Below are 57509 nucleotides of genomic sequence, written 5' to 3'. Positions count from 1 at the left end.
GGACGGGTGGCTGGCTTGCTCCCTTTTTATCCAGAGGGGAGGGATGCCCGTTAGGGGCGACGCTAGGAGCGCAAGCGAAGGGCATATTGAGCGGCATGCCGTGAGCCCCCTCATCCGCCTGCCGGCACCTTCTCCCCGGTGGGTAGAAGGGGAATCGCGGCTGCGTCTCGCCCTTTTTGAAGCATCTTTTGCGGAAGCGGCCAGCGCGCCAGGAGCGGTCATTGTGGCTGCAGCAAAACTCCTTATGCCGTGACATCGCAGAAGTTGGAAAAACAACTGTAGCCTTGATGGGGATTTTTGCGGCGAGGCTTATAGGCTGTCCGTGTCTTCCCGAACCTTCAGAATACGGTCGATAAGGCCCCATTCAAGCGCTTCCTCCGCCGTCATGAAGCGGTCGCGATCCATCCCGCGCTCAAAGTCTTCGTAGGAACGTCCGCAATGTTCTGTGTAGAGTCGCGTCATGCGTTGCTTGGTCTTTAAAATTTCCTCGGCATGGATCAGCATGTCGGAAGCCTGCCCTTGAAAGCCGCCGGAGGGCTGGTGAATGAGGATGCTGGCATTGGGCAATGCGGCTCTTCCGCCGGGTTCGCCTGCCATCAGCAGGAACGATCCCATTGAACGGGCCGTCCCCATGCAAAGTGTATGAACCGGCGCACGGATGAAGCGCATGGTGTCGTACATGGCCAGGCCGCTGGTCACGGCGCCGCCCGGCGAATTGATATAGAGGTTGATGGGCTTTTTCGGGTTTTCCGCTTCCAGAAACAGCAGTTGCGCGCAGACGAGCGCCGAAACGGTATCGTTCACCTCGCCATTGAGGAAGATAATCCGCTCGCGCAGAAGCCGGGAATAAATATCAAAGGATCGCTCCCCGCGGCTCGACTGTTCTATGACCATAGGGACGAGTTGCATCGCTTCGCGCATCGGCGACCTCCAGACTTTCAGAATTTTGAGGGGAGGCTCGCCGTGTCAGGCGGCGAGCATGAGGGGCGGGCTGTTGCTGTTTGCCGGCGCTCTTGCCATTCCATCGACCCTTGCGTCCGTCAGTTCATGGACGATCCGAAGGCAAGTGCCGCCAGTGGCATTCGGGGTGACCGTGAACGTCACGGTGCTTTCAAGGAAAGGCGGGTTATCGTCACGCAGCTTGTAGCGAACTTGCTCGCCGGGGGTGACGGTGATCGCATCGGGATCAGCCAATGCCTCCTTCGGCAACCACCTTTCCCGAAGTTCGGGAATGGTGACAGCACGCCAGACCTTTTGCGGCGGATCGCCCAGGTCAAACTCCAACTCGACGCCGCTATCCCACGCCTTGGTCTTCGCTTCGTTCATTGATCCCACGTTCATTGATCCATGTCCTTCAGCAAGACTTTGAGTGCTGCGATACGTTCCGGCCAGTAGGCGCGGTATTTTGCCAGCCACTGGGCGATGAGAGCCAACCCATCGGGATCGACTTCGTAATTCACGAAACGCCCCTGTCGCTCTTCCCTCACGAGCTTTGCGCTGCGCAGAACTGCGAGGTGTTGCGACATCGCGGGCTGGCTGATCTCCATGCCCTCGCGCAAGGCACTGGCGTTCATGCTCCCTGCCGCCAGCTTCTCAAAGATCGCACGGCGGGTCGGGTCTGCCAAAGCTCGGAAAAAGTCATTCTCGATCATGCGAACACATAAGCACGGACTTATGCGATTCGCAAGCTATTTCGTGGCAGCTTTCTGTTGCTGCGGCGGGGAGAAGATGCCGGCAGGCAGATGAACGCCTTGAGCAGCAAGCGAAAGGCAGAGTGGCGGTGGCAAGTCGCGAGGGGTGTTCGTGGCGGCAACCATCCGGGGCGTAGAGATGCATGGAGCCCTCCCGGGTGGAGGGAAGAGCGTTGTGCAGGGCAGGGGCGGACACGCACTCTCCCTTGCTGCCTTCCGGCCTTGGCCTGCGCTCTTCCCTCGTTCGGGCCGCCTTTGACGCCAGCAAGATGGATGATGCCCCATGTGTCTGTTTTCCAAGCCTTCCCAGCCTGATCCGCCGGCGCTTCCGCCGGAACCGGCGCAATTGAAGCAGCCGGACGGGGCTGCGGTTCGCACCGCCGTTGGGCGGCGGACGGAGGATCGGGTGCGGTCGCGGCCAGATACGATTCTGACGTCGCCTTCCGGAGTGACGACGACGGCGCCGACCGAGAAGAAGACGTTGCTTGGGCAGTGAGGCTCGCGGTGCGGGTCTTGGCGCTGGCGCGGGCAAGGCCTGCGTAGGGGCACCTGCGCTCGTTGCTCGGCGTCATCCCAGGCCTTGGCCGAGGATCCGCTAAGCCGTCGCAGATGCTCGGGACAAGCCCGAGCATGACGAAGGAGAGGGTTGGTCGGCCTTTTCACAGTGAGAGCGCAGATCCTGTCTGCGCGGATATTACCCGCTTCGGCCCTGCCGTGGGGATGCAACGCAGCTTGGCTGCGGGGATGGACACCAACGCAGGCTTGGCCCGCATGGAGGCAAATGAGGCATGAGCGACAACGCACCGGATCATGAGAGCCAGATCACCTATCACCGCCGGCGGATGGAGGAGCTGAAGCGCATCCGCCAGCCGTGGGAGGCTGTGTGGCGGCAGTTGGCGGATTATATCGAGCCGACGCGGCTGCGGTTGACCGAGAAGGACGAGGGGGCGGTGAGCCGCGCCAAGATCATCGACAGCACAGGGACGTTTGCGCACCGGACGCTGAAATCGGGGATGCATTCGGGCATTACCTCGCCGGCGCGACCTTGGTTTCGGCTGACGACCTATGATCCGGATTTGAAGGATTTCGCGCCGGTGAAAGAGTATCTGGCGGCTGTGGAACAGCGGCTGCGGGAGGTGTTTCAATCCTCCAACGTCTATAACGCCTTTCATACCGGGTATGGCGATCTTGGGCAGTTCGGGCAGTCGGTCGGCATTCTTTCGGAGGATGCCGACAAGGTGGTGCGGATGCAGCAGTTGCTGCATGGCAGCTTCTGGATTGCGCGCGACGAGAACGGCCGGGTGACGACGCTCTATCGGCGGTTTCGCTGGTCGGTGCAGCGGATCGTTTCCCGCTTCGGTTACGACAATGTCAGCCAGACGGTGAAGAATTTCTACGACAATGGCCGCTATGACGAGATCCTGACGATCTGTCATGCGATCGAGCCGCGGCTTTCGCGCGATCCCGACAGGATCGACAAACGCAACAAGCCGTTCCTTTCCAACTATTGGGAAGAGCAGGCGGGCGACAAGCGGCTGCTCGAGGAAAGCGGTTTTGACGAGAACCCGCTGATCGGCCCTGCCTGGGAGATATCAGGCGACGACAATTATGCGACGTCGCCGGGGCAGATCGCGCTCGGTGATATCTCGATGCTGCAGCTGGAACAGCAGCGTAAGCTCGAGGCGATCGACAAGCTGGTGCGGCCGCCGATGACCGGGCCGACCTCGATGCGCAACAACCCCGCGTCGCTGCTGCCGGGGAAGATCACCTATGTCGACGATCCGAACGGGCGGGGTTTTCGGCCGGCGATGGAGATTCAGCTCCGGCTTTCCGAGCTGGCGAGCGATATTCGCGAGACGCAGGAGCGCATTCGCCAGGCTTTTTATGCCGATCTGTTCCTGATGCTCTCGCAGATGGAGGGCATCCAGCCGCGCAACCAGTTCGAGATCGCCGAGCGCAAGGAGGAGAAGCTCTTAGCGCTCGGGCCGGTGCTGGAGAATATCTACGGCGCGCAGCTGGAGCCGACGATCGACCGGACCTACCAGATCCTCAACCGGCGGCGCGAACTGCCGCCGCCGCCGAGGGAATTGCAGAACCAGGAGCTGAAGATCGAATATATCTCGATCCTCGCCCAGGCGCAGAAGGCGGTGGCGACGGGCAGCATCGAGCGGGGCTTTGCCTTCCTCGGGCAGGTCTCGGCCGTCAAGCCCGAGGTGCTCGACAAGGTCGATGCCGACGAGGCGGTCGATCTCTATTTCGACTATCTCGGAGTGCCGCCCTCCGTCGTCGTGCCCGACGACGAGGTGGCGCAGCTCAGGGGTGCGCGCGCCCAGAAGCAGCAGATGGCCGAAAATGCCGAGATGGCCGCGAAGATGGCGCCGGCGGCAAAATCCGGCGCGGATGCGGCGGCGGTGCTGGCGAGCGCCGGTGAGAACCCGAACGGGGCGGCCCTTCTGCAGCAGCTGGGGCTTGGCTGATGAGCGACCCCAGCGACTATCTCTCGCCCGCCGAAAAGTATGAGCGCGAGGCGCTTGTCGCGGCTTTTCGCGAGGTCTTCTCGCTGCCTTCAGGCAAACGCGTGCTGTTCTGGATGCTGGAGCAATGCGCGATCTACCGCGAAGCCTTTGCCGGCGAGGCGGTGAACGCGACGCATTACACGCTCGGCCTGCAAGGGGCCGGGCGCAAGCTGATCGCCATGCTCGACGAGGTCGACCAGCGCTTCTACCCCAGCCTGCTGCTCGAAATCGCCACCATCAAAGCCATCGACCGCGAGGTCGCCACCAACATGAGGAGTGAAGACGATGATGTCGACGCATGAGCGCATCGGCCGGCCTGATATAGCATGGAGCGCCGAGGGCGCCGGCAGCGGCGGCGGGGAGCCGGAGAATGTTTTGTTTCCCGATGACGTGCCGCAGCAAAGCGGCGCTGGCCGGGGTGACGCAGGCGCGGGCGGCCGGAGCGAGGTGCAGGCCGATCCCGCCAGGACCGATGAGGAGAAGGCGCCTGATAAGGCCGGGCAGAACGGCGACGAGACCGCGCCTGATGAAGCCGACAGGGTGCCGGAGGATGGGAAGTATACGCTTACCATGCCTGACGGCATTGCGGTGGACGAGGAGCTGCTCGGCGCACTCGGGCCCGATTTCCGTGAGCTGGGGCTGACCAACAGCGAGGCGCAGAAGCTTGCCGACCGGTTCATCGCCATCCAGGCGGGGCGTGCGGAAGCGCGCGGCAAGGTCTGGGGCGAGACGGTTTCGAAATGGGCCGATGACGCCAAGGCCGATTCAGAGATCGGCGGAAGGCGCTGGGACGCGACCGTGCGTGACAGCCGGCGCTTCGTCAACAACATGGGAACGCCGGCTCTGCGCGAATATCTGGAGGCGAGTGGTGGCGGCAACCATCCGGAGCTTATTCGTATTTTTGCGAAGGCCGGGGCGCTCATCAGAGAGGACGATCCGGCCACCGGCGGCGCCGGAGGCACGGGCAGGCCCGTCGATCCAGCGCATGTTCTTTTTCCGAACGATGCACCGAAAGGCTAAAGTGATATGGCAACAATCGGCAATAGTTTCCCTCAGCTGATCGACATGCACAAGGGCTCAACCGAGGGCTCCGTTGTCGAACTGCTGTCGCAGCAGAACCCCATCCTCGACGACGCGATCGCGACCGAATGCAACATGGGCGCTTCGCACCGCCACATGATCCGCACCGGCCTGCCATCCGTCGCCTGGGGCCGCCTCTACCAGGGCGTTCCGCAGTCCAAGGCGACCATGCAGCAGGTCGACGACACGACAGGTTTCGTCGAGGCCATGTCCGGCGTCGACGTGCGCCTCCTGAAACTCGCGCCCGATCCGGCCAAGGAACGGCTGACGTCTGCCGCCCCCTTCATGGAGGCGATGAACCAGGAGGTCGCGACCGGCATCTTCTACCACAATACCGAGACGACGCCGGAGAAGTTCAAGGGGCTTTCGGCCCGCTATTCCAGCTATTCCGATACGCGCGGCACGATTGCCAACCAGGTGGTCAACGGCGGCGGAACCGGCAGCGACAATACCTCGATCTGGTTCGTCACCTGGGGCGATCATGCCAGCTCGCTGATCTATCCCAAGGGCACCAAGGCCGGCGTGAGCCACGAGGACAAGGGCGAGCAGCGCGTGCTCGACGAGAGCGGCCAGCCCTATTTCCGCAAGGAAGACTACTGGTGCTGGCATGTCGGCATGTTCGTGAAGGACTGGCGCTACAATGCCCGCGTCGCCAATATCGACGTGTCGAACATGCTTGCCGGCTCCGTCGACCTCTGGGCGCTGATGCGCAAGGCCTACTATCGCCTGCAGTCGCGCCGCCGCGATGGCGTCGCGAGCCGCATTGCGATCTACATGAACCGCGACGTTCTCGAAATCCTCGACGTGCAGTCGAGCGACCGAAGCCTGCTGGCGGCCAACCCGAACTATACCGGGCTGACGCACATGACCGTCGAGGGCAAGGAAGTGCGGGCCTATCGCGGCATTCCGATCCGCGAGACCGACGCCATCCTCAACACCGAGGCGGCGGTCCCCGTTGCGCCCTGACCGGGCCTGATTGGCTAGAGCGGTTCAGCTTTTCATGGAAACGCAGAACCGCTCTAACTTTTTGTTTTTACGCAATTCCGGACGGAAAACCGCTTCGCACTTTTCCTGGAATTGCTCTAGAGCCCGTCGCCATTGGCGGCGGGCAATCATCCCAAGACATCACCAGACCCGAGAGGCATCTCAGATGATTTTCGACAAGCAGAGCCTGCTTTCCGACGCGCAGGCAATCACCGCGGATGCGGCCAGCACCAATGTGATCAACCTCGGCCCGATCGCCACCGGCACGGTGCGCAATATCGGCAAGGGCAAAAAGATCCCGCTTTCGATCCAGGTGGTCGAGGCGTTCAACAACCTGACCTCGCTCGAGGTCAAGGTGCAGGTCGACGACAACGAGACCTTCACCTCGCCGAAGCAGATCGGCACGACTGGCCTGTTGGCGCTCGCCGACCTTGCGCTCGGCAAGAAGATCAACATCGACAGCGTGCCGCGCGACGCCGACGAGCGCTTCTTCCGCCTGTTCTACGACGTGACGGGAACGGCGCCGACGACAGGCAAGATCACCGCCGGCGTGGTCGCGGCGACGGAGTAGCCGCCATGGTGACGGTGACCGCAAACGAAAGGGGCTATTTCGACGGCGAGCTGCGCGACATCGGCGCTTCCTTCGTCGTGCCGGATGCTCTCTGGAACGACGAGGAGAGGCGGCCGAGATGGGCAAGCCTTTCGCGCGAGGGCGTCGGCGCTGCCCGGATCGTCAGGCCGAAAGTCGGTGAGGCGGACGGTGTTGCCGAGATTCCCGAGGACTGGCAGAGCCTGTCTGTGGCGGCGCGCAAGGCGCTCGCCAGGGCGATCTCCGGTGAGCCGGTGCCGAATGTGAAGGACGCGGACGGGGCGATCGCCGCTGAGATCGCGCGGCGCGCGGTGGATGCTGGTTCGGGCGTGGGCGACAAGGTGTCTGGGAATGGTATCCAGGAGGCGCTTGGACAGCAGCAGCCCGATTGGGTTGTGCCGGCTGCGTCGTAGCCGGTGCAGAGTGACGGGGAGGGCGTGTTTTGCCCTCCCTCAGACTGATGACAAAGCCGCCAACTTCTCTTTCGTCATGCTCGGGCTTGTGCCCCAAGCATCTGCCTCCGCGCGATAGGGCAGCAGATCCTCGGCACAAGGCCGAGGATGACGCCGAGTGAAGAGCTGGGCTCGTCGACAAATCCGGAGGGCGCGTTGCCCTCCTTACCGCACTCCAGACGAGAAACATCTTCATGGCTGAAATTTTCAATGAGCAGCGGGTGATCGGTGTGCATATCGTTCCTGATGGAACGGTGCTGCACAATGGGCAGCGCGTGGTGGGTATCCGCGAGGCGGGGAGCGGCGTGCTGTTTACCGGTGGCCGGCGTGTGCTCGGCGTCAGCGTGCTTTCGGGCAGCGAAGTGATCTATAACGAGCAGGTCGTCATCGGCGCGGTGATCATCCGGGACGGCCGCACACTCTATAATGGGATGCCGGTCGTGACGGTCAGCGGCAGCGGTGCGGCACCCGTTGATCCCGATCGCTACATGTTCTTCGCGACGCGCAACCGCATGCCTTCGGGCGCGCTGGTGACGGCCGCGGCGGGGACGAACTATGTCTGCTCGAAGATCGTCGTGTCGTCGCCTTCATACCGCACAAACACCTTCCGCTTTCATTTCTCCGGCTTTGCCTCGACGGAGGGCGGAAACAGCCCGCAGGAAACGATCTATGCCGGCAATGCGACTGTTATCGACGGGCTTTTGATCCGGGTCGGCGGCGCATTCCATGCCTGCAGCTTTGCCGGGGCGGCCGGTGTCACGATCGCCGATCAATCGCAGGGCGCCTGGAGCGATCCGCTGACGCTTGCCGATGCCGTGGCCGCCGAGACCGACATCGAGATCTGGCTGTTCTACCACACCGATGCCGGGCAGATGCAGCTGCCCGTCTACCGCATCCAGAAGCATCGCGGCGAACGCATATGGGGTGCGGCCGATTACGCATCGCTGCTTGCCTTCAAGGACACGCCCGATGCCGACAGCACGCCGGCGCTGGAGACGAATTACGGCGGCCAGACGCAGCCGCAATATTACGGGCCTGATTTCATGGTGGCGAAGGGCGAATGGGACGGACGGCCGGTCGCGCTCGTTGCCTGCGACAGCATCGGCGAGGCGAGGCAGGAATTTTCCGCGGCCGCGGACCAGAGGGGCAATCTCGGCTGGCTGAGGAAATGGCTCGACTCCGCCTGGCGGATTCCGCATCTGATGATCGGCATGCCGGGCGCTGCGGCCTTCCGCGAACTCACCGGCTCCGGTGCAAGCATCGCCACGCGGCGCTGGGCGATCGTCGATGAGATCATCGCCTTCAACGGCGGCAAGCGGCCATTCACCGTCATCCTCAACCAGATGGGGCAGAACGATACGACGACGCCCTATTCCACTTTCTTCACGACGCGTTACCTCGGCTTCGTCAACCGGCTGCGCGCCCGCTACAGCGGCGTGAAGATCGTCGCGCTGCCGCCGCTCGGGCGAACCAGCGCCACCATTGCGATCACGCTGACCTCTGTCGGCACGCTGGCCACGGCGACCTGCGCCTCGACCGCGCATCTGATCTCCGGCCAGAGCCTGATCATCGCGGGCGCCACGCCCTCGGCCTATAACGGCACTTACGTGATATCGGTCACCGGCCCGACGACCTTCACCTATACATTCGCCGGCGGCACTTCGCCGGCGACAGGCACGATCACCGCCGCCGACGATTTCAGGACCGAGGCAAGCCAGACATATGCCGCGCAGAATACCTATCCCGCCGATGGGACCGATGCCTCGAACAAATGGCGCCTGCGCAGCGACATCCTGGCCAAGACCTCGGCGTGCTGCGACGACGGCATCGATACGCTCGCCGCCTGGCAGGGACCTGCCGGCATGGGCAAATGGCCGGGGCAGGTCGACCTGCCCTCGAGCGTATTGACTGTTCAGGCCGGCACGGACGGCGTTGCCACCTATACTTCAATCCAGGTGGCCGACGGTTCGATCTTTTCCCCCGAGCAACCGCTTCGCATCTACAGCGCCGACGGCCTGACATTGCTGCGCTCGCCGACGATCGCTGCCGTGAATGGCAACGTCCTGACGCTCGCGGCAGCGGCAACGGTGCTGCCGGCGGGCAGCCTCGTCAGGCAGGCGGTGTCGCCGGATGGCGTGCATCCTCATCCCGCCATGGTGAAACGGATCAGGCTGGGTGTGGCGCAGGGGGAGAAGGAAAAATTGAAGGTGGCGTGACGTCCACGCCCTCGTTTCACAGGCTGCGCTTCAGTTTTCGTCTTTTATGTGCCGTCCGCCGGCCATCAAGCGAAGCTGATGTTCGTCGTGAACGCCCTGCCGGTAAAGCTCGATGACGAGGGAGCCGATGCTGTCGGCTTTCTCGCTGGATCTTTCGATATCAAGATCAGCGCAGACAGCTTCGTGAACGCGCCGGCAAACATCGAGATCCGCCGAAGAGAGCGGTTCGTCGCGTGTGCTGAACAGCTTGTCTGACATCGCCTAACCCTTTTCGATGCCTGTGAATCGCTATCGAAAAAGATAATTTCGCGATGTTTCTTCTGCAAGATGGACGAAGGCCCAATCTCGAAACAATCAAGAAACGCGGCAAGTAAAGGCCGAGGGCGGTCGAGGCGAGCCGGCCACGGGCGCCTGGGTCTTCCGATTGCTGAGCGCATGATCTATTCCGTCGCGGGAGCCTTGCCGCCTTCGCGCGACAGGCGCAGCGCCTTCAGCCGCTTCGTCTTCTCCTTGCGCGCCCGCTGCTCCGCCTCGATGGTTTCCTTGGCGGTCCGCTCGGTATTCTCGAAACGATGCTGCCGATAAGCCTTTGATGAGGGTTCACGTTCTCTTGTCATGGCCGGGAAACGCAAGCCGGCGGAAACGGTTTCATGGAAAATGGGAAATCTGCCGCGACCCGGTGGGTGGGCTGGCCGGAGAGGGTAATACCCATATAAGTCGGGTATTAAGTATTTCAGGCATATCTCTCGTCAGAAAATGACACTATGAATTATTGCATGATGACCGTAGGTAAGCCGGCGGCATTCCTCTTCAGGTGCAGCAAATGATTTCTTCGCAAGGACGGCGCCCGCGTGAATAATTGGTTTCTTCATGCTTCTTGATTGAAACGGTGTCTCATTTCTCGGTACTGGAAAGCAGGTCTCCAAATTGTCTGTTAGTGTGAAGAAGAAGGCTGTGGCATCGGCGCTATGGTCTGTTGTCAGGATCGGCGTAGATCAGGTTTTTTCCTTTGTTGTATTTGTGGTTGTTGCTCGTATTCTCGGACCCGTCGAGGTTGGGTTATTTGCACTTGGCATGATTGTTTCCGAAATGGGTCGCATATTCGCGACCTCTGGTTTTTCCGACGCTGTCACCAAAGCGAGGGAAGACGATGAGGAGATCGTCTCGCGAGCAGCCTTCTGGGGCAATATGGGCATGGCTGTCGCCTGTGCCGCGCTCATAACCATGCTTGCCCAACCGATTTCTTGGCTTATGGGAAGCGATCGGCTGGAGGGGGTTCTCATCGCCCTTGCCTGGACACTTCCGATTTCTGCCGGCGGCGCAATTCACATGGCGCGCCGGTTGCGCCGGTTCGGGCACAAGACGCTCGCCATTCGATCCATCATTGCGGGTTTGATCGGCAGTGCTGCCGCCGTTTGGGCAGCCCATGAGAATTTTGGCGTCTACGCCCTGGTGATACAGCGCTTCATCACCGAACTCGTGACAATGTTGACGGCGTGGCTTGCCTTTCGCTGGTGGCCATCGGTCAATTTCACACGGGCGCAGCTGATGGAGGTTCTTCCCTTCAGCGTGAGCATGTCCGCTTCGAAATTGATCGGCGTGATCATTTCGCGCGTGCAGGACATGATTATCGGGGTTTTCGTCGGTCCGGCGTCCGTCGGCTTCTATCGCGTCGCCCGGCGGACGATCGACATGCTGTCGATCGGCACCCTGACGCCCATCTCCACGGTCTCGGTCAATCTCTTCGTCACCATCCGCGAGGATCAGGCAAGGGTCAAGCAGACGTTCGTCCGTCTGCTGAGCGTCGCCGCCGCGGTGTCGTTTCCCGCTTTCTTCGGCCTGGCTGCGGTCGCCAAGGACCTGGTGGCAATCCTCTATGGAGAGCGGTGGCTTGACGTCGTACCGATGATGCAGGCGCTGTCGCTCTTTTGCATACCGAGCCTGTTCGGCCTGCTCTTCCTCTCCATGCTGACCTCCTTCGGTCAGTCAAAGAAGGCTCTCCGCTTCACGACCATACAGTTTTTCGTCACCGTCGCATTTGCTCTCATTGCCGCGCCTTTCGGCGTGTGGCCGATCATATTGTCACTGCTGGCGCGCGGATATGTGATGATCCCCTATCAGATCAAACTGATCGAACCGCATACGCAATGCTCGTTGTCCGAAGCAGGGCTGGCTATGCTGCGGCCGCTCGTGGCTGCCCTGATCATGGCCGTTGCCTGCTATTGTCTCGCGACTTACGGGCTTGCGCCTATTCACAATGCTATCCTGCGCCTCGTTACTGCGGTCAGCGCCGGGATGATCATCTATACGGCAGTGCTGTTTCTGACTGACCGTCAATCGATTATTTGGTTGATCCAGCTATCAAGATCTCGTTCCGAGAAATTCAGCTAGTATAGAGATCTGCGATAGGCGCATTTGCCGCCCGTACTACTGTGCGTGCAAACTGAAAGGTGTGGCAAGCAGCCCAATGGGGCCGCTTGCCTTTTCTTTTTCGGGTTGTTCGATGCATTCGATGTGATGCCGGCCAATCAATATTCGGCTTGGAATATAGTTGGCGAAGCTTTCCGTCTTAAATTTTAGGTTGCTTTTTAGCGGTTTACCTTCTTTTGGAAAGCTTGTTTATCTCTTTGTAGAATCGATGTAATCGATACTCGCCTGCCAGTATGACTTCAATTTACAATTCTGTGGATATTGGGTGATTACAGCCAGAGCCTCTTATCTGGAGGCATTTCCTATGCATTCAATAAGAGTGGGGCCGATCAATGTGTCGGCAGGGGATATAGTTTATGGAGTTTGCTTGCCCTGAAGTTCAGGGCGGCTTTGAGATGGGGGTCTCAATGAAAATGTTCGCCTTCAGTAAGGTTTCCAATTTCGGGGATCAGTTGAATCATTGGCTTTGGCCAAAACTGTTGCCCGCGGGATTCTTCACTGAAAACGATGACAGGCTGTTTCTGGGGATCGGCTCTGTCCTTTATGACAGCCACCCCGCCAATGCGCAGAAAGTTGTATTCGGGGCAGGCTATGCCGGATATTCGGCGCTTCCGACCATCGACGAGACCTGGAAGCTCTATTTCGTGCGCGGCAAGAACACCGCCGCAGCCTTGAACCTGCCTGAAGATATGGCGATCGGCGATTCCGGCATCCTCATAAGGGCCGTTACGCTTCCGAAATATGAAAAGCGCTTTCGCGTTTCCTTCATGCCGCATTACGAAAGCGCGATGTTCGGCAGCTGGGAAAAGATCTGCAACAAGCTCGGCATCAATTTCATCGATCCGCGATGGGACGTGGATATGGTGCTGGAGCACATGCTGTCGTCGGAGCTCGTGGTTTCCGAAGCCATGCACGGCGTCATCATCGCAGATGCGTTGCGGGTGCCGTGGAAGGCGATCCTGCCGCACGATCCGAACCATCGGAACAAATGGCACGACTGGGCAAGCGTGCTCGATCTCAAGATCGATTTCCTGCGCCTTGGGCCATCCAACGCGCTGGAATGGCTGATGAGTTTCTTTTGGGGAAGGCGACGTTTCGTCTACGCCCTGCGGAAACGCCGAGACAAATTTTTCAGCTTCGGTTTCGGTTTGCCGCTGACAACCGCTATCGGTGCACTGAAAACGGCCAGCCAGGCCAATGGCCAATTGAGCTCCGATACCAGCATTGAACGCGTGACAAGCCGCATGCTCGTCGAGCTCGATCGCCTGAAGACGGATTTCGCTCCTGCCGCCATGGCGATGAGCGGCGCGTATTGATCCGTGCCGCGCTTAAGATGCAGGACAGGGGATGACGGCACTGGCCCGAATTGCGCAGGCCGTCAGCTAGCTGTCTGATCCGAGATCCGGCGGTGCAAGGCCAATTCTGACGCAACCGGATGCAGGTTGCGCCGCCAACCGGGCGCCTCGTCGGCGCCCGGTTTTTTGCGACTCAGCCTTTGAGGAAGGCGAGGAGGTCGGCGTTTATGACGTCGGCATGAGTGGTGCACATGCCGTGCGGGAATTTCTCGTAGACCTTCAGCGTGGCGTTCTGCAGGAGCTTGGACGAGAGCAGGGCGGAATCGGCGATCGGCACGATCTGGTCGTCATCGCCGTGCATGACGAAGGTCGGCACGGTGATGATCTTCAGGTCTTCGGTGAAATCGGTTTCCGAAAAGGCCTTGATGCCGTCGTAATGCGCCTTGGCGCCGCCGATCATGCCCTGGCGCCACCAATTGTTGATGATCGGCTCGGAGACCTTCGCGCCCGGCCGGTTGAAGCTGTAGAAAGGGCCAGCCGGGAGATCGCGATAGAACTGCGAGCGGTTGGCGGCGAGCTGGCTGCGCAGGCCGTCGAAGACTTCGATCGGCAGACCGCCGGGATTGGCATCGGATTTGACCATGACCGGCGGCACGGCGCCGATGAGGACGAGCTTGGCGACGCGGCCCTGCGGCTGGCCATGGCGCGCGACATAGTGGGTCGCTTCGCCGCCGCCGGTGGAATGGCCGACATGGATCGCGTTGCGGAGATCGAGATGCTCGACGACAGCGGCGGCGTCCGCCGCGTAATGATCCATATCGTGACCATCACCCACCTGGGTGGAGCGGCCGTGGCCGCGGCGGTCATGGGCGACGACGCGGTAGCCGTGATGCAGAAAGAACAGCATCTGGGCATCCCAATCGTCGGAGCAAAGCGGCCAGCCGTGGTGGAACATGATCGGCTGGGCGTCCTTCGAACCCCAATCCTTGTAGAAGATATCGACGCCGTCCTTGGTGGTGACTGTGCTCATGGCATGGCTCCCTTGGTTGGTTGGATTGATGCAGGCGGAAGTCTGCGCCGTCGTCGGCGCAATTGGGCAAGGTCATGGGCGCGGCTCGAAGGTTGCGCCCGGTGCGGATCTACGTATCTAACGTGTCTTGCTATTCGATGGATATGACAGATTTCCATAGGTGACGGCGCAGATAAGTAAAGCCACGGAGGTCACAGTCGGATCGTTTTGACGCCGGGCGCTCGCCGTGCCCTTCGAGGCCCCTGAGGATAGGGATCTCTTGAGCGGTTTCAACGGGAAGGCGCCAGCGGTTACACCTGCGTAAAGCTGCCATCGGTGGTATTCTGGAAACTTCCAGCCAATGGGGGGCGGGTAAGATGGCGAAGTTGTCAGGAGAAAAAGACGGCGACAGCTCGGCAGGACCGACCAAGGCGACGCATGCTTCGACAACAAAAGGGGACGACGCCCATCAAGCGATCATCCGGTCTCTTGGGCGTAACTTCATCTATGTCTTCATATTCGCCGCTGCGACCGCCGTTGTCGTCACATCGATCATAGCGATGCTGCGTTGAACTTGGCCGACCGCCGCTGGTATGGTCGTCTGTTTCATATCGTCGGTGCGGGTCAAGGGGCCGAACGGGCCGTCATCCAAAGCGCAGCCGAGCTTTATCGGCAAGTCAACCGCACCGCTTTCACATTCATCGGGTGAAGCAGTCTTTTGGGCGTTTCGTCGCGGCAACCATTGAGGGGCTAGGGTCGCTCAACCACGGGGTTGACCGACATGACATCCATCGTTTCCATCTGCAATCTGGCGCTCGCTTCCATCGGCAAGGACAGCATCAATGCGCTGAGCGAGCCGACGGTGGAGGCGCGCGCCTGCAACCGTTTCTTTGCGCCGGCGCGTGATGCGCTGCTGCAGGCCTATCCCTGGCGTTTTGCCGGCAGGACTCGATCGCTTGCGGCAATCGAGAACGACCGGCCGGGGGAGTGGGCCTATGCCTATGACCGACCGGTGGACTGCCTGGCGATCCGGGGCATCCGTTCGGCGCTCGACGTGACCGGCGATGCTTCGGTGGGCGGCGTCTTTTCCGGTGGCGCGTCTTCCTCCGCCGGCGGGCATGCCTATGACGCCGAGGGCGGCATGATCTATTGCAATGTTTCGCCCGCCTATCTGAATTTCACGGAGAGGCTGACCGACCCGACGAAATATTCGCCGCTGTTCATCGATGCGCTTGCCTGGCATCTGGCGGTGCGGCTCGCCATGCCGCTGACGCGCGATGCGCAAGTGCGCGCCGATGCGTTTCAGCTTGCCACGAGCACGCAGGCGCTCGCCCAGACGGCGGATGCCAACGAGGCCTGGGACGGCGCCGACGATCAGGACGGGCTGACGGGAGGGCGGGCGAATGGCTGATCTGCGCGCCTACCAGCCGTCCTTCGGGGGCGGGGAACTCTCGCCGGCGCTCTGGGCGCGCGTCGACCAGGGGAAATATGGCATCGGCCTGAAGACGGCGCTGAACCTCTTCATCAATCCGCATGGCGGGGCATCGAACCGCGCCGGTCTCGCCTTCATCCGCGAGGTCAAGGCCAGTGCCAACAAGGCGCGGCTGATCCCTTTCCAGTTCAACACCGAGCAATCCTATGTGCTGGAATTCGGCCATCTCTATTTCCGCGTCTTCCGGGATGGCGGGCTCGTTCTGTCAGGCGCCACACCTTACGAGGTGACGACGCCCTATGTGCATACGGCGCTCGACGAGCTGGTGTTCGTGCAGGAGGCTGACGTGATGTATATCTGTCATCCCGACTATCCCGTGCGCAAACTGGCGCGCCACGCCGACAACAACTGGACGCTTGCCGTCGTCACCTTCGCGCCGAAGATTGCGGCACCCACTGGCGTCGCTGCCGTCCCGCTCGGCGGATCGGGGAGCACGACCTATGGCTATAGCGTCTCTGCCATCGACAATGAGAGTGGCGAGGAAAGCCTGCCGACCGCGCCCGTTTACGTCAACAACGACCTGACTGTGACCGGCCGCAGGAACCGCATCACCTGGGCTGCGGTGGCGGGCGCCTCACGCTACATCGTCTACAAGAACGACAACGGCGTCTATGGCTATATCGGCGGCACGGCCGGACTGTTGTTCGACGACGACAATATCGCGGCCGATCTTGCCGATACGCCGCAGACGGCGCGCAATCCCTTCAACAGCGCCGGCAACTATCCCCGCTGCGCGACCTTCATCGAGCAGCGGCTGGCCTTCGCCTCGACGAAGAACGATCCGCAGGCGGTCTGGCTGTCGCAATCGGCCAATTACGAGAATTTCGGCTATTCCTCGCCGTCGAAGGCAAGCGACGCCGTGACCTTCCGCATCCGCGCCCGGCAGGTGAACGAGATCCGCTCGATGCTGGCACTGCGCGGACTGATGCTTTTGACCTCAGGGGCCGAGTGGATCGTCAGCGGCGGCTCGCAATCCGACGCGATTTCTCCCTCGTCGATCAAGATCGACAACCAGGGCTATCGCGGGGCCGCCAGGGTGCAGCCGATCGTCGTCGGCAACACCGTGCTCTTTGCCCAGGAACGCGGCGGGGTCGTGCGCGATTTCAGCTATGTTTATACCGAGGACAGCTTCGTCGGCAAAGACCTGACCATCCTTGCCCGCCATCTCTTCGAGAACCGACGCATCAAGGCCTGGGCCTATGCGCAGGCGCCCTATTCGATCGCCTGGGTGGTGCTCGACAACGGCGCGCTTGTTTCGCTCACCTATCTCAAGGAGCATGACGTCTGGGCCTGGACGCGCCATGAAAGCGGACCTGACGACGACGCCGTTTTCGAGGATGTCACCGTGATTGCCGAGGGCAATGAGGACGTGCCCTATTTCCTCGTCAAGCGCACGATCGGCGGCCAGTCGCGGCGCTATATCGAAAGGCTGCACAGCCGCGTCTTTCAATCGGTCAACGATGCCTTCTTCGTCGATTGTGGCCTGACCTATAGCGGCGCGCCGGCCACCGTGATCGGCGGGCTGGCGCATCTCGAAGGGCAGAAGGTGGTGGCGTTGGCCGATGGCAATGTCGTTCGAAACCTGACCGTAACAAGCGGCAGTGTGACGCTCGATGTCGCCGCTTCCAAGGTGCATGTCGGCCTGCCCATCGTTTCGGCGCTGCAGACGCTCGATATCGATCTCGGCAATGTCGGCGGGCTCGGCACTGTGCAGGGGCGGCAGAAATCCGTTAGCAACGTGACGCTGAGGGTCGAGCAGACGCGCGGGATCTTCATCGGCCCACGTGACGGGGCGCGGGGCGACGAACATCTCGTGGAATACAAGCAGCGCTCGACGGAGGATTGGGACGATCCGATCGAACCCGTCACCGGCGATATCTCGCTGACGCCGCAATGGGACTGGGACACCGGCGGCAACATGTGGATCAAGCAGTTCGATCCGCTGCCGATGACCATTCTCGCGATCATGCCGGATATTACCCTTGGCCGGTGAGATCCGAGTTCTGCCCGTCCGCGCGCTTGATGTGCGCGGGGTCGCACGGCGCATGCGCAAGGCGGATCGCGACGAGGTGTGGAAGGCATCGGGCCTGACGCCGATCGGGGCACTCATCTATTCGCTGCGCAAATCTTCGTCCGCCTGGACGGTTTTCATCGACGGGCGGGCCGAGGCGATCTTCGGCGTCGGCGCCATCAACATCCTTGCCGGCGTCGGCGCGCCATGGCTGCTCGGGACCGATGCCATCGAACGCCATGCGGCCGGCTTTCTCCGGGGCTCGCTCGAGTGGAGGGACCAACTGTTGCGGCACTATCCCATTCTGAGAAACCTCGTCGACGTCGACAACCGCGTCTCGCTGCGCTGGCTGCGGTGGCTGGGTTTCACGATTTTCGATCCCGTCATCCTACGCGGTCATGAATTCCGCCCATTCGAATTGAGGTGCTTCGATGTGTGATATCGGTCTTGCCCTGGCGCTCGGCTCGACGCTGGTCAGCGCCGCCGGCTCGGTGCAGCAGGGGCAGGCTGCGAAAGCGGCCGGCAAATACAACCAGCAGGTCGCCGAGATGAATGCCGAGCTTTCCGAGCGCCGCGCGCAGGATGCGCTGGAACGCGGCCAGCAGGAAGAGCAGCGCAAGCGGCAGGAAGTGGCGAGGATCCAAGGCGCGCAGACCGCTGCGATGGCGGCGAACGGCCTCGACATCACCTTCGGCTCGCCGCTCGACACGCTTGTGGATACCGCGACCCTCGGCGAGCTCGATGCTCTGACGATCCGCACCAATGCCTATCGCGAGGCCTATGACTACCGCGTCGACGCCGTCAACCAGCGGGCGGGCGGCACGCTGGAGCGAGCGAAAGGGGATGCGGCGGCCAAGGGTGGATATCTGACGGCGGCGGGCTCGATCCTGACCGGGGTGGGCAAGGCCTATGAGGGGATCAACAGCAAGCCCACGACAGCCACCACACCGACGACATCCAAGCAGAAGTGAGGGCGAGCCATGGTCACCGTTCCCGAATACCAGAGCAATGTTGCGACGCGGCCGATCTTTCAAAGCAAGCTTGACGTTAAGGCCGACGCCGACGACTTCGGTGCGGCCGTCGGCAGGGGCATGGGGGATCTGGCGAAGGGCATCGAAGCTCTAGGGACGTCGATTTCCAACGTCAAGAAGCAGCGCGAGGCCGCTCAGCAGGCGGCGAATGGCGGCGCTGCCGAACAAAAGACAGCCGATCCCAAGTCGCTCGAGAGCGTCATGCGCGCCAAGGAGCAAGAGAACCAGCTCGCGGCCTGGGACCGCAACGCCCGATACGGCGAGGGCGGCTTCATGACGCTCACTGGCCGGGCGGCGGTCGACGGGCGCGCCGACTACGAGCGGCGGCTCATGGAGAAGCGCAAGGAATTCGGCGCGGGCCTTTCGGGCGAGGCGGCTGAACTCTATGGCCGCGCTGCCGATGCCAGGATCAATGCCTCGCTGCAAAGCGCGGTCGTCTATTCCGGCCAGCAGCGCAAGGTCTGGTTTCAGGAGAATGCAGCCGCGCGCGTCGACAGCTTCGCGAGGGATGCGGTGGTGAATTTCACCCGTCCCGATCTGGTGACGAAGAATGTTGCGGCTGGCCTCCTGGAACTGCAGGAACAGGGGCGGCTGGAGGGCTGGAGCGGCGATACGATGATGGCGCGCGGCAGCCAGTTTGTTTCCGGCGTCCACAGGGACATCACGCTTCGCCTGGCCGATGACGACCCGATTGCCGCCGACCGCTACCGGAAGGATCACGCCGGGCAGATGACCGGCGCCGACAATGACATGCTGACGGAGGCGCTCGAGAGCGAGATCAGCAACGAACACTCCAAGCGCGAGGCGGGCACGATCCTGGCGCAGGCCAGGCGCTCTGCCGAACCATCGGGCGATGCCGATGGCGGGCTTGCGGACGCCGGCGTGCCCTCCGGCCGCGCGGTCGCGACTGCCGGGCCGACCAGGCTTCGCGAGGCGCTTGCCGCGCGGCCGGCCGGCAGCGGCACGGAGGCCGTCGGCAGGCTCGACGAGAGTTTCGCCACCAACCTTGCTGCGATGATCGAGGATGCGCCGCCGGCCATTCGCGACGGGCTACAGATCCTTGGCAGCGCGAAGGGTGCCGCCAACGCCGTCGATCTCGGCTGGAACGGTCGGGCGCTGAAATCCGGCGCCGTGCCGAAGGACGTGCTCGACTATGTCAACGACCATGCCGAGCGATATGGCATGTATTTCCCCGTCATCGACGATCCCGAACAGGCCGCACCGTTTGCGACGCGCGGCGGCACTGTGGCGCCCCGCGGCAACAAGGTGACGCCGCGCGCGCTCGGCCCCTCTACCGACGACATCGACAAGAGCCTTGCCGGCATCAGCGACGACAAGGTCCGCCAGCTCACGCAAAACCGCGTCCAATCCGCGCTGGAGACGCAGGCGAGAGCTGAGGGGGCCAGGGTGGAACAGGCCAAGGCCGAACTCTGGCGAGCGATCGATGCCGGAAAGACGCCGGATGATGTGCCGCGGGAGATCCGCCAAGCGGCCGGCATGGAGGCTGTGTCGTCGGCGTGGAACTACATGCAGACGGCGGCGAAGGGCCGGGCAGGGCAGGGCGATGAGGTGCTGCTCTATGACATGCGCAGATATGCCGCCACGGATCCCGATGGCTTCGCCAATGTCGATCTCAGCGACTATCGCGGCCGGCTGACCCCGGACGCATTTCGCCAATTGGCGGAATTGCAGACCGCGGCGCCGACCAACCAGGCGGACAAGAGACGCGAGGGCGAGCAACTGGCCAATGCCTTTGCGCAATCGGAGGCGCAGCTCGAATCCATCGGCATCAGCGCAAGGGGCAGGCAAGGCCCCGAACGGGAGAGGGCGATCAAGCAGATCGCGCGCTTCCAGAACGCGCTCGCCTCCGAAATTGCCGCCTTCAAGAAGGAGAATAACGGCAAGGCGCCAAGCGAGTTCGATATCAGCTCGATGCGCAACAAGCTGCTGCTGCCGATCGTGCTGCGCGAGCCGGAGCCGGTGACGGAAACGCCGGTGCTCCATCTGGCCGACTGGCCGGATCTTGCCCCTGATAGCCGGCAAGCGCTGGCGCAGGAACTTTCGCGCGACCTCGGCAGGGAGCCGAACGAGGCTGAAGTGATGGGCTATTACAAGGGCATCGTTTCGCTTTTGGCGCTGGCGGCTGGACGGTGATGAACGGCGGCGGTCATTCATGATGCCAACTGTCTGGATTCTAAGCTTGTCTCCTCACCAGATTTGGAGACAAGCTATTGGAAACGTTGCCGGAAACCAAGATACGAGAGACGGGCGAGCTGGGAGCCGACGCTGTCGCCGGCGACGTTGTCCCGCGCTCATCTGATGAGCAGCCCGAGCAGCCGGCGAGCGAGCTTCCTCCTGCTGCTGAAAACGCGGAGACGACCGGCGATCCGGCGCCGCTGCCGGAACCAACAATACCGAATACCCGTCCGTTAGGGACCACCGCTGCCGCTGCCGCGGTCGCCCTTCGCTCTTCAGATGGAGACCCCGATCAGGTGGCGAGCGATCTTCGCCTTGCCGAGGATTATGCCAGAGAGACGGGTAGTCCAGTGCCTACGCCGGAACTGGTGAAGCAGTACCGCGACAGTTTTCGGCAGAAGACGCAGGAAGCGCAGAACGCGACGATTCTTTCGGAGTCGCCGGTTCTGTCCAACTGGCTGCTCATGCCCGGAAATGCGGTGTTGGCCGGCGATGATGTGGTGGGGCTTGCGTATTTTGAACGGATCGGTAGGCCATCTACGACCCCGGTAGGTGCGGACAACCTCGGTAGGGCTGCACCACCGGCCACCCTGTCCACTCCGGCTCCAGCCAAAAGGACTGCGCTACAGGTGCTGGCGCAAGAGATCGCCGGGGCCAGGGATAGGAGCAATGATGAGATCGCGGCACTGGAAGACCAGATAGACCGGCAGGCAGTGCCTGATCGGGATCTTTGGAAAACGGTGCTCAAGGATGTGCGAAACGGCACTGCTACGCGCGAAGATGCTCTCTCCGTACTCACCCCGGGGGTCTCCAGCTTCGTTCAGGAGGTCAAGGAGGCGGCGAAGGCTGTACCGGGTGCGGCTGTCGGATCGGTCGGCAAAGCTACCGAGGGCATTGGTCAGTGGGCGCAGCCATTGGCGGGACGCCCAGATAAAAGCGCCCTCGAGGCGTTGATAAGGGACATCGCCAGAGCCAAGGAGATCCGTGACAATCCAGAATTGATAGGCGCGCTTCGTATGCGGATAGATCACCAGCGTGACATCCTTCCCAGCAGCGCGCACGGGGCCCTCAGCGACATATTGGACGGTACCGCCACGCCGGAAGAGGTCACAGCAATTCTTACTCCTTCGGAAGCACTGAACGATTTCATCAGAGCTGTGCCAGCCACGCTACAGAAAGCGGGCCAGGAATGGCAGGATAAAGGTGCAAATCTCTATCGCCCCACTCCTGGAATGGAAGACAGCATTGGTTGGAAAGTCGGCACAGCCATCGGCTCGGCTTTGCCTGGTGCTGTTATCGGAGCGGCTACGGGCGGGACGGGGGCGATACTGTACGGCGCAGCGGAGGGCGCGGGTGAAGCTGCTTCGGGGGCTCGCAAGGCCGGTCTGGACGAGGCCATGCAGACGCAGGCGGCCCTTTACGGCGCCGTTCCCGGAGCTCTTGGTGCCATTCCGCCGCTGCGCCTTGTTCCCGGTGGCGTGGCGAGGCGCTTGCCACAAGCGGGCGCCGCGAAGTTTCTCACCGATCTTGCCGTCACCGGCGCGATCTCAGGGGCTCAGAGTGGTGGTAAACAGCTGGCGCAGAATTCGATCGCAAGATCTCTCTATGCGCCGGACAGGAATTTGTTTGACGGCGTTGCCGGTAATGCCATGGCCGATGGTTTCGCCAACATGCTGCTTGCGGCTGGCGAAACCGGCATCAGAGCTGCGTTGCGTGGTCGTTTGCCGAGTATGCGGATGAAGGGAGCCACGACTGGAGAGCCGGTAAGCATCGCCGAGATATCCCGGCAGGCCCAGGCATCCAAACTGCGTCAACGCGATCCGGAGAGGTTTCGTTGGTATGTCGCGCAGGCAACGCGAAACGGTCCTGCTGAGAGCATTTACGTTCCGGCGGACCGATTTGTCGATTACTTCGAGAAGAAAGGGATTGATCCTCGTACAGAGATCAACCGTCTCGGCTGGATCAGCCGCAGCGATCTTGACGCTGCGATCGCCGCTGGCGGCGATCTGAAAATCTCGACCGCCACCTATGCTGCGAAAATTGCGGGCTCCGAACATGATGCATTCTTTACGGAGAATGCAAAGTTGCGTCCTGATGACATGTCAGCGAGGGAAGTCGCCGAACTTAAACGGCGTGAGGAACAGGCACAGAAAGATGCCGAAGGCGCGTCCATCGACCAGCAGGCGCGTGATGCCGTCGAAGGCGCGGAGAAAGATGCTGAAACCGCCCGCGTTAATCGCGCGACGCGACGCTTCGTGAAGGAAGCACCTGAAGATGGCGAGGCTGTCGATACAGACGAACAGGCGCGACGGGCTATCGAGGGCGTGGATAAAGACGCCGAAGCCGCCAGAGTCAATGAGCAGACCGGACGCCTTGCGGGTAAGGCCTCTGGCGATGCCAAGGGCGCCGACCTGGATGAGCAGGCACGACGCGCCGTCGAGGGCGCGGATAAAGACGCTGAAACCGCCCGTATCAACCGGAAGACACGGCGCATTGCGAGGACGGCGCCTTGAGATGCCGAAGCCGGCAATCATTCGCCGTCCGGTCGAGGTTTGTTGTACGCGGGTTCCTGCACCGGAGCCTGCCCGGGGCACCCTGACATTTCCTCCGAAATATTTGCCCGGCCAGATGGGGAAACAACCATCGGCGCTTATGGTCTTTTTACAACCAAGCGAGTGGCGGCACATGACGATTTCAAGCACGAACAACCGATCCGGTCCCTATCCCGGCAATGCTGTGACAACAGTTTTCGACTATGATTTCTTCATCGCCGACGAGCGGCATCTGCTCGTCATCAAGCGGCGCGCCAATGGCGATGAGGAGATCCTGACGCTCGACGCCGATTACAGCGTTTCAGGGGTCGGCAATCCCGAAGGCGGTTCGATCAATACCGGGGCGAGCGGCGCTCCTTCCGCCCAGGAGACGATCACCCTGCTGCTCAACGTGCCGTTTACCCAGGAAACGGAGTTGGAGAACCAGGGGCCGTTTTCGGCAAAGACCATCGAAACGGCGCTCGACGTCGCAGCCCAGCGCGACCTGCAGCTGAGCGAGCGACTGGACCGCGCCATTGTCGTCTCGCCGACTTCGACGCCGACGGAGATCGCCGAGCTGATCAACGGCGTGCTGCGGCTGGCCTCGATTATCGAGGCGGTGACTGAACTGGCGGGCGTGGCGCAGAGCATTCCGCCGGCGGCCAATGTCGCCGCGCAGATCGCCACCATTGCTCCCGTCGCGGCGCAAGTGGCAGCCGTTGCTGCGATTGCAGCGCAGACTGTCGCTGTTGCCGGCGTTGCGGGGGATGTCGAGACTGTCGCGGCGAATATTCAGGACGTGACGAATTTTGCGGATGTCTATCTCGGCGCTTCCGCCGTCAACCCGGTGCTCAGGGCGGACGGATCGGCGCTGCGGGATGGCGACCTCTATTTCAACAGCGCGGACCGGGGCATGCGGGTCTATGGCGGCGCCGGCTGGGTGCCGACCGACGGCACAGTGACGGCCACGAAAATCTCCGACCTCCAGGCCGACAGGGACGCTATCGCCGCCAAGCTCGTCATGCCCGATTTCGTTCGTGGGCTGGTTCCGAACCCCAATGCTGGCGTGCCGCTCACCAACCTCGATATCAGCGCCGGCGATGCACGCTTCGGCGGCAAATACATTTCCTTCGGCACCGTTTTAACCAAGCGGCTAAACGCGGCGTGGTCGGCGGGAATGGGCGGCGGCTTTCTCGATACCGGCGCGGTCGCGGCAAGCAAGACATACCATGTCTACGTGCTGCGCAAGCTTTCCGACATCAGCGTCGGAGACTTCATCGCGTCTCTTTCGAATAGTTCGGCAGGGGTGATGGTGCCAGCGGGCTGGGAGATTCTGGCGAATAGCCGGGTTGGGTCATTGTTGACGAATGCCAGCTCGCAGATCGTTGGGTTCAAGCAGTATGGGAGTCGGGTGAAGTTATTCGCTACGGTGCTGGAGTTTTCCGCCAGTTCTCCTTTCGACAACACAGGTTACAACCCGATTGGACTCCCTGATGGTATTTCGGTGGACGCACGCGTGTTCCTACAAGCGCAGGCAAGCACCGGTTCAGCAGTTAATTTCCGCTGTGATACGGAGGAACACATAGGCGCAAGTGGAGACGCTAACCTGTACGTGAATGTCGCAAATAATACTCGCCTGCAGATTGGGGGAAGGGTGCGAACAACCATTACTGGGCTTTTGTGGGCGCGCTTTGATATTTCTGTTGGCACAGGAGATTGTGCCCTGACGACTCACGGCTGGGACGACTACGTCGTACCAAGGATCGGTGCATAGCTATAATCTATATTATATCACAAGGACTTTAACATGGGGAAGGTTAAGGAGGTCTGTTGCCGGAAACCAGAAGGTTTCATGGTCGAGTTCTACTTGAGGAGCATCCTAACGCTCAAGCTATTTCCATTCCCAAGCCGACTTTCCATTTTCTACAAATAGCAGTTCTAGCTCCGTGCTTTAGATCCGGAACCATCAGTCTACAAAATCGACATCATGCGGCTACCTCCGTTCTGGCCGACCAATTGGCGCAGGAGGAGAAAGGATTCGCAAATGGACCTTTTCTCCCAAACCAGGGGTGTCACCCCCGGCCCAGATAGGCGACCTTTGGCGCCGAGCTCTCCTAATTCAGTTAGTCGCCGCAAATTAACCATCAGTGCCATGCTGCACTGAGCAATCAGGCCGAATAAATCCATGGATCAGCAAATCAGAGCGGAAATCGAGAAGCTGCACGAAAGGGTGAGCGGGTTGAAGGAGCGCGTCGTCAATCTGGAGGCGCAGCATCCGCACATCAATGCCGCCTTGGCGCGGATCGAGGGCAGTGTCGACAAACTGACGAACAGGATCGGTAGGGCCATCTGGGCCGTTCTCACCCCCGTCATCGTCCTGGCAGTTGGTGCCGGTTTTAAGATTATCGCGTCTGGTTCTCTCACGCAGATTGGTCCCTAATTCAGCGGGCAACTTTTGCCAACTTAGGATAGCGGTTCCAAGGAGACATCTGAAATGACGAGCGTCATCATTCGCATTGCCCTGCGCTATCTCGCCGCCGCGCTGGTGGCGAAGGGCGCCCTCTCGCCCGATATTGGCGGCCTGATTTCGGGTGATCCGGATATTTCGATGATCGTCGAAATCGCCGTCGGCGCCGTGATCGGTCTTTCCGCGGAGGCCTGGTATTATCTTGCCAACCGGTTTGGGTGGGCGCGGTGAGCTGGCTGGCGAGGCCTCTTCTCGGCGGTGTGATGGAGACGTTCACGGCGCCGCTGCTTTCAGCCTTGCAGGCGAAGCTTGATGCCGAGACCGATGAGAAGCGGCTTGCCGCCGAGCAGGCGATCAAAAGCATTGAGGCGGCGCGTGATATCGCGGTTGCTGAGGCCGCCGACCGCTGGAGCGCGACGCGGGTCGGCCGATGGCTGATCGTCGTTCCCTTTGGCATCTGGTGGGCATCGATCTATCTCGTCCAGATCGTCAATCCGTGGTTCGGGCTTCATCTCGTCGTGATCGATGTTCCCCCTGATATTCACAGCATGGCGCTGGTACTGGTTCCCGCTATCGTGATTGGGGATGCCGGGGCATTGATCGCGCGGCGGTTTGCCCGGTGATGTCATGTTGCATGCCGCTGCCGAATTGTCCGCATCGCTGCTGATGAAGGTCGACGGCTAAGATTTCGTCACCCGGGGACAGCATGTCTCGCCATCCGGAATTTGGCGCTGCTTTTGATGGCAAGATTCTGCCTGCCGAAGTAATAGCGGGACCGTTTTGCGGGCAGTCACAAGGCCCTCAACCAACCACCGCGATGCTGCCTCCACGCGGTGGCCTTACCGGCGCCGGTAGTGTTATTCAAGCCGCTGGCGGGCCGAGGAGGTTAGGCAAAAGTGTCTCGGGCGCCGGATTGACCTTGCTTCCATGTCCGACCCGCCATCACCTCACTTGAACGCAACTCCTCGCCCAACCACTTAATCCCTACACAACAGCGCCAAGGCGGACCGTCGCAATCGTGATGGCTTCGCCGGCGGCGGGGCGGCCGTTCTTGCCGCCTGAGGATCAGATCATGGGTTATATGGACAAGGAGATCGTGCCTCAGAATGACGGGGCGCTGATCGATGCCTATTCGCAATCGATTGCGGCGGCGGTCGATGTGGTCGGGCCGGCGGTCAGCCGGATCGAAAGGGTCGGTGGCCGCCAGGGGCATGGGTCGGGTTTTGCCGTCTCGCCGGATGGTCTCATCATCACCAACAGTCATGTCGTGGATGACGCGAAGGTCGTTCGCATTACCACGCCCGACGGTTTCGCCACCGAGGGTCGCGTGCTCGGCCGGGATGTCGATACGGATATCGCGCTCATCCGCGCCAATTCCAGCACCGGCGCCTGGGCGAAGCTCGGGGATTCCCAGCGCCTGCGCCGGGGCCACATCGCGATTGCGATCGGAAATCCGCTCGGCTTCGAATGGACTGTGACCGCCGGCATCGTTTCGGCGCTCGGCCGGTCGATGCGGGCGGCAAGCGGCCGGTTGATGGAAGACGTGATCCAGACCGATGCGGCGCTCAACCCCGGCAATTCGGGTGGGCCGCTGGTGTCTTCGGGTGGGGAGGTAATCGGCGTCAACACCGCTGTCATCCAAGGCGCGCAGAGCATCGCTTTTGCAGTGGCGTCGAATACGGCCAATTTCGTGGTTTCGGAGATCCTCCGTTATGGCCAGGTCAGGCGCGCCTTCATCGGCATATCAGGCGACACGATCGTGCTTCCCCGCCGGGTTGCGCTTGCGGCCGGCACGGTGCAGACGACGTCCGTGCGCATCCGTCGCGTCGAGCCGGACGGACCGGCGGCCATGGGCGGGTTGCAGGAGGGGGATTATATCCTCGCCATCGATGGCAGCGCGGTCGGCGGCGTCGACGACATCGTCAGGCTGATGGACGGCAGCAGGATCGGTAGGGAGACGGAGGTTCTGGTGTTTTCGGTGGCGGGGCGGATCGAGACGAAGAGCTTGGTGCCGCTGGCGCGGTCGTGATGGACTGGGAACGGCTGATGACTGAACGACTGCTGGCCGACGACTTCGCGACAACGGGATCGCTTCGCGACCCTGGGAATTACGGAATGACCGCCAGCACCGGGGTTGCGGTATCGAGCAGGGTTTCCTCGGTCGCGCCGGACGCCGTCTGGATGCGGGCTTCGCCGGTCTTTCTGGCGCGCTCGACCTTGGCCATGATCTGATCGCCGCCTCGGGTGCGGCAGATGGAGAGGACGCCGATTGCCGCCGTCTCGACTTCGTCGGTATGGCCGAAGAGGATGACGGCATCGTCCCAGATCGACAGCGGTCCCGAAGCCGCGCGCACCTGGGCGGCGATGACCTGGCCTTCGACGAAGTCCCGGACGGCGGCCTTGGCGCGGTCGATGACGGCCTGGGGCAGGGGACGCGGCTCCTTCAGCCGCTCGACCGAGCCTGCCTCGTTGATAACCGCCGCCAGCAGGATGCGGGTGGGGGTGCCGTCCGGCTCGACCGAAACGCCGGCATGATTGATCACATCCGAGAGCGAAACGCCCAGGAACAGCGCAATCTGATTTGCTTCTTCCATCTTCATTCTCCGCGTGCCAGACAGCATGCGCGAAGCGGCGGAAGGATCTATGCTGAGATGCCGCGCAAGGCCCCTGACAGATTTCTGCCGTTCGTCCAGCTTCTGGAAAAACCACTTCTTGTCGATTTCGGTCATCGCGGTTCCTTCAAACATCGTTTGATGAAACCGAGTTGTTGCAGATTTCGCAACAAACGGCAAGCGTTTGCGGGGCTTCCGCATCGCGTTGCGTAAATTGCATGGGCTCGTGACGGAGGCTAGCGGCGCCAAGCCCATGCCGGCGGTCGAGAACTCCTGTTGTTCCTCCTTCGTTCTACAACCTAGATAATTGACATCACTTGCCGGAGTCAATACATGAAAGGAAAATATTCCTTTTGTAACCTTCAATGGTAGCAATTTCCAATGGTTTCGGAATAAAATCCCATTCCGCGTCGGATTGCTCTTGACGATGTCGTTGCCGCATCGTATGTTGCTATTATCACATCATGGCGAAAGGGCGGACGTGCAAAAGCTCGGTAAGGACCACAAGACGCCATGGCGGAAGGTACACGAGAAGATCGGCCTTTCCCCGGCAGAGCTGGCGCGGGCGATGGGGCGTCACCGCTCGAAGATCAGCCGGGCGCTCGGCGATGGCGAAGGGCTGATCAGCGGCCGCGATCAGCTGCTGCTGATGAAGGTGGCGCGCGAGCGCGGCATCGAGCTTTCGGCCGATGAAATGATGCCGGAGCAGCGATGAGGGGGCGGCCCCGGAGCCTTCTTCGCCAGGCAGAACTGCTCGACGGGATCGTCGGTCATTGCCTGATGCGCGGTGGGGCGCCGGCCGATGAGGCGCTGATAACGATTACGCGTGACGAGGCCGGTGAGTTGCAGGCGCTGGTGCGCTGCCTCTGGCACATGGCGCCTTATGAGAACGAGATCCGGCGGCTGGTTGCCGGGTCATGATCGGACCGCCGGGCTGATGACAAAAAGCTTTGAAGACGAGACAGGCCGGACGAACCGGACGGCAAACCGAGACGGAAAGGAATGGTGAATTCGATGACGGCAGTGGACAGGAAAGTCAGATTGTCGCCGGCGGCGACTAAGCGGCCGGTTTCGGGTGAGGGCGCCGAACATGCGCGGAGGGAGCACGTCGCCCACAAAGTCGGGGCGGGCGTGGCGGAAATGGAGCCGATCAGCTGCCCGTGCTGTAAACAGCCGGTGGCGGCGCCCTCTCTCGAGATCGTCGTCGATCGATATGATGTGACGCCCCTGCAGGCGCGTATTCTCGGCGCGGTGTGGCGCGGCAAAGGCATGCCGGTGCAGACCGAGCGGATCTTCGATGCGATGTATGTCGATGATGCCGATGGCGGGCCGTCGCCGACGCGCATGTATGCCGCCTTCAAGGTGGCGCTCTGCCATCTGCGCACCCGGCTGGATGGCTCCGGCATCGGCATCGAAAATGTCGGCTATCGCCAGGGATACCGGCTGGTCATGGCAGGCGAGATCACGCCGGCTCGCCGCGCCTGAAATTTCCCCGCCAAAGCCTGCATCGCAGCCAAAGCGCGCCGCCTCGAATTGATTCATGCTGCGCGCTTCAGCCCTTGTTTTTATGCATGTCGCCCCAAACCGTTGCCCGTTCTGGGCGACATGCATCCGCCAAAAACGTTGTGACGATCACAGCGATCAAATCAGGGGACTGAGATGACCGAAGTCGAACGCGTGCGCCGTGAGATTTGCCTGTCCGATGTGGCGGCTCGTCATGGGCTGGCATTGAAGCGGGCCGGGCGCGAATTCGTTGCTTGCTGCCCTTTTCATGCCGAGGCGACGCCCTCCTTCACCATTTTTCCTGGGAAGGACCGTATCGAGCGCTTCCACTGCTTCGGCTGCGGCGCGCATGGCGACGTGATCGATTTCGTTAGGAAAATTAAGGGCATCGATCTCCCTGAGGCGCTGGGCGTGTTGGGCGGCCGCGTCGCCGCGCCGAATCCCGTGCCTGCGAGAACGCCGCCGTTGGACGTCTATGCCGAGATCGTAGCGCTGGCGCCGCCCGCTGCACCCATCGAATGCGGCAGGCCGGTGCGCCTCTATAATCCGAAGCGCCGGGGAGAGCGATCCGAATGGGGCGCCTTCGCGCCGTCGATGGTCTTTCCCTATCGCGGGCAGGATGGCCGCCTGATCGGCTATGTCCTGCGCCACGACCTTGCGGGCGGCGGCAAGGAAACGCCGATGGTCATGTGGGTGCAGCTGCCTGATGGCAGTGAGACATGGTGCCGTTTTCCTTTTCCCAAACCGCGCCCGCTCTATGGCCTTGACCGGCTTGGCGAGGCGAGGGCGGTGCTTGTCGTCGAGGGCGAGAAGTGCCGCGACGCACTCTCGGCCGCGACCGGGCGCACCGTCATCTCCTGGCCCGGCGGCACACAAGGGGTGAAACATGCCGACTGGTCGCTGCTTGCCGGCCGTAGCGTCGTCATGTGGCCGGATGCCGATCGGCCGCATCCGCAAACCGGAGTGATAGCCGGAATGAAGGCCGCCGACGAGATCGGCGCGATCCTGACCGGTCTCGGCTGCAATTATCGCGTCCTCGGCGTCGTTCGATAAGGCGGCGCGCAGCACTCATGGCATCCCCTCCCTATCTCTATGCCGACTGGCTCCGCGGGCGCACGCCTCCCAAGGGCTGGGATGCCGCCGATGCCGTCGCCGACGGCTGGACCGAGGATGAGCTCACGGCCTTGATCCAGGCGGCGGCCCGGCCATGGACGCCTCCCGTGGCGGAGAAGGTGCGCAAGGTGCCGCCAACGGCTGCCGGCAAAATCATCGCCGCCGACGGTGGTTGGCAGATGGAGCTGCTGCGCAGCGAGAAGGGCAGGGTCAAGCCGGGCGCAACGCGCAACTGGGCGCTGTTCCTGGAATGCCATCCCGATCTTTCGGGCATCTTCGCCTTCGACACTTTCAAGATGCGCGTCGTGCTGATGCGCCGGCCGCCGTGGGACCCCGCCAGGGGCAGCTGGCGCGAACGCATGCTGGAGGATCGCGATTACAGCGAGGCCGTCATGTGGCTGGAGGGAAACGACATGACGCCTAAGGTCGCGACCATCGCTCCCGTCATTCAGACGGTGGCCGAACATGCGCGTTTCGACCGGCTGACCGACTATCTCGAAGGGCTCGTCTGGGACGGCAGGCCACGGCTGCACAACTGGCTGACCTATTACATGGGCATCGAGGATACGCCCTATGCCCGAACGGTCGGCACGCGCTGGCTGATCTCGAGCGTGGCGCGCGGGCTGCAGCCGGGCTGCAAGGTCGATACGATGCCGATCCTCGAAGGCCCGCAGGGCGCGCGGAAATCCACCGCCGTGCGCATGCTCTATGGCGATGATTTCTTCACCGACGAATTATCCGATATCGGCTCGAAGGACGCGATGATGGAGATGCAGGGCATCTGGGGACTGGAGGTCGCGGAAATGCATCGCTTCAATGCCTCGGAGACCAGCGCGGTCAAAAAATTCCTGCGCAAGCAGACCGATCGTTACCGCCCGCCCTACGGCCGATCGGTGGTCGAGGCGCCGCGCCGGGTCTGCCTCTGCGGCACGATCAATCCCGACGGCAATCCTTATCTCAAGGATACCACGGGCGGACGCAGCTTCTGGCCGCTGACGGTCGGGCGCATCGACATCGAGGCGCTCGGCGCTGATCGCGACCAGCTCTGGGCGGAAGCCGTTGCCCTCTACAAGGCCAAGACGCCCTGGTGGGTGCAGGAAGAGGAGCAGCAGGCTGTTGTCGCCGAGCAGGAGAAGCGCACCGATGTCGACGTCTGGGTCGAGGTGATCGTTCCGACGCTCACGGGCCGGAGGTCGGTCGCCCAGTTCGATATCCTGAAGAGCCTCGGCATATCGGCCAAGGATGCCGACTGGCGCCACGCGAACCGCATCGGCCGCATCATGAAGAAACTCGGCTGGACCGCCAGCCGCGACCGCAAAAACGGAGAGGACCGGGTGGTGTTTCTCAATCCGGTTTTTGAGGAGAATGGTGTGGATGAGGAGGAGAGGGCGTTTTGAGAGGCTGGATTCGGCCTGCCGCCCGCCCTCGTGGTTCGCCTCACCATGAGGGCTACCTTTGGCGCCTGAGGCTGAAGCCACGCAGGACGGGGGCGGCGGCCACCTCAATCCATTAAATCGGCCACCACCCAATATGGCAAAGCCGCGAGAGTTGCCCATCGCGGCTTTGCTCATCCCGGTTTCCCTGATTGCGCTGGATTGAAGATCGACCCCTCGCGGTCCAGCGCCGCTCTTGGCGGGCGATCATGGGCATTTTCGACCGATCTTCCGGGGGCGATGGGCAGGAGTTCCGCAAGGGGTGTTCGGTCCCGACAACTCTTCATCGGCAATAGTTGTCGCGGTTTCACTCCAAGAGGAAGATTGCCATGGCCAAGGGAAATATATCCGCCTGCCTGCCGATCACGCTTGCCTATGAAGGCGGCTTCACCGCAGACAGGCGCGATCCGGGGAATTGGACCGGCGGCGCCGTCGGCAAGGGGATATTGAAAGGCACCAAATACGGCATCGCCGCCGCGAGCTACCCCAATCTCGATATCGCGAAGCTGACGATTGCCGATGTCAGACCGATCTACGAGCGGAATTACTGGCGGCCGCTCGGCGCCGAGGCGCTTCCAGCAGGTCTCGACCTGGTGACATTCGATTTCGGCGTCAATTCGGGAACGGCGCGCGCAGCCAGGACATTGCAGGCGGTGGTCGGCGCGAGGGTCGATGGTGCGGTCGGAGCCGAGACGCTGAAGAAGGCGGCGGCGAGCGATGTCAAGAAATCGATCCAGTCGCAATGTGGCGCTCGGCGGCGAGGTCAACTGGCTGCTGATTGCGGGGATTGTCGTGGTCGTCGTGGTGGTTGCGGGGGTGTTGGTGTTGAAGGCGCGGCAGAACAGGGAGCGGGCTGTGGCCTATGAGGCGGTGGCGAGGGTGTCGTGACTGGCGTGTATGATCTCTCGTGGCTGATCCAATCCTCTGCGACATTAAGAGGGAGCGCCGCGCCGCCACTTGTCTCTTCTCCCCCATCGGGAGAAGGTGCCGGCAGGCGGATGAGGGGGCTTCACGGCACGCCGCTCAATATTGCTCTTCGCTTGCGCTCAGGCATTCGCTCCTGACGTCGCTCCCCCCCCCCATCTGCCCTAACGGGCATCGACCGGGGCGAGCCACGGGTCTCGCCCGTCCTGCGGACCCCCGCTGGGGCGAAGAGGGAGTGCGCCGCTGCCTCATCCCCGGCCACCAGTGGGATGAAAAGTAGCAGCAGTATGCCGGCCACTCACCACTGCGAATACATCACCTTACGTCAGGCACTCACCGCCTCTTGCTCCACCCCGGAAAAATCCACCGCTGCAAACGCAGCCGCAATCACTTCCGGGCCGGCGCCGGTTTTGGCGGCATCGGTCGAAAGAATCTGGCGGTAGCGTCGGGCACCGGGCAGGCCGGTGAAGAGGCCGACCATGTGGCGGGCGACGTGTTGCAGACGGCCGCCGCTGGCGATGTGGCGTTCGGCATAGGCCATCATCCGGTCGCGCAAGCCATCCCAGTCCGGCTCGGCCACGGGCGCACCGAAGAAGCGCTGGTCGACATCGGAAAGGATCGCGGCGTTCTGATAGGCGGCCCGGCCGAGCATGACGCCGTCGACATGTTCGAGATGGGCGACCGCCTCGTCGAGCGTGCGGATGCCGCCATTGATGCCGATGAAGACGTCGGGCCACCGCTCCTTCATCCGATAGACGATGTCGTAATCGAGCGACGGGATCTCGCGATTCTCCTTGGGGCTCAGGCCCTTGAGCCAGGCCTTGCGGGCATGGACCCAGATCGCATCGGCGCCGGCATCGAGAACACGGGTGATGAGCTGGGGCAGCGCCTCTTCCGGCTCCTGCTCGTCGACGCCGATCCGGCATTTCACCGTCACCGGCACGGTTGCGACCGCCTTCATCGCAGTGACGCATGCGGCGACCGTCTCCGGCGTCAGCATCAGGCAGGCGCCGAAGGTGCCCGACTGCACGCGGTCGGAGGGGCAGCCGACATTGAGGTTGATCTCGTCATAACCGTAAGGCTCGGCAAGCTTCACCGCCTCGGCAAGCTTCGCCGGGTCCGATCCGCCGAGCTGCAGCGCCAGCGGATGTTCAGCGGCGTCATGGCCGAGCAGCCGCTCGCGCGGGCCGTGGATGATCGCGTCGGCCACCACCATCTCGGTATAAAGCAGCGCCTCGCGGCTGATCTGGCGGTGGAAATAACGGCAATGCCGATCCGTCCAGTCGATCATCGGCGCAACGGCAAATTTTTTGCTGCCGTATCTCATTGATTTCCCTTCGCATTATTGATTTTCACGTTGAACCGCAATCGCAACATGTTGTGTTTTGTTGTTGTTATCGCTACATCAGCGGGTATTCGTTCAATCAATTGGTACATTGTGACAGTCAAAGGGGTCGTGTGACAACTGGGAACCATCGTATCTAGAAAGCGGAAAGACGGCACAATCGCCCACATGGCGAATATCCGCATCAACCGCGACGGGGTAATCTACAAGGAAAGCCAGACCTTCGACCGGAAAGCCGCCGCCAATGGGTGGATAATCAAGCGAGAGGATGAGCTAAATCAACCCGGCGCCATCGAGCGCTTATCAAAGCCTCAAGCAACCCTTGCAGATGCGATCGACAAATACATTGAAACGAGCCTGAAAGCCATAGGCCGGACGAAGGCCCAGGTTCTTGCGAAGATCAAGGATTTTCCGATTGCCGGGAAGCTCTGCGAGAAGATCACCAGTCAAGATATCGTCGGGCTTGCCGAGGAATTTAGCGAAGGCCGGAAACCGCAAACCGTAGGGAACTATCTTTTCCACCTTTCCGCCGTATTCGCTATCGCCAAACCGGCATGGGGATAAGGGCGGCATGAGAGGCTATCAAAACCCAATCGTTCGCATTAACGAGATCGCAGGCGTCAGCCAACCAGCGTCGGGAAGTCGTTGGAATATTGGGGTGAGCGCTCCCGCCCACCCCAACACTAGTGTAATTAGCCCGCCCGCTACGGCGCGTGAGCCCCATTTGGCTAGTCTTGTGGACGTTTGAGTGGCGAGGTCAGACGCGAACGCAGCCCCGAATTCGAACACTTTGCTGAATAAATTTTCCAACGTCCTAAACAGCGCGTAGGAAGTTCGTTTGAGGGCGCGATTAGGGTCGCCAACTGCTTCTTTTATTAGCTTGATTGTATGAGGAACTTCGGGGTCTATCAGTTCAGGTTCATCGCTCAAGCTAGAAACTATTTCATCGGCGATGCCGACCGACTTCCTAATATCACTTTCATCAAGCTCGACGACAGCAGCATTTTCCGTGTACCGGCGCCAGTCGGGAAACTGCGCCACATACGCGGCGACGGAATTGATGTGCGCGCGCAGACGCGCAGCCACCGCGCCACTCAGCTCGGCGTCATACCTTTTCGCCATTTCGTCACAAGAGATGTTCAAAATTCCAAGCTGGATAACGTCATCCGCCGCCTCCAGTTTCGATTGGAGCGAAATTATAGTTTCGAGAAAACGCGTGTCGCAGTTCGATCGACCCAGCTCTTCAACAACCGTCTTGCCTTGAGATACAAGTGCCTCTCGCGCGGAATCGGCGCTCTTGATATCTCTATTTGAGGCCACTGAAGGTTGGTGATCCACTGACAAGAACCCCTCATGGATCTTGAACTGTACGGGTGCAAGTTTTTGCTCGGGAACAAGATTGACCAGGCGATCGATAGTGCGCTTATCTGGAGGGGCAAGCTCACGCGGGACGGCGGCACTCCCGTCCAATTCCGTCCCAAGCTGTTCCGCGTCTCGTACATGATTCAATAGGAGCTTCAGCGCAGCCGTAAAGGTCGTTCGAATGTCATTGCGGGTCTCTTTCTTCCCGGGTCGCATGCGGTCTCGAACGACCAATGAAACGAGGTCAAGCCGCATGAAAGAAGTACTGCTGTCTATTGCTTCGATTTCGGTAAGCATCCGACTCAGACTAGCGTCATCTAGGATATGATGGTTCCTAATGACAAGCTGACGCAGAACTTCAAGCCGCGGCGCGATCTCCAGGGCGGTGTCCAAATCGACATGCTGGGAGTTGCTGACCCCAGCTCGCAAAGCCATGATGATGTCTAGAACAGGCTCACCAAGAAGATACCGCACTTTAGCGCCCCCGCTTTGTTACTTTTTTTTACATCAGCAGGCGACAAACTTGTAAAGCCCTGAATAATCACATAGAATTTTTATTGTCGGGAAAATCGATCATTTGGGCGACCGCAAATATCGGCCTCTTCTCAGTCATCGACGTTTCCATTGTTCCTTTGTTCGTGTGCCATCACCGCCGTCTGGGCGTGATCGTCCACCAAGCGCGTATATAACACCTGGCCGTGCCATCGACAAATTCGGGCCACCAAAACAAAAACGGTGCCTCACGCGAGGCGTGCAGCAGATCCTCGGCACAGGGCCGAGGATGACTTCGAGTGCGGGCAAGGCTTGTCAACAAACAAAAACGGCGCCCCTTGCGGAGCGCCGTCCATGCCGCCGAAGCGGAAGTCTGACTTACGAAGCCGAGATGTTGACGGCCTTCGGGCCCTTGCCCATGCGATCCGGCTCGGTGTCGAAGGTGACCTGCTGGCCTTCGCGCAGCGACTGGATGCCAGAAGCCTGCAGCGCAGAGATGTGGACGAAAACGTCCTTTGCGCCGCCGTCCGGCGTGATGAAACCAAAACCCTTGTCCTGGTTGAAGAATTTTACGGTGCCCTTGGTGGCCATTGGGATAGTCCTTTTCCCTTAGTCTGTGTAGTATCCGCGCCCCCGAGAGGAAGCGGACGGCTTTAGCTTTCGCCCCGGTCGTCTGGGACGAAGGGTCAGTCGGAGAAGTCACGTACGGGGAAAGAACGTCTACGTAGGCGGGTATTCCCGCGCGCCCTCCGTCACGGAAGGGATTACCACATCGGTCCAGTCACCGGCATGCAAATGCCCGAGTGGATGAATTGGTGCCAGCATTTCGGGCAAAAAGCAAGCGACTTTATTATAGCGTGGCCGCTATTATGACAGGAAAGGCCGAAGATTCAGATACTTGACGAATAGTTAGCAGATGTTTGCACGGCTGTGCCAGATCGGGATTCCGTACGGGAATGAGACGCCGCGACGGATTTCGATAGCCGGACACGGATTCCCCCAGAAGTGGTTTGGTGGCGGTACAACGTCGCGGACTGGACCCGGGCATTTGCCTCGCCTCATGCCTCGGGCGCGGCGGCCTGCTTGCGTGCCTTTCGGCGCAGGAACCAGACCACGAACGGTGAGAGCAGGAGCGCCTCCGTGAAATTGATCGCTGACGACGCTACGAGGTCGCTGGGCGTAATGGCCACGGGGTCGGCGAAATAGAGGGCGGCGAAGGCCATGACGGTGGCGGCAAAGGCGGCCACGACGGTGCAAAGCCAGGCGAGCAGGGAATAGAGGAAGCCAGTCGGCAACCGCGTGCAGATGAGCTGCGAAACGGCGATCGAAAGGCCGAATATAAATACAATCATGAGCATGGCTTATCCCTTCGGCGTTCAAGCCGACAACCCGCGCCGAGCGTTTCCGCCTTTCCATGAGCCGGAGGGGCGCCTCAAAGAATCGGTTCCGCTCTTGTAGCACGGCAACCGCAAGACACGGCCGTCAGCAGGAGTGTTATTCGATCCTCGGATGAAATCCAGGCAAGGCTTTAGATGGTCTTAACCATGCGGGCATCCGCGCTGATGATGGGAATTCCCCGGGTGGGGCGCGGCGCCTGTTCACGCTGAGGTGCGGATTCCACAGACTGGAGCCTCGAAGCACTGGCGCTCATTCGAAGCGGAGAGCACTGGCGTATCTTGCCGGCTGCCTGTCTCTCAAGCCATTCCGGACGCATCTCTGCGTCCGGGGGAATCGTGTCGTGGCTGAAGCCTGTCGCGCAAAACCGCTGCACGGTTTTGCGCCGGGGATGCGCTAGATCAAAGCCTCATGCGACAAGCTCGAGAACGACGGCTCGAAGACGTCCTTAACGGAAAGCGTGAAATCGTGGCTGGTGATGTTTCCGTCCGCGTCATAGGCTTCGGCGGTGAAGGTCAGGCTGTGGGTGCTTTCGTAGTCGATCGCTGCCTTCGTCTGGATCTTGTTGCCGACGAGCTTGAAGACGCCGTCCGCATCATCCGTCAGCCGCCATTTCACGGCGCCGCCTTCCGGATCGATGGCTGAGAGAAGGCCGACCGAGGTGCCGATCGCGACGTTTTCGGAGATCGAGCCGCGCGAGAAGGCGAGATTGATCGGCGCCTTGTTGACGGGGGCTTCGTTGACGTCGAGGATGTTGATCACGATGTCCTTTTCAACGGTGACCTTGCCGTCCGAGACGGCCACCTTGATCGTGTGCGACTTGTCAGTCTCGTAGTCCAGTGCCTTCGAAGTGACGATACGGTTGCCCTTGAGCCGGAAGTGATCGCCAGCGCCGTCGAGCAGCGTGTAGGTGAGGGCGTCGCCATCGGCATCCTTGGCGCTCAGCAGACCGACTGTGGTCCAGAGCGGAGTGCTCTCCAACAGAGCGGTCTTTGAGAGCTGGATATCAGTCGGCGCGGTGTTGTTGCGCGTGAAAGTTTCCGTGGCGAAATCATAGACGCCATCGGCAAAACGAGCAAATTCGATGTTACGCAGCGTGTCCGTCCCCCCCTGCGCACTTGTCAGGATATGATCGCCATTGTTCACCGAGAGGGAATAATTGGCGAAATTGAAGTAGAAGACCGCCGTGTCGGTGCCGGCGCTACCGTCGAAAGTGTCGTTGCCGCCAGTGCTTGTAAAAACGTCGTCGCCGCCGCCGGTCTTGACGTCGATGCCGAAGGCGGTGCCGCTGATGGAGGCCGAGCGGTCTGCCAACTCGTCGGAGAGATCCGCATGGGCGCTGTCGGCCAATCTCAGGGAGATAAGCATGTCCTCGAAAACCGGTCCTCGGGAGAGGAGGATTTGGTCGAAACTTTCGAACTGCGCGGCCGAACCAAGCACGCCCCCACTAAGAAGATTGCCTTCATATGTTTCCAGGATTTCGAAGTTCTTCACGGTAAGACCGACAAGGCTGCCGGCGTTCAGCGTATCGGTGTCGGCGCCGCCATCGACTGTTCCTGAGAACGCGATGTCGGATCCATATACGGTTAGGGTCACGATATCGTTGCCGCTGCCGGCGTCTATATCGAAGACCTCGCCATAGCCGTAAGACTTGCCGTCGATGATGGTATCGTTGCCTGCGCCGCTTTTGATGGTGTCGTTGCCCGCAGCGGCATTGATGGTATCGTTACCAGCGCCACTGTCAAAAATGTCGTTGCCGTCGGTTCCTGTCAACACGTCGTCACCGCCGCCGGTCTTGACGTCGATATTGGAGCCGATGCCGGAGATGTAGGCCGAGCGGCTTCCCAGCTCGTCCGAAAGGTCGGCATGGGCGCCGTCCGTCAATTTCAGGGTGACGGCAAGGTTTTCGCCGAGCGGACCGTCGGAGAAGGTGATCTTGTCGAAGCTTTCGAACTGCGCCGCAGTACCGACAGTGCCTATCGACGTTTCAAGGATTTCGAAATTCTGGATCGTTATGCCGGTAAGATTGTAGGCTTTCAGCTTGTCAATGCCGGCTCCGCCGTCGACTGTTCCGGAATTCGCACCATCGACTAAATCCCCCACGACCACGGCATCATTGCCGTCGCCCGCATCGATATCGAAGACTGTGTCATCAGTAAAACCACCATCAATATCCACGATCGTGTCGTCGCCCGTGCCGCCCCTGATGACGTCATTTCCGGCGCCGCCGTTGATCTGGTCGTTGCCATCGCCGCCATTCAGCTGGTCATTTCCGGCATAGCCCTGAATGATGTCGTTGCCTGCGCCTGTTGTGATCGCATTGTCACTGTTCGAACCGGTGACCTCCGCGGAAACCGATCCCAGCTCCTCGGCAAGGTCGGCCGTGCCGGAACCTGAAATGACTAGGGTGACCTTGGCGTGAGGATTAGCGGCGGAATAGCGGATGACATCGTAGGCTTCGAACTCGGCGCCGGTCTTGGTGATCGATGCGCCATTCGTGTTCAGAATATTCAAGGCCATGTTTTAACTTTCCAAAAGATGCGTTGCACCTGCAAGAACGGATGACGGGCGGTGGCCTCAATCGGAGATTCGGCAGCTGCAGGTTGGAAGCTGGCGGCACCGGCAGCACCGGTGTTTGGGCGCGCCGGCGCATTCCGCCTGTGCTCGGGACGCATTCCTGCATCCCGAGCGACTGTATTGCGGTCAGATCAATGCCTCATGCGACAAGCTCGAGAAGGACGGTTCGAAGACGTCCTTCACGGTGAGCGTGAAATCGTGGCTGGTGGCGTTTCCGGCCGCGTCATAGGCTTCGGCGGTGAAGGTCAGGCTGTGGGTGCTTTCGTAGTCGATCGCTGCCGTCGTCTGGATCTTGTTGCCGACGAGCTTGAAGACGCCGTCCGCATCATCCGTCAACCGCCACTTCACAACGCCGCCTTCCGGATCGACCGCCGAAAGGAGGCCGACTGCGGTGCCGATCGCGACATTTTCGGAGATCGAGCTGCGCGAGAAGGCGAGGTTGATCGGCGCCTTGTTGACGGGGGCTTCGTAGACGTCGAGGACGTTGATGGTGATGCTCTTTTCGACGGTGACCTTGCCGTCGGAAACGGCCACCTTGATCGTGTGCGACTTGTCCGTCTCGTAGTCGAGCGCCTTCGAAGTGACGATGCGGTTGCCGTTGAGGCGGAAATGATCGTTCGCCCCGTCGATCAGCGTGTAGGTGAGGGCGTCGCCATCGGCGTCCTTGGCGCTGAGCAGGCCGACCGTGGTCCAGAGCGGTGTGCTCTCCAACAAGGAGGTTTTCGAAAGCTGGATGTTGGTCGGTGCGGCGTTGTTGTCAGGCGTGAACTTTTCCGTGGCGAAATTGTAGACGCCATCGGCAAAACGCGCGATTTCGATGTCACGCAGCGTGTCCGTGCCCTCCTTGGCGCTCGTCAGGATGCGATCGCCATTGCTGGTCGCGAAGGCATAATTGGCGAAGTTGCCGGAGAAAACGGCCGTGTCGATGCCGGCGCCCCCGAGGAGCGTGTCGTTGCCGGCGCCCCCTTCGAACGTGTCGTTGCCGCCGGTGCCGAAGAAATAGTCGTCACCGCCGCCGGTCTTGACATCGATGCCGAAGGCCGTGCCGAAGATATCGACATGGCGGTTTGCCAGCTCGTCGGAGAGATCGGCATGGGCGCTGTCCGTCAATGTCAGCGCGAGGACGTCGTTCTCGTAGCCTGGCTTGTCGTATTTGACGATCTTGTCGAAGCTTTCGAACTGGGCGGCCGAGGCAAGAACCTCGGCTCCCGCCGTTTCAAGAATTTCGACGTTCTTGATCGTCAGACCCGCAAGCCCGATGAATTCATTGCCGGGGCCCAGCGTCGGCTTGATGACTTGCAGCGTGTCAATGCCGGCGCCGCCGTCGATCACGCCAGAAATTGCGGAAGAATGTGTCTGCAGGTTGATGGCGTCATTGCCATCGCCGGCGTCTATATCGAAGGTCTCTGGGGCGGTGGACATATTATCGCCATCGGTGATCTTGTCGTCGCCCGCGCCACCCCTGATGACGTCATTTCCGACGCCGCCGAAGATCTGGTCGTTGCCTTCGCCGCCGGTCAGCTTGTCATTGCCGGCATTGCCGTTGATCGTGTCGTTGCCGCCGCTACCGTCGAAAATGTCGTTGCCGTCGGTGCCCTCCAGTTTGTCGTTGCCCGTACCCGTCGTCACGTCGATACCGGAGACGTTGCCGAAGATCTGGGCCTGACGGCCTGCCAGCTCGTCGGAGAGATCGAGATGGCCGCCGTCCGTCAATCTCAGGAAGACGGCATTGGTCGTATTCGAGTTGATAATCGTATCGAAACTTTCGAATTGCGCAGCCGAGCCGACACCCGCAAAACCTGCTGTATCAAGGGTTTCGAAGTTCTTGATCGTCAGGCCACTCAGATGGCTGGCTTGCAACTTGTCAGTGCCCGCACCACCATCGACTGTTCCGGAAAGCGCGGTGTCGTCGTTCTGCAAGATCACGGTGTCATTGCCGCTGCCGGCATCGATGTCGAAGGTTTCGGGGCTGGAGCCACTAATTTGGCCATCGACGATCTTGTCGTTGCCGGTGCCGCCCCGGATGACGTCATTTCCGTCGCCGCCTTCGATGGTGTCGTTGCCGGCTCCACCGGTCAACCGGTCATCTCCCTCATTGCCCCAGATGTGGTCGTCACCAGCGCCGCCGTCGAGGATGTCATTCCCGCCGGCCCCGGTCAGGTAATCCCTGGTGCCGCCGGTCGTGACGTCGATACCGGTGGCGTAATTGTCAGGAGAGATGTAGATCAGGCCGGGACCTAGCTCCTGCGAGAGGTCGACATGGGCGCCGTCTGTCAACCGCAAGGTGGTGGTGGGGGAGGGACCGACCGTACCGGAAATAATTTTCTCGAAGCTTTCAAACTGCGCGGCCGATCCGACAACATCGAATCCGTGCGTGTCGAGGATTTCGAAGTTTTTGATTGTCAAGCCGCTCAGATTGTTGGCTTGCAGCGTGTCGACTCCGAGACCGCCATCAATTTTTCCGGATGGCGTACTGGTAAAACCCTGTGACAACGACACGAGGTCCTTACCCTCACCTGCATCAATATCGAAAACGTCGTTGGTATAACCTTCGTCGACAATCACATCGTCGCCCGCACCGCCCTTGATGACGTCGTTGCCGGCGTCGCCGAAGAGCCTGTCATTGCCATCACCGCCATTCAGCAGGTCATCGCCAGCTTCGCCTCTGATCTGATCGTCGCCAGCGCCGCCGCTCAGCGTGTCTGCGCCGTTGCCGCCTGAGATGGTGTCGTTGCCTGCACCTGTTGTGATCACATTGTCGCCGCTCGAGCCCGTCACGCTTGCGGAGACCGAGCCGAGTTCATCGGCAAGATCTGCCACCCCGGAACCCGAGACGGCGAGGGTGACAGCGGCGAGAGGAGCGGCTTCAGAGTGGCGAATGACGTCGTACGCTTCGAACTCGGCGCCGGTCTTGGTCACCGCGGAGCCGTTCGTGTCGAGAATATTCAAGGCCATATGGAAACTTTCAAAAAGGTGCGTTTTGCCGACGCATCTCTGCGTCGGCCGCAATCACGTCGCGGTCAGATCAATGCCTCATGCGCCAAGCTTGAGAACGACGGCTCGAAGACGTCCTTCACGGCAAGCGTGAAATCGTGGCTGGTGGCGTTTCCAGCCGCGTCATAGGCTTCGGCGGTTAAGGTCAGGCTATGGGTGCTTTCGTAGTCTATCGCTGCCGTCGTCTGGATCTTGTTGCCGACGAGCTTGAAGACGCCGTCCGCATCATCCGTCAACCGCCACTTCACAACGCCGCCTTCCGGATCGACGGCCGACAGCAGGCCGACCGAGGTGCCGATCGCGACATTCTCGGAAATCGACGTACGCGAAAAGGCGAGATTGATCGGCGCCTTGTTGACCGGAGCTTCGTTGACGTCGACGACGTTGATCACGATTTCCTTTTCCACAGTGACCTTGCCGTCGGAGACGGCGACCTTGATCGTGTGCGACTTGTCGGTCTCGTAGTCCAAAGCCTTCGAGGTGACGATGCGGTTGCCCTTGAGCCGGAAGTGATCGCCGGCGCCGTCGAGCAGCGTGTAGGTGAGGGCGTCGCCGTCGGCATCCTTGGCGCTGAGCAGACCGACCGTCGTCCAGAGCGGGGTGTTTTCCGACAAAGCGGTTTTCGACAGCTGGATATCGGTCGGCGCGCTGTTGCTGCTATCGGGCTTGAAGGTTCCCTTGGCAAAGTCATAGACGCCATCGGCAAAGCGCGAGAATTCGACGTCCGTCAGCGTGTCGGTGCCTTCCGCGGCGCTCGTCAGGATATGATCGCCGTTGTTCAACGCGAAGGAATAATTGGCGAAATTGCCGGAGAAGAACGCCGTATCGATGCCGGCGCCGCCATTGATGGTGTCGTTGCCGGCGCCACCGATCAATTTGTCATTGCCGGCCTTGCCGTTGATGATGTCATTGCCGCCGCTGCCGTCGAAAGTGTCGTTGCCGTCGGTGCCGGTAAATTCGTCGTCGCCGTTGCCGGTCTTGATGTCAACGCCGGAGACATAGCCGGTGACGAAAGCCCCGTGATTTCCCAGCTCGTCGGAAAGATCGACGTGAGCGCTGTCCGTCAATGCCAATGCGGCTTTGGAATCGCGGAACTGATCGGTCGAGTAAACGATCTTGTCAAAGCTCTCGAATTGCGCGCTCGAACCGGAAACCGTATATCCCGCCGTTTCAAGGACTTCGATGTTCTTGATCGTCAGGCCTCTTAGCTCAAAGGCTTGGAGCGAATCAATCCCCGCGCCGCCATCGATAGTTCCGGAAAGCCGTGGAGCGAGCTGCAGGATGATGGCATCGTCGCCGTCGCCTGCATCGATATCCAAGAGTTCCGGCACGAGGCCGCCAGGTCCAGGCAGAAAGTCGAAACCACCATCGGTGATCGTATCGTTGCCCGCGCCGCCTCTGATGACGTCATTTCCGGTGTCGCCGAATATGTGGTCGTTGCCATCGCCGCCAATCAGCGTGTCATTGCCCGCTCCGCCATAGAGCTGATCGTTTCCGGCGCCGCCGTTCAGCGTGTCTGCGCCGTCACCGCCTATAATGGTGTCATCGCCTGCGCCTGTCGTGATCGCATTGTCGCCGCTTGAGCCTCTTACGTTTGCGGAGACCGAACCTAACTCGTCGGCCAGATGGGCCACGCCGGAATCCGAGACAACCAGAGTGACAGGCACGGAAGGATTTTCGGCGGAGTTCCTAATGACGTCGTAAGCTTCGAATTCGGCGCCGGTCTTGGTAATCGTTGCGCCGTTCGTGTCCAGAATATTCAAGGCCATATATATCTTTCCCCAAAAGATGCGTTGTACTCGGCAATATGAGACATCCCCGAAAGAACTGTTCTTGCAGCTTCAACGGACGGACAACCCCCTGGGGATCTATGCCAACCCCCGATGATGTTTTCAATGCAAAATTGTGTCTTTTCATTGCTTTTTTAATGAAAAACTAAGGATAAAATACTCGAAAGCAAATTTTAATTCGAGAACTCAAAGGCATGCTTTGATCTCCTAATTAGTATTATCTTTCATTGCCAGCCGGGATGCTCTCGGGAAGGTTGTGTCTTGGGGCGGTCCTTCGGCAATGCCGCGCTGCGGCGTCGTCCGCGTCACCATCGCAGGTTGGTTCTGGCTTCGACTTTTTCCTGCTTCCCGCGCGGGAGACCTTACTTGAGCTTGATCAGCCCTGCTTCGGTGGGGGGTAAATCCGCACGCGCGGTAGAAGCCGGTCAGGTGCGGTTCGAAATCGACATGCAGCCATTCGGCACCGCGCTCGCGGGCGAGGCTCGTCGCCTGGCGGACCATGCGCGTCGCGATGCCTTGCCTTCGCATCTCGGGATGAACCGAAGTGTCGAGGATGAAGGCATGGATGCCGCCATCCCAGGCGACGTTGACGAAGCCGACGAGCCTATCGTCATGGTAGGCGCCGACATGGGCGAGGCTGCGGGAGAGGATGGCGGTGAAATCCCGGCTGTGCGGGCTGCCCCAGGCGGCGGAAAAGAGGGTGTTCAGCTCGGCGGCGGAAGGGAACGGGTCGATGCGCAGTTCCGGCATGGGCGGTTGCCTCGTTCAGCTGATATGGAGCTTTCCGATCAAGAGCGGGCGCCCGCGCCCGCGGGGAAGGAGAGGGTCGTGGCCGCCAGCTATTCCTCATCGCCCAGCAACGCACTCAAGCTCCAGGGTTCCTCGCCCTGCTGGTTGGCGATATCCTCCACCTTCCAGCCGCCATGCTCCTTCACCAGCCTGTAATAGAGCGTCACGTTTTCGCCGTTGCGAAACTGCACCTCGACTTCCGCCCGGCCGTTCAGCAGGATCGGTTGGCCGATCCTGAGGTCGCTTGCCTCGCCATCCTGCCCCGCAATGACGGGATCGAAATCGATCGCCCCGACATCGCCTTCCGCCGTCTTGTCGAGATCGGCCTGCAGTATCTTGTTCAGATGGTCGGAGAAGAAAGCCGAATAGGGAGAGGGGCTGTCGTCACTGCTGGCGGCATCGAAGCTGTACAGCGCCTGCAGCAGCGCCTTCGGGGTTTTGAAGGTCTCGGCGAAAGCGGGAGGGGCGATCAGCGCGGAGAGGGCGAGAGCGAGGGCGGGCAGGCGCATGCGGGCTCCTTCTGGTGACGAAAAAACTATAGCACGAGTCGCGGATGCGGCATTCCAGCGGGGGCGCAGGTTGCTCGTCGGCGGAAGCGCGCTCTGTTCCCCAAAGGCAACCATGTGCAGCGCGCGGGAATGGTCTGTGGTCAGCGACGCATATTGACATGTAAAGCAATTGCTATCATATTAGCACTTAAATTGAAAATGACGGATAAGTGCTGATATGTTTGCGCTTACGCTGACTTCTCCCGCGCAAATCATCGAAAATGTTGCTGCGCGCATGAAGCGTCGCCGGATCGACATGAACCTCACACAGCGCGAACTCGCGTCTCGATCCGGCGTGTCTTACGGGTCGCTTCGACTGTTGGAGGAGACTGGAAAGGGATCTTTCGAATCTGTCGTCAAAATTGCATTCGCTCTCGAAGCGGAAGCGGAACTCGAAACCTTGTTTCCTCCTCGACCGGCGAAGACACTGGACGACATTATCGGACATCCGGTCAGGCAGAGAGTGCGCAAGAAATGAAGTTCGTCTCCATTAACAAGATCAGGGTCGTCCTTGACCTGGAAGGCGCCCGGCGTGAATTGGGGACACTGGCATGGAGTTCCAGGGAGCGTCAGGCATATTTCGAATACGCGCCTGATTTCATCGCTTCGCCGTTGCCGATATCGCCTTTCCAACTGCCCGTGAGGGCAGGGCTGGCGCCCCCCGGCAGGATCCCCAGGGAATTCGAAGGGCTGCACGGCCTCTTCAATGACTGCGTTCCGGACGGTTGGGGTCGATTGCTCCTGGATCGCCGTCTCGAGAAAATCGGGGTCAAGACGGGCGATGTGACACCCATCGACCGCCTCTCAGCCGTTGGAACGACCGGGATGGGAGCGCTCGCCTTCATCCCTGAACTTCCCCTGGAGAAGCACGGTCAAAACGACCTCGACTGGTTCGTCGAACAAGTCGACCGTGTCCAGAACGAAATGGACACAGCCGAGATCGATGCACTGCAGGAGGCGCAGGGCGGATCTGCAGGTGCGAGGCCGAAGATCATGGTCGGCCTCAATAGTGAAAGGAACTCGTTTTACATCGATTACGGGTTGGCAATGGAGCCTGGCTTCGAGCACTGGCTGGTCAAAGGTCGCAGCATCCACGACCGGGAGGATATTGGCGTCGAAGAGTACGCCTATGCCCTGATGGCACGGGCGGCAGGACTAGAGATGGCCGAGACCCGGGTCATCGAGACCGCCAGGGGCAATCGCCTTTTCGCAACGAAGAGGTTCGACAGAGCCGCGAACGGTCGCCTGCACATGCACACAGCGTGTGGTCTGGTCAATGCGAGCCACCGCGAACCGACCCTCGACTATGAGAGCCTCCACAAGGTCACGGCTGCGCTGACACGCAACAGCCAGGATGTGTCGCGGATGTTTCGCAACATGACCTTCAACGTCTTCGCTCATAACAGGGACGACCATGCCAAGAACCACGCCTTCCTGATGGCTGGGGATGGCCGGTGGACGCTGTCTCCGGCATACGACCTCACCTTTTCGCAAGGTCCTGGCGGCGAGCACAGCGCCTCCATCGGGGGAGAAGGGCGCAATCCCGGGAAGGAGCATTTGCTTTCCGTGGCAAAGGGAGCATCGATCGCTGAAGGCGATGCCATTGATATCATCGAAGAGGTGCGCGCCGCCGTTGATCAGTGGCCTCGACTTGCGGATGAGGCAGGTCTTGGGAAAGCCAGAACTGACGAACTGGATCGAAAGCTGAACGGCAGACCGCGCGCTTAGATGCGGGCGGCGGGCATTCCAGCGGGGTGCAACTGAGACATCGTTGACACGCTTCCGGCCGTGAACATAATAGGAACATCTAATACTCTACCGGCGGAGAAAACGGCATGTGCGGACGCATATTCGTCAGGACGTCTCTTGAGGAACTGATCAGCAATTTCCCCTTTGCAGTGAAGGGCGGGGATGTCGACGGGTTGGGAAATCGCTTTCCGCGATGGAACGGCGCGCCGTCGCAGGATTATCCGATTATCATCATGGACGTGGTGCGCGAGCCTGACACATTGGGCGCCATTTTCGTGGCCGCCCGCTGGGGCTTGATGCCGTCCTGGGCCAAGCCGGGGGGCAGGCCGCCGCCGGTCAATGTCCGCTGCGAGAGCATCGCTTCCAATGGCATGTTCCGTTCGGCATATCGCTCGCGCCGGTGCCTGGTGCCGATCAACGGATTCTTCGAATGGAAGGATATTCTCGGCACCGGCAAGAACAAGCAGCCCTATGCGATCGCGATGGAGGACGGCTCTCCCTTCGCGCTCGCCGGCATCTGGGAGACCTGGAAGGATGAGAACGGCGTGTCGATCCGCAACTTCGCCATCGTCACCTGCGAACCGAACGAGATGATGGCTGAGATTCACGACCGCATGCCTGTCATCCTGCATCGCGAGGATTATGAAAGGTGGCTGTCGCCAGAACCCGATCCCGGCGATCTGATGAAGCCTTTTCCGGCCGAGCTGATGACGATGTGGAAGATCGGCCGCGGCGTCGGCTCGCCGAGGAATGACGGACCTGAGATCATCGAGGAAGTCGAGGACGATCCGGAACCGACGCTGATCTGAAGCAATTCCAGCAAAAGTGTGTAACGGTTTTGCGTCCGGAATTGCGTGAAAACAAAGAGCTAGAGCAATTCAGGCAAAGGCGTGTGGCGGTCTTGCGTCAGGAATTGCGCTAATTTCACCGGCTCGGGCGGGAGCCATTCACGAAACCATGCGGCAAACATCCTCGCGAGGAGAGGACAACGCATGCAAGACGATATCGGAACGCTGTTAAGATCGTTCCTCAACACTACCCTTCGCCGGCAGACACAGCGTCGAATACGGGATTTCGGCGGCTATGAGATCGGCAAGCGCCGGAAGCCTGAGGTCATCGATGCGATCGCCGCCGACGCGGCTGATTTCCTCTGCACCTCTCTCGACATCAAGGCGAATGGCCGGCCGGCAACCCGGGAAGGTGTCGCCTTCGCCATCGCCCAGGCGTTGCGGAATGTGTCCGATGAGCTCGCCTACAGGCTGACATGGCGCGACGACCAGGCCTGGCGGGATGTTTGCGAGTCCGTCGCCGTCTTTCTGGAAGGCTGCCTGGCGTTCGACCGGAAACCCTATGACGGCTCGCTGACGGCGCGGTCGGATTACAACGGCTGGAAGAGCTGGGAAATGATCATTAGCGGCGAGCGGCCCAGGGGCAAATGGCGCCACGCGTGGAAGGAAAAGCCGGGCGACGATTTCATCGGCTTTGACGGCGAAACCTGCATGGGGCGGATCTTCAAGATCGATCTGACCGGCTCCGACGAGCGCTGGTACTGGCTGATGGCGGCCGATGGCAGCCCACGGCTGGGATGGCCGGCGGCGGGATATGAGGCGAGCGCCAGGAGTGCGGCTTGTCGGGTGGAGCGGATTTATTTTGCGCTGGTGGCTGGGGAGGGGAGGGTTGTGTCTGGGTGAGGGGGATGGCGGAGGCGGTATTGGGATAGATGGAACTGTTGGCTCTCTGCTAGGTTGGCGGCAATGGCAACCACCTCTCCTCCGTCATTCCTGTGCTTGTCACAGGAATCCAGTGCGCCCAAGTCCTTGGGCGCGAGAGAAGCCTTTATCGAGTTGGAGTCATTCACCGCGCGGACGCGCGGTAGCTGGATTCCTGTGACGAGCACAGGAATGAGGGAGGAGAAGGCAGTGGCCGCCAATTACTCCGCATCATCCGGTAAACGTACGCAAACTCCACGGGTCCTCGTCCCGCTGGTTGGCGATATCCTCCGCCTTCCATGTTCCTTCACCAGCGTAAGGGAGTGTCGCCGCTTCATCGTTGCGGAGGAGAGAGGCGGTCACAAGAAGCGGAGCGGCGATAACCTAAACATGCGCCCATATTTTCCGCAGTGACACTCCGAGGCATTCAGTCATCTTCCGATCCTGTTCCTCGGTGGTATCTCCGATGCCTGGATTGTGGGCCTCGAGAGCAAAGCGGCCGAACGCGGCGGGCCAGACATACCGCAAGTCGTTCAATGACACGGTGGCGCCGCAGCAAGGGGCCACGGTGCTGAGGTCTTTAAACCCATTCTCAGAAGCGGTTTCCATCGCCTCTCCCCACCATTCCTCGGCATCCGCACCACAGGCGCCGCACTCCACGCCAGACCAGTTTTCGCCGGGATCGTAGAACCTGACCTCATCCTCGAAGCTCGATTTCACTTCGTCCGCCCCGGGGACGATTGTTTCCAGCAAGGAGACCGCCTTGGTGGCGTTTTCCGGGGAGGGTTGCCAATACGGGTCGGAGGGGACGTAGCGTAGGATGGTGTCGGACATTGTTGGTTTCTTTCTGGTCACAAGTGGTAAAGCCGGATGGCACGAAGGAAGAGGACGAACGGCGGCAGAGCTACGGTTGAATGTCTGGGGACAATAGGTCTCATTTCCTATACAGACCGGCAATCTTACCCGGCAGCAAAGCGCTCAAGAATCCATGCAAAATCCGCAGCACGTTTTGCAGAAGGTCCTTCAACTTGCATCACCGATTGTTTTGAGGAATGGATACCGAACGTTGTGGAGGAGAGACCGACTGTGGGAAAATTTCACGGGACGCGTGAGGAGCTTGAGATAGCCGTTGCCGCTACCGGCAAAGCCGGCGAATGGAGCGAAAAAAACGGCCACGTCCAATTCCGATCTAAGACGGGCCAAATTCTGAATTGGTGGCCGTCAAAGGGGACATTGACCTGCCAAGGCAAAGAGCCGGAGACATTTCAGCTGGAGATAGATTCTGCGCTCGGAAATCCAGCGCCTGTTGCAGCACCCGCTGACAGTGAAGCAAAGATTTTTGTCGTTCATGGTCACGATACAGAAGCACGTGATCAACTAGAACTTGTTCTTCTTAGGCTTGGGTTGAAGCCTTTTATTCTCCAAAACTCCGACGGCGGAGGAAAGACTATCGTCGAAGCGTTAGAGCAGAGCATCTATAAGGACGCCGCTTTTGGCATAGTCCTTCTGACACCGGATGATTATGGCTATTCCAATAGGCTCGCAGATGCCGATCGTCAGCCCCGAGCCCGGCAGAACGTCATTCTCGAAATGGGGATGGTAATGGCTGCACTTGGAAGGGGAAATATGGCGATCCTGCAAAAAGGCACGCTTGAACGACCCTCTGATACGGACGGCATTCTGCGTATTGAGTTCAACCACCATGTCAAAGAAATCGTTCCTAAGCTAGTGCAGCGTCTCCAATCAGCTGGCTTCACAATTCCCGCAGATCGAATTAGCGCCGCATCAGCATGACCATTGGCAAGAGCGAGGCAGTACAGAGATATTGTGATTGGGCTACTCGCCGCCGTGAGTGGCAAGCCCTCCGATAGTCAAGAGTGACTTCCACATTCTGGAACTGGGCGTCAGCGGGCACGCGTGCGTAAGCCGTTTGCGCGCTGATGGCGGGTCAACTAAGGGCAAGGTTTCTGCCAATTTAAACTACTCTGTCAATAAAATCGAAGTGCTAACTTAAAGGATTGTGCGAGCGGCGAATCCGTCTATCTTGAGTTGATTAGATTGATGTCGGTAATTACATGCGCCAGATCACTGAGCTTGAATTTTCACTCATCGAAAGTAAAATTAGGAAGGCGGCCGACAAGATCGGATTAGATGACCGCTCTACCGGTTTTCTTTATTTGATACTCGACGCGCTTTTTCCGAGGTCAGGCGAAGAGATATCTTCTCTTATTACGGACGGTGGAAATGATCGGGGTGCCGATGCTGTTTATATACAAGAGTCGGGCAGCTTCGTCCATGTAAGTATTGTTCAATGTAAATATGCTTCAAATATAAAAAATTCCAAAAAGAATTTTCCTGGCAGCGAGATCGATAAACTTATCTCCCTTATTAGGGACATCACAGATAGGGCACCAGGTTTAATTGAGTCTGTCAATCCTCTTCTTAAAGAGAAGATTATCGATGTATGGCGCCTTATAGATTCGGGGAAAATAATATATATCCATGTTTTTCTCGTATCAAATGCAATGCCACTCGTCGTTCACGAGCGCAGTAGATTTGATGCATTTTGTACGCAATACGAATTTGTCTCTGTTGAGGAGCTGTCGTACCAAAGTATTATTAGTTTATTGTCCAGTGATGGGAGAACTAAGGAGAACGGGATACTTGATACTGTCGACGTTCAGAAATATGAGAGAACCGATTGTGATATTCGCGGCTTAGTGGCGAACGTCGACGCGAAATCGTATATTGAAATGATTTCGAACGAAGGGGGATCAATTAAACGCCATCTTTTTGATGAAAATATTCGCGGTTTCCTAGGCTTGGACGGTGGGTATAATCGCCAAATACATCAAAGCGCTCTTTCAGAGGAAAACCATCTTTTTTGGTACTTGAATAATGGTATTACAATAATTGCGAAGGACTTTACTCATCAAAAGGTGAGAGGATCCAAGATTCATTTAACGGATTTTCAGATCGTTAACGGTGCCCAAACATCATATTCTCTTTTAGAAGCTTATAAAAGGGACTCCGAAAGGGTCGCGGAGGTCGTCCTTCTCGTGAAGATTTTTGCCTCGAGCCGGCCGGATATTTCTGAGCAGATTGCAATTGCGACAAACAGTCAGGCACGTATAGCTCCGCGAGACCTCAAGGCGAACGACCCTATTCAAAAGAAAATTGCTGCTGTTTTCGAGGATAATAATCTTTTATATGAGCGAAAAAAGAACCAATTTGAAAATGCAGAAGAGGGCGGACGTATTGATTCATTGAAGTTAGGGCAGGCAATATTGGCCTATAGGCTTCATGAGCCTCATCTCGCGAAGACTGCGTCGGACGAGATATTCGGTTCCATGTATAATCTAATCTTCTCTGAAAAGTTAGACGCTGATTACCTGGTTAAATTAGCGCGGCTTTATCTGTTTGTTAATTCTGTTCGTGAAACGGAACTCGTCGTTCTCCGCAGGCAGGAGAATTTTGAGAGCAATGGTGAATTTATAGCTTATACTCAGTGGTATATAATGTATTGCATATCGTTGATGGTGGGAGGGGCTGAGTTAAATATCCCCGCAGAAGAAGAGTTTGATCGTTATTTTGATCGTGCTCGAAGCGTAATTTCCCAAATTGCGGAGAAATATAAATCGCAATCCTTTTACCGGGTATTTCGTTCGGTAAAGACAAAAGAATTAATTATGGACGAATTAGGAATCGGACAACTTCGGTTTGAGTTTTGAATCGTTTGCCGCGCGAACCGATATCACCGCCCCGGCCGCCCGGTTTTCCCCTTCGTGCGCCCCTTGCGCTTCTGCTCGCCCGGATCCTCATAGCTTCCCACGCCCGTCTTCCCGCGCACGACTGGCCGCATGTCATCGCGTTCCGGCTGACCCTCAACCAGCGGTGAGAACCGCTTCGTGCTCTTTGCGGCATCCGGCTTGTCAGGCACATGGCCGGTCACCGGCTTTTCCGTGCGGCCGACGGTCATTTCGTCGAGGGTGTTGCGGCGGAAGAGGCCTTTGCCATCGGCCGGTGTGGCGACGTGGCGGCCCATTTCGTCCAGGTCCGGTTTGCGGAAGAGGGGCGTTGATGTGTCGGTGCCTGGGCCCATGTCGTCGAGGCTGGGTCTGGAGAAGTAGGAGGTTCCACGCCCGCCCTCGTGGTTCGAGACGGCCCCCTGGGCCTCCTCACCATGAGGGCTGCTGCTGGAGGCCGTAGCTTTGCCCTTGCCATTGGCGCGGCCGCCTTTGCCTTCCATTGCCTTGGACTCCTCGCGGGCCATCGGGTCGTCCATAACGGCCAGTTCGGCGGCTTTGAGGCGTTTGATTTCGTCGCGGAGGCGGGCGGCTTTTTCGAAGTCGAGGTCGGCGGCGGCGTCGCGCATGCTCTTTTCGAGCGCGTTGAGATGGGTCTGCAGGTTATTGCCGACGAGGTTGCCGCCATCGGCGAAGCCCTTGCCCGAGACGCCTGAAATATCGGCGCGGACGTGGTCGCGTTCGTAGACGCTGTCGAGGATGTCGGAGATCCTGGCCTTGACCGATTCCGGTGTGATGCCGTGTTCGGCATTGTAGACCATCTGCTTTTCGCGGCGGCGGCTGGTTTCTTCCATCGCCCGCTTCATCGAGCCGGTGACGTTGTCGGCATAGAGGATGACCTTGCCGTCGACGTTACGCGCGGCGCGGCCGATCGTCTGGATCAGCGAGGTCTCCGAGCGCAGGAAGCCTTCCTTGTCGGCGTCGAGGATGGCGACGAAGCCGCATTCGGGAATGTCGAGGCCTTCGCGCAGCAGGTTGATGCCGACGAGCACGTCGAAGGCGCCGAGGCGGAGATCGCGCAGGATCTCGATACGCTCCAGCGTGTCGATGTCGGAGTGCATGTAGCGGACGCGGATGCCCTGTTCATGCAGATATTCGGTCAGGTCCTCGGCCATGCGCTTGGTCAGCACGGTGCACAGCGTGCGGTAGCCCTTGGCCGTGGTTTCGCGGATCTCGCCGAGCACGTCGTCCACCTGGCTGCGGGCCGAGCGGACCTCGACCGGCGGGTCGATCAGGCCGGTCGGGCGGATCACCTGTTCGGCGAAGACGCCGCCGGATTGTTCCATCTCCCAGCCGCCGGGCGTGGCCGAAACGGCGATCGTATCGGGGCGCATGGCGTCCCATTCCTCGAAGCGCAGCGGCCGGTTGTCCATGCAGGAGGGCAGGCGGAAGCCATATTCGGCCAGCGTCGCCTTGCGGCGGAAGTCGCCCCGGTACATGCCGCCGATCTGCGGCACGGTGACATGGCTTTCGTCGATGAAGACGAGGGCGTTGTCGGGGATGTATTCGAACAAAGTCGGCGGGGGATCGCCGGGGTCGCGGCCGGTGAGGTAGCGCGAATAGTTCTCGATGCCCTGACAGGAGCCGGTGGCTTCAAGCATTTCGATATCGTAGCGGGTGCGCTGCTCCAGGCGCTGGGCCTCGAGCAGGCGGCCGGCCTTCTCCAGTTCGGCCAAGCGCAGCCGCAGCTCTTCCTTGATCGATTTGATGGCGCCGTTCAGCGTCGGGCGCGGGGTGACATAGTGCGAATTGGCGTAGATCTTCACCGATTTGAGGTCGCCGACCTTCTGGCCGGTGAGCGGATCGAACTCGGTGATGGCGTCGATCTCGTCGCCGAACATCGAGATGCGCCAGGCGGCATCTTCCAAGTGGGCGGGGAAGAGCTCGATCGTGTCGCCGCGCACGCGGAAGGAGCCGCGGGTGAAATCCATGTCGCGGCGCTTGTATTGCTGGGCCACGAGGTCGGCCAGCAGCTGGCGTTGGTCCAGCCGGTCGCCGACCGACATCTGGAAGGTCATCGCCGTATAGGTCTCGACCGAGCCGATACCATAGATGCAGGAGACCGAGGCGACGATGATGCAGTCGTCCCGTTCGAGCAGAGAGCGCGTCGCCGAGTGGCGCATGCGGTCGATCTGCTCGTTGATCGAGGATTCCTTCTCGATATAGGTATCGGAGCGCGGCACATAGGCTTCCGGCTGGTAGTAATCATAGTAGGAAACGAAATATTCCACCGCATTGTCGGGGAAGAAATTCTTGAACTCGGAATAGAGCTGGGCGGCCAGCGTCTTGTTCGGCGCCAGGATGACGGCCGGGCGCTGCGTCGCCTCGATCACCTTGGCCATGGTGAAGGTCTTGCCGGAGCCGGTGACGCCGAGCAGCACCTGGCTGCGGTCGCCATTCTCCAGCCCTTCGACGAGATCGCGGATGGCGGTGGGCTGGTCGCCGGCCGGCTCGTAATCCGATTTCATCAGGATGCGGATGCCGCCTTCGGATTTGTCCGGGCGGGCAGGGCGGTGCGGCGTCCAGATCTTGCCGTTCTTGTGCAGCGGGTTGCCGCTCTCGATCAGCGCCGACAGCGCCTCGACCGTGGCGGTGACGCCGCCGGGCGAGATATTGCCGGCATCTTCAAGCGAAATATCGAGACCCGCCACCGGGTTCAGACCGGCGGCGGCGCGGGTCTTCGGGTCGGTGGAGCCGCCGATCGAAACGCCGCGCGCAGTCTTGCTGGCCGTCGCCTTCTTGTTGACGCTGACCGCCTCGGTGTGCTTGCGCGCCTCGTTCTCCACCTTCTTGCGGTGCTTGCCGGCCTTGGAGGCGATGTCGCGCTGGCTCTCGACACCCGACGCTTCCGCATCGGCCTCGAGCTGCTTCACCCAATCGGCAACCGAGCCGGAAAGGGGAGCGCCCTCAAAGGACGACTGGGGAGCTTCCTCGAAGCCATTCGGGGCGGGGGATTTCTTCGGAGATCTGGCCATGGCGCGAATATGGAGAGAGTCAGCGCGAAAGGGAAGAGGGGAAGAGTACAAAAGGGAAACGAATGAATCGTTCGGATTGGGTCAACAATCTCCCCAGCTTAGGGTCGACGGCCGGCGCGTCCGCCTTGTACCTTGAGGCCCTTGGGGCGGTACTCCCTTCCTCATTCCTGTGCTTGTCACAGGAATCTAGCCACGGCGCGTCTGCGCCGTGAATGACTCTTATCATGCAATGGAGTCTCCCCGCCCAAGGACTTGGGCGCGCTGGATCCCTGTGACGAGCACAGGGATGAGCGACTATCTGGTGTGTCAAGTTGCATATTGGAATTCCCTTCGCGCGTCTCGTGCTTTTGCGTTGAGAATGACGAGGAGCTTTCTGGCGAGGGCAATGCGGATGACCATTTTC

52 protein-coding genes and 1 pseudogene are annotated in these 57509 nt (G+C 60.2%); 35 read left to right on the top strand and 18 right to left on the bottom strand.

What is annotated here, in order from left to right; genetic code table 11:
• Positions 1–309 precede the first annotated feature (309 nt).
• Genes EFQ99_RS31595 through EFQ99_RS31585 form a run of 3 tightly spaced genes read right to left on the bottom strand, consistent with a single transcriptional unit; the run spans position 310 to position 1652 of the window.
• The gene (locus EFQ99_RS31595; protein WP_126924975.1) at positions 310–921 is read right to left on the bottom strand and encodes an ATP-dependent Clp protease proteolytic subunit; all 612 of its coding nucleotides are present in this window, start codon (positions 919–921) and stop codon (positions 310–312) included.
• A 45-nt stretch (positions 922–966) separates the two neighbouring features.
• On the bottom strand, positions 967–1326 hold the full coding sequence (locus EFQ99_RS31590) for an SRPBCC family protein (protein WP_126924974.1): 360 nt from the start codon (positions 1324–1326) through the stop codon (positions 967–969).
• Positions 1327–1337: 11 nt separating this feature from the next.
• Positions 1338–1652: an ArsR/SmtB family transcription factor gene (locus EFQ99_RS31585; RefSeq protein WP_007628095.1), complete on the bottom strand. Its 315-nt coding sequence runs from the start codon at positions 1650–1652 to the stop codon at positions 1338–1340.
• A 322-nt stretch (positions 1653–1974) separates the two neighbouring features.
• Here EFQ99_RS31585 and EFQ99_RS31580 point away from each other — a divergent pair, with 322 nt between their 5' ends.
• From EFQ99_RS31580 to EFQ99_RS31545, 8 genes are all read left to right on the top strand, one after another.
• On the top strand, positions 1975–2187 hold the full coding sequence (locus tag EFQ99_RS31580) for a hypothetical protein (RefSeq protein ID WP_126924973.1): 213 nt from the start codon (positions 1975–1977) through the stop codon (positions 2185–2187).
• Positions 2188–2479: 292 nt separating this feature from the next.
• Positions 2480–4168: a portal protein gene (locus tag EFQ99_RS31575; RefSeq protein ID WP_126924972.1), complete on the top strand. Its 1689-nt coding sequence runs from the start codon at positions 2480–2482 to the stop codon at positions 4166–4168.
• Positions 4168–4509, top strand: a complete 342-nt coding sequence (locus EFQ99_RS31570; RefSeq protein WP_126924971.1) for a hypothetical protein — start codon at positions 4168–4170, stop codon at positions 4507–4509. Before EFQ99_RS31575 ends, EFQ99_RS31570 begins: the two co-directional genes overlap by 1 nt.
• Positions 4493–5227 (top strand): hypothetical protein, encoded by a 735-nt coding sequence (locus tag EFQ99_RS31565; RefSeq protein ID WP_245441621.1) that lies wholly within the window; start codon positions 4493–4495, stop codon positions 5225–5227. The genes EFQ99_RS31570 and EFQ99_RS31565 overlap by 17 nt, the downstream gene beginning before the upstream one ends.
• Before the next feature lie 6 nt (positions 5228–5233).
• A complete protein-coding gene (locus EFQ99_RS31560) occupies positions 5234–6253 on the top strand; it encodes a major capsid protein (protein WP_126924970.1) in 1020 nt (339 codons plus the stop codon).
• A 184-nt stretch (positions 6254–6437) separates the two neighbouring features.
• On the top strand, positions 6438–6842 hold the full coding sequence (locus tag EFQ99_RS31555; protein WP_126924969.1) for a Bbp16 family capsid cement protein: 405 nt from the start codon (positions 6438–6440) through the stop codon (positions 6840–6842).
• A gap of 5 nt (positions 6843–6847) precedes the next feature.
• Positions 6848–7273 (top strand): hypothetical protein, encoded by a 426-nt coding sequence (locus EFQ99_RS31550; RefSeq protein ID WP_126924968.1) that lies wholly within the window; start codon positions 6848–6850, stop codon positions 7271–7273.
• 233 nt (positions 7274–7506) lie between these two features.
• Positions 7507–9528 carry a hypothetical protein gene (locus EFQ99_RS31545; protein ID WP_425376295.1) on the top strand — a complete coding sequence of 674 codons (2022 nt, stop codon included), beginning with the start codon at positions 7507–7509 and terminating at the stop codon, positions 9526–9528.
• A gap of 30 nt (positions 9529–9558) precedes the next feature.
• Here the strand turns inward: EFQ99_RS31545 and EFQ99_RS31540 are convergent, their stop codons facing one another.
• Both EFQ99_RS31540 and EFQ99_RS35240 read right to left on the bottom strand, forming a co-directional pair.
• On the bottom strand, positions 9559–9786 hold the full coding sequence (locus EFQ99_RS31540; RefSeq protein ID WP_126924967.1) for a hypothetical protein: 228 nt from the start codon (positions 9784–9786) through the stop codon (positions 9559–9561).
• Between the two features lie 182 nt (positions 9787–9968).
• Complete coding sequence (locus EFQ99_RS35240) at positions 9969–10145, bottom strand: hypothetical protein (RefSeq protein WP_164736475.1); 177 nt, start codon at positions 10143–10145, stop codon at positions 9969–9971.
• A 322-nt stretch (positions 10146–10467) separates the two neighbouring features.
• Here EFQ99_RS35240 and EFQ99_RS31535 point away from each other — a divergent pair, with 322 nt between their 5' ends.
• Together EFQ99_RS31535 and EFQ99_RS31530 are read left to right on the top strand one after the other, a co-directional pair.
• Positions 10468–11919 (top strand): oligosaccharide flippase family protein, encoded by a 1452-nt coding sequence (locus EFQ99_RS31535; protein ID WP_342635434.1) that lies wholly within the window; start codon positions 10468–10470, stop codon positions 11917–11919.
• Between the two features lie 446 nt (positions 11920–12365).
• Positions 12366–13274: a polysaccharide pyruvyl transferase family protein gene (locus EFQ99_RS31530; RefSeq protein WP_126924966.1), complete on the top strand. Its 909-nt coding sequence runs from the start codon at positions 12366–12368 to the stop codon at positions 13272–13274.
• A 172-nt stretch (positions 13275–13446) separates the two neighbouring features.
• Here EFQ99_RS31530 and EFQ99_RS31525 read toward each other — a convergent pair whose 3' ends face one another.
• On the bottom strand, positions 13447–14283 hold the full coding sequence (locus tag EFQ99_RS31525) for an alpha/beta fold hydrolase (RefSeq protein ID WP_126924965.1): 837 nt from the start codon (positions 14281–14283) through the stop codon (positions 13447–13449).
• Positions 14284–14639: 356 nt separating this feature from the next.
• Here EFQ99_RS31525 and EFQ99_RS31520 point away from each other — a divergent pair, with 356 nt between their 5' ends.
• The 12 genes from EFQ99_RS31520 (at position 14640) to EFQ99_RS31465 (ending at position 28019) form a co-directional block, all read left to right on the top strand.
• Positions 14640–14834 carry a hypothetical protein gene (locus EFQ99_RS31520; RefSeq protein ID WP_126924964.1) on the top strand — a complete coding sequence of 65 codons (195 nt, stop codon included), beginning with the start codon at positions 14640–14642 and terminating at the stop codon, positions 14832–14834.
• Between the two features lie 209 nt (positions 14835–15043).
• Positions 15044–15673 carry a phage connector family protein gene (locus tag EFQ99_RS31515; protein ID WP_126924963.1) on the top strand — a complete coding sequence of 210 codons (630 nt, stop codon included), beginning with the start codon at positions 15044–15046 and terminating at the stop codon, positions 15671–15673.
• Positions 15666–17747: a phage tail protein gene (locus EFQ99_RS31510; RefSeq protein ID WP_126924962.1), complete on the top strand. Its 2082-nt coding sequence runs from the start codon at positions 15666–15668 to the stop codon at positions 17745–17747. The genes EFQ99_RS31515 and EFQ99_RS31510 overlap by 8 nt, the downstream gene beginning before the upstream one ends.
• Positions 17737–18204 (top strand): hypothetical protein, encoded by a 468-nt coding sequence (locus tag EFQ99_RS31505; RefSeq protein WP_126924961.1) that lies wholly within the window; start codon positions 17737–17739, stop codon positions 18202–18204. The genes EFQ99_RS31510 and EFQ99_RS31505 overlap by 11 nt, the downstream gene beginning before the upstream one ends.
• Complete coding sequence (locus tag EFQ99_RS31500; protein WP_126924960.1) at positions 18197–18736, top strand: virion core protein, T7 gp14 family; 540 nt, start codon at positions 18197–18199, stop codon at positions 18734–18736. Before EFQ99_RS31505 ends, EFQ99_RS31500 begins: the two co-directional genes overlap by 8 nt.
• Positions 18737–18745: 9 nt before the next feature.
• Entirely contained in the window at positions 18746–20950 is a 2205-nt protein-coding gene (locus tag EFQ99_RS31495; protein WP_126924959.1) for a hypothetical protein, read from the top strand.
• Between the two features lie 77 nt (positions 20951–21027).
• The gene (locus EFQ99_RS31490; protein ID WP_126924958.1) at positions 21028–23505 is read left to right on the top strand and encodes a hypothetical protein; all 2478 of its coding nucleotides are present in this window, start codon (positions 21028–21030) and stop codon (positions 23503–23505) included.
• A gap of 172 nt (positions 23506–23677) precedes the next feature.
• Positions 23678–25297 (top strand): hypothetical protein, encoded by a 1620-nt coding sequence (locus EFQ99_RS31485; RefSeq protein ID WP_126924957.1) that lies wholly within the window; start codon positions 23678–23680, stop codon positions 25295–25297.
• A gap of 411 nt (positions 25298–25708) precedes the next feature.
• Positions 25709–25963: a hypothetical protein gene (locus EFQ99_RS31480; RefSeq protein ID WP_126924956.1), complete on the top strand. Its 255-nt coding sequence runs from the start codon at positions 25709–25711 to the stop codon at positions 25961–25963.
• 54 nt (positions 25964–26017) lie between these two features.
• Positions 26018–26221, top strand: coding sequence for a hypothetical protein (locus EFQ99_RS31475; RefSeq protein WP_126924955.1), 204 nt, complete (start codon positions 26018–26020; stop codon positions 26219–26221).
• On the top strand, positions 26218–26613 hold the full coding sequence (locus tag EFQ99_RS31470) for a hypothetical protein (RefSeq protein WP_126924954.1): 396 nt from the start codon (positions 26218–26220) through the stop codon (positions 26611–26613). The genes EFQ99_RS31475 and EFQ99_RS31470 overlap by 4 nt, the downstream gene beginning before the upstream one ends.
• A 449-nt stretch (positions 26614–27062) precedes the next feature.
• Complete coding sequence (locus EFQ99_RS31465) at positions 27063–28019, top strand: S1C family serine protease (RefSeq protein WP_126924953.1); 957 nt, start codon at positions 27063–27065, stop codon at positions 28017–28019.
• Between the two features lie 79 nt (positions 28020–28098).
• Here the strand turns inward: EFQ99_RS31465 and EFQ99_RS31460 are convergent, their stop codons facing one another.
• Positions 28099–28719 carry a helix-turn-helix domain-containing protein gene (locus tag EFQ99_RS31460; RefSeq protein WP_126924952.1) on the bottom strand — a complete coding sequence of 207 codons (621 nt, stop codon included), beginning with the start codon at positions 28717–28719 and terminating at the stop codon, positions 28099–28101.
• A gap of 364 nt (positions 28720–29083) precedes the next feature.
• On the opposite strand from EFQ99_RS31460, the gene EFQ99_RS31455 reads away from it, so the two are divergent.
• The 6 genes from EFQ99_RS31455 (at position 29084) to EFQ99_RS31430 (ending at position 33517) form a co-directional block, all read left to right on the top strand.
• On the top strand, positions 29084–29317 hold the full coding sequence (locus EFQ99_RS31455; RefSeq protein WP_126924951.1) for a hypothetical protein: 234 nt from the start codon (positions 29084–29086) through the stop codon (positions 29315–29317).
• The gene (locus EFQ99_RS31450; RefSeq protein ID WP_126924950.1) at positions 29314–29523 is read left to right on the top strand and encodes a hypothetical protein; all 210 of its coding nucleotides are present in this window, start codon (positions 29314–29316) and stop codon (positions 29521–29523) included. Before EFQ99_RS31455 ends, EFQ99_RS31450 begins: the two co-directional genes overlap by 4 nt.
• 93 nt (positions 29524–29616) lie before the next feature.
• Complete coding sequence (locus EFQ99_RS31445) at positions 29617–30087, top strand: hypothetical protein (RefSeq protein WP_245441619.1); 471 nt, start codon at positions 29617–29619, stop codon at positions 30085–30087.
• 174 nt (positions 30088–30261) lie between these two features.
• Positions 30262–31158, top strand: coding sequence for a CHC2 zinc finger domain-containing protein (locus tag EFQ99_RS31440; protein WP_126924949.1), 897 nt, complete (start codon positions 30262–30264; stop codon positions 31156–31158).
• A gap of 17 nt (positions 31159–31175) precedes the next feature.
• A complete protein-coding gene (locus EFQ99_RS31435) occupies positions 31176–32615 on the top strand; it encodes a virulence-associated E family protein (protein ID WP_126924948.1) in 1440 nt (479 codons plus the stop codon).
• A gap of 365 nt (positions 32616–32980) precedes the next feature.
• Entirely contained in the window at positions 32981–33517 is a 537-nt protein-coding gene (locus EFQ99_RS31430; protein ID WP_126924947.1) for a glycosyl hydrolase 108 family protein, read from the top strand.
• 383 nt (positions 33518–33900) lie between these two features.
• Here EFQ99_RS31430 and dusA read toward each other — a convergent pair whose 3' ends face one another.
• Positions 33901–34902 carry a tRNA dihydrouridine(20/20a) synthase DusA gene (dusA, locus tag EFQ99_RS31425; RefSeq protein ID WP_126924946.1) on the bottom strand — a complete coding sequence of 334 codons (1002 nt, stop codon included), beginning with the start codon at positions 34900–34902 and terminating at the stop codon, positions 33901–33903.
• A 186-nt stretch (positions 34903–35088) separates the two neighbouring features.
• On the opposite strand from dusA, the gene EFQ99_RS31420 reads away from it, so the two are divergent.
• Complete coding sequence (locus EFQ99_RS31420) at positions 35089–35484, top strand: hypothetical protein (protein WP_126924945.1); 396 nt, start codon at positions 35089–35091, stop codon at positions 35482–35484.
• Between the two features lie 18 nt (positions 35485–35502).
• On the opposite strand, the gene EFQ99_RS31415 is transcribed toward EFQ99_RS31420, so the two are convergent.
• The 8 genes and pseudogenes from EFQ99_RS31415 to EFQ99_RS31380 all read right to left on the bottom strand — a co-directional run bounded on the left by EFQ99_RS31415 (position 35503) and on the right by EFQ99_RS31380 (position 46828).
• Positions 35503–36756, bottom strand: a complete 1254-nt coding sequence (locus EFQ99_RS31415; RefSeq protein ID WP_126924944.1) for a hypothetical protein — start codon at positions 36754–36756, stop codon at positions 35503–35505.
• 396 nt (positions 36757–37152) lie between these two features.
• On the bottom strand, positions 37153–37365 hold the full coding sequence (locus tag EFQ99_RS31410) for a cold-shock protein (RefSeq protein ID WP_003540801.1): 213 nt from the start codon (positions 37363–37365) through the stop codon (positions 37153–37155).
• 467 nt (positions 37366–37832) lie between these two features.
• On the bottom strand, positions 37833–38132 hold the full coding sequence (locus tag EFQ99_RS31405) for a hypothetical protein (RefSeq protein ID WP_208722846.1): 300 nt from the start codon (positions 38130–38132) through the stop codon (positions 37833–37835).
• A gap of 433 nt (positions 38133–38565) precedes the next feature.
• Positions 38566–40689 carry a calcium-binding protein gene (locus EFQ99_RS31400; protein ID WP_126924942.1) on the bottom strand — a complete coding sequence of 708 codons (2124 nt, stop codon included), beginning with the start codon at positions 40687–40689 and terminating at the stop codon, positions 38566–38568.
• 183 nt (positions 40690–40872) lie between these two features.
• Positions 40873–43701, bottom strand: a complete 2829-nt coding sequence (locus EFQ99_RS31395) for a metal-binding protein (RefSeq protein WP_126924941.1) — start codon at positions 43699–43701, stop codon at positions 40873–40875.
• A 65-nt stretch (positions 43702–43766) separates the two neighbouring features.
• Entirely contained in the window at positions 43767–45509 is a 1743-nt protein-coding gene (locus EFQ99_RS31390) for a calcium-binding protein (RefSeq protein WP_126924940.1), read from the bottom strand.
• A gap of 383 nt (positions 45510–45892) precedes the next feature.
• Positions 45893–46280 (bottom strand): annotated as a pseudogene (locus tag EFQ99_RS31385) (GNAT family N-acetyltransferase).
• An 89-nt stretch (positions 46281–46369) separates the two neighbouring features.
• Positions 46370–46828: a DUF3828 domain-containing protein gene (locus EFQ99_RS31380; RefSeq protein ID WP_126924939.1), complete on the bottom strand. Its 459-nt coding sequence runs from the start codon at positions 46826–46828 to the stop codon at positions 46370–46372.
• 217 nt (positions 46829–47045) lie between these two features.
• Between EFQ99_RS31380 and EFQ99_RS31375 the strand changes: the two genes are divergently transcribed.
• The 4 genes from EFQ99_RS31375 to EFQ99_RS31360 all read left to right on the top strand — a co-directional run bounded on the left by EFQ99_RS31375 (position 47046) and on the right by EFQ99_RS31360 (position 50307).
• The gene (locus EFQ99_RS31375) at positions 47046–47345 is read left to right on the top strand and encodes a helix-turn-helix domain-containing protein (protein ID WP_245441618.1); all 300 of its coding nucleotides are present in this window, start codon (positions 47046–47048) and stop codon (positions 47343–47345) included.
• The gene (locus EFQ99_RS31370) at positions 47342–48595 is read left to right on the top strand and encodes a type II toxin-antitoxin system HipA family toxin (protein ID WP_126924938.1); all 1254 of its coding nucleotides are present in this window, start codon (positions 47342–47344) and stop codon (positions 48593–48595) included. The genes EFQ99_RS31375 and EFQ99_RS31370 overlap by 4 nt, the downstream gene beginning before the upstream one ends.
• Before the next feature lie 107 nt (positions 48596–48702).
• Positions 48703–49425: an SOS response-associated peptidase gene (locus EFQ99_RS31365; protein ID WP_126924937.1), complete on the top strand. Its 723-nt coding sequence runs from the start codon at positions 48703–48705 to the stop codon at positions 49423–49425.
• Between the two features lie 183 nt (positions 49426–49608).
• Positions 49609–50307, top strand: coding sequence for a hypothetical protein (locus EFQ99_RS31360; RefSeq protein WP_126924936.1), 699 nt, complete (start codon positions 49609–49611; stop codon positions 50305–50307).
• A 402-nt stretch (positions 50308–50709) separates the two neighbouring features.
• Here EFQ99_RS31360 and EFQ99_RS31350 read toward each other — a convergent pair whose 3' ends face one another.
• Positions 50710–51159 (bottom strand): hypothetical protein, encoded by a 450-nt coding sequence (locus EFQ99_RS31350; protein ID WP_126924934.1) that lies wholly within the window; start codon positions 51157–51159, stop codon positions 50710–50712.
• A gap of 252 nt (positions 51160–51411) precedes the next feature.
• Here EFQ99_RS31350 and EFQ99_RS31345 point away from each other — a divergent pair, with 252 nt between their 5' ends.
• Complete coding sequence (locus EFQ99_RS31345) at positions 51412–52119, top strand: TIR domain-containing protein (protein ID WP_164736474.1); 708 nt, start codon at positions 51412–51414, stop codon at positions 52117–52119.
• A 281-nt stretch (positions 52120–52400) separates the two neighbouring features.
• The gene (locus tag EFQ99_RS31340; RefSeq protein WP_126924932.1) at positions 52401–54056 is read left to right on the top strand and encodes an AIPR family protein; all 1656 of its coding nucleotides are present in this window, start codon (positions 52401–52403) and stop codon (positions 54054–54056) included.
• Positions 54057–54079: 23 nt separating this feature from the next.
• On the opposite strand, the gene uvrB is transcribed toward EFQ99_RS31340, so the two are convergent.
• Positions 54080–57106 (bottom strand): excinuclease ABC subunit UvrB, encoded by a 3027-nt coding sequence (uvrB, locus tag EFQ99_RS31335; RefSeq protein WP_126924931.1) that lies wholly within the window; start codon positions 57104–57106, stop codon positions 54080–54082.
• Positions 57107–57509 lie beyond the last annotated feature (403 nt).

The sequence above is a fragment of the Rhizobium vallis genome, assembly GCF_003985155.1.
Taxonomy (GTDB): Bacteria; Pseudomonadota; Alphaproteobacteria; order Rhizobiales; family Rhizobiaceae; genus Rhizobium; species Rhizobium vallis.
Note: the sequence above shows the minus strand (reverse complement) of the source record. Positions and strands in the feature narration are given on the sequence as shown.

Coding starts and splice junctions, on each gene's coding strand:
- EFQ99_RS31580 (WP_126924973.1), top strand. CDS start 1,975: ATGTGTCTGTTTTCCAAGCCTTCCCAGCCTGATCCGCCGGCGCTTCCG.
- EFQ99_RS31495 (WP_126924959.1), top strand. CDS start 18,746: ATGGTCACCGTTCCCGAATACCAGAGCAATGTTGCGACGCGGCCGATC.
- EFQ99_RS31370 (WP_126924938.1), top strand. CDS start 47,342: ATGAAGTTCGTCTCCATTAACAAGATCAGGGTCGTCCTTGACCTGGAA.
- EFQ99_RS31435 (WP_126924948.1), top strand. CDS start 31,176: ATGGCATCCCCTCCCTATCTCTATGCCGACTGGCTCCGCGGGCGCACG.
- EFQ99_RS31375 (WP_245441618.1), top strand. CDS start 47,046: ATGTTTGCGCTTACGCTGACTTCTCCCGCGCAAATCATCGAAAATGTT.
- EFQ99_RS31530 (WP_126924966.1), top strand. CDS start 12,366: ATGAAAATGTTCGCCTTCAGTAAGGTTTCCAATTTCGGGGATCAGTTG.
- EFQ99_RS31340 (WP_126924932.1), top strand. CDS start 52,401: ATGCGCCAGATCACTGAGCTTGAATTTTCACTCATCGAAAGTAAAATT.
- EFQ99_RS31395 (WP_126924941.1), bottom strand. CDS start 43,701: ATGGCCTTGAATATTCTCGACACGAACGGCTCCGCGGTGACCAAGACC.
- EFQ99_RS31560 (WP_126924970.1), top strand. CDS start 5,234: ATGGCAACAATCGGCAATAGTTTCCCTCAGCTGATCGACATGCACAAG.
- EFQ99_RS31575 (WP_126924972.1), top strand. CDS start 2,480: ATGAGCGACAACGCACCGGATCATGAGAGCCAGATCACCTATCACCGC.
- EFQ99_RS31590 (WP_126924974.1), bottom strand. CDS start 1,326: ATGAACGAAGCGAAGACCAAGGCGTGGGATAGCGGCGTCGAGTTGGAG.
- EFQ99_RS31365 (WP_126924937.1), top strand. CDS start 48,703: ATGTGCGGACGCATATTCGTCAGGACGTCTCTTGAGGAACTGATCAGC.
- EFQ99_RS31440 (WP_126924949.1), top strand. CDS start 30,262: ATGACCGAAGTCGAACGCGTGCGCCGTGAGATTTGCCTGTCCGATGTG.
- EFQ99_RS31545 (WP_425376295.1), top strand. CDS start 7,507: ATGGCTGAAATTTTCAATGAGCAGCGGGTGATCGGTGTGCATATCGTT.
- EFQ99_RS31390 (WP_126924940.1), bottom strand. CDS start 45,509: ATGGCCTTGAATATTCTGGACACGAACGGCGCAACGATTACCAAGACC.
- EFQ99_RS31540 (WP_126924967.1), bottom strand. CDS start 9,786: ATGTCAGACAAGCTGTTCAGCACACGCGACGAACCGCTCTCTTCGGCG.
- EFQ99_RS31570 (WP_126924971.1), top strand. CDS start 4,168: ATGAGCGACCCCAGCGACTATCTCTCGCCCGCCGAAAAGTATGAGCGC.
- EFQ99_RS31350 (WP_126924934.1), bottom strand. CDS start 51,159: ATGTCCGACACCATCCTACGCTACGTCCCCTCCGACCCGTATTGGCAA.
- EFQ99_RS31485 (WP_126924957.1), top strand. CDS start 23,678: ATGACGATTTCAAGCACGAACAACCGATCCGGTCCCTATCCCGGCAAT.
- EFQ99_RS31420 (WP_126924945.1), top strand. CDS start 35,089: ATGGCGAATATCCGCATCAACCGCGACGGGGTAATCTACAAGGAAAGC.
- EFQ99_RS31430 (WP_126924947.1), top strand. CDS start 32,981: ATGGCCAAGGGAAATATATCCGCCTGCCTGCCGATCACGCTTGCCTAT.
- EFQ99_RS31525 (WP_126924965.1), bottom strand. CDS start 14,283: ATGAGCACAGTCACCACCAAGGACGGCGTCGATATCTTCTACAAGGAT.
- EFQ99_RS31515 (WP_126924963.1), top strand. CDS start 15,044: ATGACATCCATCGTTTCCATCTGCAATCTGGCGCTCGCTTCCATCGGC.
- EFQ99_RS31400 (WP_126924942.1), bottom strand. CDS start 40,689: ATGGCCTTGAATATTCTGAACACGAATGGCGCATCGATCACCAAGACC.
- EFQ99_RS31405 (WP_208722846.1), bottom strand. CDS start 38,132: ATGCTCATGATTGTATTTATATTCGGCCTTTCGATCGCCGTTTCGCAG.
- EFQ99_RS31460 (WP_126924952.1), bottom strand. CDS start 28,719: ATGACCGAAATCGACAAGAAGTGGTTTTTCCAGAAGCTGGACGAACGG.
- EFQ99_RS31585 (WP_007628095.1), bottom strand. CDS start 1,652: ATGATCGAGAATGACTTTTTCCGAGCTTTGGCAGACCCGACCCGCCGT.
- EFQ99_RS31360 (WP_126924936.1), top strand. CDS start 49,609: ATGCAAGACGATATCGGAACGCTGTTAAGATCGTTCCTCAACACTACC.
- EFQ99_RS31550 (WP_126924968.1), top strand. CDS start 6,848: ATGGTGACGGTGACCGCAAACGAAAGGGGCTATTTCGACGGCGAGCTG.
- EFQ99_RS31475 (WP_126924955.1), top strand. CDS start 26,018: ATGACGAGCGTCATCATTCGCATTGCCCTGCGCTATCTCGCCGCCGCG.
- EFQ99_RS31380 (WP_126924939.1), bottom strand. CDS start 46,828: ATGCGCCTGCCCGCCCTCGCTCTCGCCCTCTCCGCGCTGATCGCCCCT.
- EFQ99_RS31565 (WP_245441621.1), top strand. CDS start 4,493: ATGATGTCGACGCATGAGCGCATCGGCCGGCCTGATATAGCATGGAGC.
- EFQ99_RS31410 (WP_003540801.1), bottom strand. CDS start 37,365: ATGGCCACCAAGGGCACCGTAAAATTCTTCAACCAGGACAAGGGTTTT.
- EFQ99_RS35240 (WP_164736475.1), bottom strand. CDS start 10,145: ATGACAAGAGAACGTGAACCCTCATCAAAGGCTTATCGGCAGCATCGT.
- EFQ99_RS31450 (WP_126924950.1), top strand. CDS start 29,314: ATGAGGGGGCGGCCCCGGAGCCTTCTTCGCCAGGCAGAACTGCTCGAC.
- dusA (WP_126924946.1), bottom strand. CDS start 34,902: ATGAGATACGGCAGCAAAAAATTTGCCGTTGCGCCGATGATCGACTGG.
- EFQ99_RS31500 (WP_126924960.1), top strand. CDS start 18,197: ATGTGTGATATCGGTCTTGCCCTGGCGCTCGGCTCGACGCTGGTCAGC.
- EFQ99_RS31510 (WP_126924962.1), top strand. CDS start 15,666: ATGGCTGATCTGCGCGCCTACCAGCCGTCCTTCGGGGGCGGGGAACTC.
- uvrB (WP_126924931.1), bottom strand. CDS start 57,106: ATGGCCAGATCTCCGAAGAAATCCCCCGCCCCGAATGGCTTCGAGGAA.
- EFQ99_RS31445 (WP_245441619.1), top strand. CDS start 29,617: ATGACGGCAGTGGACAGGAAAGTCAGATTGTCGCCGGCGGCGACTAAG.
- EFQ99_RS31595 (WP_126924975.1), bottom strand. CDS start 921: ATGCGCGAAGCGATGCAACTCGTCCCTATGGTCATAGAACAGTCGAGC.
- EFQ99_RS31480 (WP_126924956.1), top strand. CDS start 25,709: ATGGATCAGCAAATCAGAGCGGAAATCGAGAAGCTGCACGAAAGGGTG.
- EFQ99_RS31520 (WP_126924964.1), top strand. CDS start 14,640: ATGGCGAAGTTGTCAGGAGAAAAAGACGGCGACAGCTCGGCAGGACCG.
- EFQ99_RS31465 (WP_126924953.1), top strand. CDS start 27,063: ATGGGTTATATGGACAAGGAGATCGTGCCTCAGAATGACGGGGCGCTG.
- EFQ99_RS31555 (WP_126924969.1), top strand. CDS start 6,438: ATGATTTTCGACAAGCAGAGCCTGCTTTCCGACGCGCAGGCAATCACC.